The sequence below is a fragment of the Deinococcus multiflagellatus genome (assembly GCF_020166415.1).
Classification (GTDB): Bacteria; Deinococcota; Deinococci; order Deinococcales; family Deinococcaceae; genus Deinococcus; species Deinococcus multiflagellatus.
In genome coordinates, this window is the sequence record NZ_JAIQXV010000002.1 from 389,430 (window position 1) to 432,824 (window position 43,395).

General features: G+C 68.5%; 47 protein-coding genes. 26 read left to right on the forward strand and 21 right to left on the reverse strand.

The window, feature by feature from the left end; genetic code table 11:
• The first annotated feature begins 205 nt into the window (after positions 1 to 205).
• The 3 genes from K7W41_RS04865 (at position 206) to K7W41_RS04875 (ending at position 2,445) form a co-directional block, all read left to right on the forward strand.
• Positions 206 to 1,408, forward strand: a complete 1,203-nt coding sequence (locus tag K7W41_RS04865) for an ABC transporter substrate-binding protein (RefSeq protein ID WP_224605264.1) — start codon at positions 206 to 208, stop codon at positions 1,406 to 1,408.
• 100 nt (positions 1,409 to 1,508) lie between these two features.
• Complete coding sequence (locus K7W41_RS04870) at positions 1,509 to 1,667, forward strand: hypothetical protein (protein WP_221089578.1); 159 nt, start codon at positions 1,509 to 1,511, stop codon at positions 1,665 to 1,667.
• 118 nt (positions 1,668 to 1,785) lie between these two features.
• The gene (locus K7W41_RS04875) at positions 1,786 to 2,445 is read left to right on the forward strand and encodes a GNAT family N-acetyltransferase (protein ID WP_224605266.1); all 660 of its coding nucleotides are present in this window, start codon (positions 1,786 to 1,788) and stop codon (positions 2,443 to 2,445) included.
• Between the two features lie 166 nt (positions 2,446 to 2,611).
• On the opposite strand, the gene K7W41_RS04880 is transcribed toward K7W41_RS04875, so the two are convergent.
• Both K7W41_RS04880 and K7W41_RS04885 read right to left on the reverse strand, forming a co-directional pair.
• A complete protein-coding gene (locus K7W41_RS04880) occupies positions 2,612 to 3,271 on the reverse strand; it encodes a potassium channel family protein (protein ID WP_224605269.1) in 660 nt (219 codons plus the stop codon).
• Between the two features lie 40 nt (positions 3,272 to 3,311).
• The gene (locus K7W41_RS04885; RefSeq protein WP_224605271.1) at positions 3,312 to 4,730 is read right to left on the reverse strand and encodes a TrkH family potassium uptake protein; all 1,419 of its coding nucleotides are present in this window, start codon (positions 4,728 to 4,730) and stop codon (positions 3,312 to 3,314) included.
• A 77-nt stretch (positions 4,731 to 4,807) separates the two neighbouring features.
• On the opposite strand from K7W41_RS04885, the gene K7W41_RS04890 reads away from it, so the two are divergent.
• The 3 genes from K7W41_RS04890 (at position 4,808) to K7W41_RS04900 (ending at position 7,947) form a co-directional block, all read left to right on the forward strand.
• A complete protein-coding gene (locus K7W41_RS04890; protein WP_224605274.1) occupies positions 4,808 to 5,884 on the forward strand; it encodes a methyltransferase domain-containing protein in 1,077 nt (358 codons plus the stop codon).
• A 118-nt stretch (positions 5,885 to 6,002) separates the two neighbouring features.
• Positions 6,003 to 6,998 (forward strand): Gfo/Idh/MocA family protein, encoded by a 996-nt coding sequence (locus tag K7W41_RS04895; protein WP_224605276.1) that lies wholly within the window; start codon positions 6,003 to 6,005, stop codon positions 6,996 to 6,998.
• 10 nt (positions 6,999 to 7,008) lie between these two features.
• A complete protein-coding gene (locus tag K7W41_RS04900) occupies positions 7,009 to 7,947 on the forward strand; it encodes a quinate 5-dehydrogenase (protein ID WP_224605277.1) in 939 nt (312 codons plus the stop codon).
• Positions 7,948 to 8,152: 205 nt separating this feature from the next.
• On the opposite strand, the gene K7W41_RS04905 is transcribed toward K7W41_RS04900, so the two are convergent.
• Positions 8,153 to 9,088, reverse strand: coding sequence for a phosphotransferase family protein (locus K7W41_RS04905; protein WP_224605278.1), 936 nt, complete (start codon positions 9,086 to 9,088; stop codon positions 8,153 to 8,155).
• 184 nt (positions 9,089 to 9,272) lie between these two features.
• Here K7W41_RS04905 and K7W41_RS04910 point away from each other — a divergent pair, with 184 nt between their 5' ends.
• The 4 genes from K7W41_RS04910 to msrB all read left to right on the forward strand — a co-directional run bounded on the left by K7W41_RS04910 (position 9,273) and on the right by msrB (position 13,237).
• Positions 9,273 to 10,118, forward strand: coding sequence for a glycoside hydrolase family 16 protein (locus K7W41_RS04910; protein WP_224605279.1), 846 nt, complete (start codon positions 9,273 to 9,275; stop codon positions 10,116 to 10,118).
• Positions 10,119 to 10,262: 144 nt separating this feature from the next.
• A complete protein-coding gene (gene xpt, locus K7W41_RS04915; protein WP_224605346.1) occupies positions 10,263 to 10,832 on the forward strand; it encodes a xanthine phosphoribosyltransferase in 570 nt (189 codons plus the stop codon).
• Between the two features lie 273 nt (positions 10,833 to 11,105).
• Positions 11,106 to 12,668: an acyl-CoA carboxylase subunit beta gene (locus K7W41_RS04920; RefSeq protein WP_224605280.1), complete on the forward strand. Its 1,563-nt coding sequence runs from the start codon at positions 11,106 to 11,108 to the stop codon at positions 12,666 to 12,668.
• A 113-nt stretch (positions 12,669 to 12,781) separates the two neighbouring features.
• The gene (gene msrB / locus K7W41_RS04925) at positions 12,782 to 13,237 is read left to right on the forward strand and encodes a peptide-methionine (R)-S-oxide reductase MsrB (RefSeq protein ID WP_224605281.1); all 456 of its coding nucleotides are present in this window, start codon (positions 12,782 to 12,784) and stop codon (positions 13,235 to 13,237) included.
• Between the two features lie 55 nt (positions 13,238 to 13,292).
• On the opposite strand, the gene K7W41_RS04930 is transcribed toward msrB, so the two are convergent.
• Both K7W41_RS04930 and K7W41_RS04935 read right to left on the reverse strand, forming a co-directional pair.
• On the reverse strand, positions 13,293 to 14,117 hold the full coding sequence (locus K7W41_RS04930; RefSeq protein WP_224605282.1) for a CAP domain-containing protein: 825 nt from the start codon (positions 14,115 to 14,117) through the stop codon (positions 13,293 to 13,295).
• 169 nt (positions 14,118 to 14,286) lie between these two features.
• Positions 14,287 to 14,961 (reverse strand): hypothetical protein, encoded by a 675-nt coding sequence (locus K7W41_RS04935; protein ID WP_224605283.1) that lies wholly within the window; start codon positions 14,959 to 14,961, stop codon positions 14,287 to 14,289.
• Between the two features lie 113 nt (positions 14,962 to 15,074).
• Between K7W41_RS04935 and K7W41_RS04940 the strand changes: the two genes are divergently transcribed.
• On the forward strand, positions 15,075 to 15,569 hold the full coding sequence (locus K7W41_RS04940) for a hypothetical protein (RefSeq protein ID WP_224605285.1): 495 nt from the start codon (positions 15,075 to 15,077) through the stop codon (positions 15,567 to 15,569).
• A gap of 165 nt (positions 15,570 to 15,734) precedes the next feature.
• Here the strand turns inward: K7W41_RS04940 and K7W41_RS04945 are convergent, their stop codons facing one another.
• Positions 15,735 to 17,186: an ATP-binding protein gene (locus K7W41_RS04945; protein ID WP_224605287.1), complete on the reverse strand. Its 1,452-nt coding sequence runs from the start codon at positions 17,184 to 17,186 to the stop codon at positions 15,735 to 15,737.
• Positions 17,187 to 17,301: 115 nt separating this feature from the next.
• On the opposite strand from K7W41_RS04945, the gene K7W41_RS04950 reads away from it, so the two are divergent.
• From K7W41_RS04950 to K7W41_RS04960, 3 genes are read left to right on the forward strand one after another with little or no spacing between them, the layout of a single operon-like run.
• A complete protein-coding gene (locus tag K7W41_RS04950; protein WP_224605288.1) occupies positions 17,302 to 17,853 on the forward strand; it encodes a TetR/AcrR family transcriptional regulator in 552 nt (183 codons plus the stop codon).
• A gap of 18 nt (positions 17,854 to 17,871) precedes the next feature.
• Complete coding sequence (locus K7W41_RS04955; RefSeq protein ID WP_224605290.1) at positions 17,872 to 18,231, forward strand: DUF6463 family protein; 360 nt, start codon at positions 17,872 to 17,874, stop codon at positions 18,229 to 18,231.
• Entirely contained in the window at positions 18,228 to 18,989 is a 762-nt protein-coding gene (locus K7W41_RS04960) for an SDR family oxidoreductase (RefSeq protein WP_224605291.1), read from the forward strand. Before K7W41_RS04955 ends, K7W41_RS04960 begins: the two co-directional genes overlap by 4 nt.
• A 12-nt stretch (positions 18,990 to 19,001) precedes the next feature.
• Here K7W41_RS04960 and K7W41_RS04965 read toward each other — a convergent pair whose 3' ends face one another.
• The 3 genes from K7W41_RS04965 to K7W41_RS04975 are packed head-to-tail and all read right to left on the reverse strand — an operon-like array spanning position 19,002 to position 20,921.
• Positions 19,002 to 19,502, reverse strand: a complete 501-nt coding sequence (locus tag K7W41_RS04965; protein WP_224605293.1) for a hypothetical protein — start codon at positions 19,500 to 19,502, stop codon at positions 19,002 to 19,004.
• Positions 19,495 to 20,409: a DMT family transporter gene (locus tag K7W41_RS04970; RefSeq protein ID WP_224605294.1), complete on the reverse strand. Its 915-nt coding sequence runs from the start codon at positions 20,407 to 20,409 to the stop codon at positions 19,495 to 19,497. Before K7W41_RS04970 ends, K7W41_RS04965 begins: the two co-directional genes overlap by 8 nt.
• Positions 20,406 to 20,921, reverse strand: coding sequence for a DUF1697 domain-containing protein (locus K7W41_RS04975; RefSeq protein ID WP_224605295.1), 516 nt, complete (start codon positions 20,919 to 20,921; stop codon positions 20,406 to 20,408). The genes K7W41_RS04970 and K7W41_RS04975 overlap by 4 nt, the downstream gene beginning before the upstream one ends.
• Before the next feature lie 174 nt (positions 20,922 to 21,095).
• Between K7W41_RS04975 and soxR the strand changes: the two genes are divergently transcribed.
• Positions 21,096 to 21,539 carry a redox-sensitive transcriptional activator SoxR gene (gene soxR / locus K7W41_RS04980; RefSeq protein WP_224605296.1) on the forward strand — a complete coding sequence of 148 codons (444 nt, stop codon included), beginning with the start codon at positions 21,096 to 21,098 and terminating at the stop codon, positions 21,537 to 21,539.
• Here soxR and K7W41_RS04985 read toward each other — a convergent pair.
• Positions 21,512 to 22,402, reverse strand: coding sequence for an EamA family transporter (locus K7W41_RS04985; protein WP_224605298.1), 891 nt, complete (start codon positions 22,400 to 22,402; stop codon positions 21,512 to 21,514). The genes soxR and K7W41_RS04985 overlap by 28 nt on opposite strands.
• Positions 22,403 to 22,462: 60 nt before the next feature.
• Between K7W41_RS04985 and K7W41_RS04990 the strand changes: the two genes are divergently transcribed.
• The 4 genes from K7W41_RS04990 (at position 22,463) to K7W41_RS05005 (ending at position 25,490) form a co-directional block, all read left to right on the forward strand.
• Entirely contained in the window at positions 22,463 to 22,969 is a 507-nt protein-coding gene (locus K7W41_RS04990; RefSeq protein WP_224605300.1) for a MarR family winged helix-turn-helix transcriptional regulator, read from the forward strand.
• Positions 22,970 to 22,982: 13 nt separating this feature from the next.
• A complete protein-coding gene (locus tag K7W41_RS04995) occupies positions 22,983 to 23,411 on the forward strand; it encodes a GNAT family N-acetyltransferase (RefSeq protein WP_224605302.1) in 429 nt (142 codons plus the stop codon).
• A 105-nt stretch (positions 23,412 to 23,516) separates the two neighbouring features.
• Complete coding sequence (locus K7W41_RS05000) at positions 23,517 to 25,175, forward strand: hypothetical protein (protein ID WP_224605303.1); 1,659 nt, start codon at positions 23,517 to 23,519, stop codon at positions 25,173 to 25,175.
• A 24-nt stretch (positions 25,176 to 25,199) separates the two neighbouring features.
• On the forward strand, positions 25,200 to 25,490 hold the full coding sequence (locus K7W41_RS05005; protein WP_224605305.1) for a DUF1905 domain-containing protein: 291 nt from the start codon (positions 25,200 to 25,202) through the stop codon (positions 25,488 to 25,490).
• Positions 25,491 to 25,593: 103 nt separating this feature from the next.
• Here K7W41_RS05005 and K7W41_RS05010 read toward each other — a convergent pair whose 3' ends face one another.
• The 3 genes from K7W41_RS05010 to rpoB form a co-directional block, all read right to left on the reverse strand.
• Positions 25,594 to 26,226 carry a hypothetical protein gene (locus K7W41_RS05010; protein WP_224605307.1) on the reverse strand — a complete coding sequence of 211 codons (633 nt, stop codon included), beginning with the start codon at positions 26,224 to 26,226 and terminating at the stop codon, positions 25,594 to 25,596.
• A 229-nt stretch (positions 26,227 to 26,455) separates the two neighbouring features.
• Positions 26,456 to 31,072, reverse strand: coding sequence for a DNA-directed RNA polymerase subunit beta' (locus tag K7W41_RS05015; protein WP_263489508.1), 4,617 nt, complete (start codon positions 31,070 to 31,072; stop codon positions 26,456 to 26,458).
• Positions 31,073 to 31,189: 117 nt separating this feature from the next.
• Positions 31,190 to 34,645, reverse strand: coding sequence for a DNA-directed RNA polymerase subunit beta (gene rpoB, locus K7W41_RS05020; RefSeq protein WP_224605309.1), 3,456 nt, complete (start codon positions 34,643 to 34,645; stop codon positions 31,190 to 31,192).
• 339 nt (positions 34,646 to 34,984) lie between these two features.
• Here rpoB and K7W41_RS05025 point away from each other — a divergent pair, with 339 nt between their 5' ends.
• The 7 genes from K7W41_RS05025 to K7W41_RS05055 all read left to right on the forward strand — a co-directional run bounded on the left by K7W41_RS05025 (position 34,985) and on the right by K7W41_RS05055 (position 38,928).
• On the forward strand, positions 34,985 to 35,776 hold the full coding sequence (locus tag K7W41_RS05025) for a hypothetical protein (protein WP_224605311.1): 792 nt from the start codon (positions 34,985 to 34,987) through the stop codon (positions 35,774 to 35,776).
• Positions 35,773 to 36,276: a hypothetical protein gene (locus K7W41_RS05030; RefSeq protein WP_224605312.1), complete on the forward strand. Its 504-nt coding sequence runs from the start codon at positions 35,773 to 35,775 to the stop codon at positions 36,274 to 36,276. Before K7W41_RS05025 ends, K7W41_RS05030 begins: the two co-directional genes overlap by 4 nt.
• Positions 36,277 to 36,690: 414 nt before the next feature.
• Positions 36,691 to 37,152: a hypothetical protein gene (locus tag K7W41_RS05035; protein WP_224605313.1), complete on the forward strand. Its 462-nt coding sequence runs from the start codon at positions 36,691 to 36,693 to the stop codon at positions 37,150 to 37,152.
• A gap of 8 nt (positions 37,153 to 37,160) precedes the next feature.
• Positions 37,161 to 37,364, forward strand: a complete 204-nt coding sequence (locus tag K7W41_RS05040; protein WP_224605314.1) for a helix-turn-helix transcriptional regulator — start codon at positions 37,161 to 37,163, stop codon at positions 37,362 to 37,364.
• A 60-nt stretch (positions 37,365 to 37,424) separates the two neighbouring features.
• Positions 37,425 to 37,994: a DUF2239 family protein gene (locus tag K7W41_RS05045; protein WP_224605315.1), complete on the forward strand. Its 570-nt coding sequence runs from the start codon at positions 37,425 to 37,427 to the stop codon at positions 37,992 to 37,994.
• Positions 37,991 to 38,323 carry a GIY-YIG nuclease family protein gene (locus K7W41_RS05050; RefSeq protein ID WP_224605316.1) on the forward strand — a complete coding sequence of 111 codons (333 nt, stop codon included), beginning with the start codon at positions 37,991 to 37,993 and terminating at the stop codon, positions 38,321 to 38,323. Before K7W41_RS05045 ends, K7W41_RS05050 begins: the two co-directional genes overlap by 4 nt.
• Positions 38,281 to 38,928, forward strand: a complete 648-nt coding sequence (locus tag K7W41_RS05055) for a variant leucine-rich repeat-containing protein (protein WP_224605317.1) — start codon at positions 38,281 to 38,283, stop codon at positions 38,926 to 38,928. The genes K7W41_RS05050 and K7W41_RS05055 overlap by 43 nt, the downstream gene beginning before the upstream one ends.
• 269 nt (positions 38,929 to 39,197) lie before the next feature.
• On the opposite strand, the gene rplL is transcribed toward K7W41_RS05055, so the two are convergent.
• The 8 genes from rplL to K7W41_RS05095 form a co-directional block, all read right to left on the reverse strand.
• Positions 39,198 to 39,560 carry a 50S ribosomal protein L7/L12 gene (gene rplL, locus K7W41_RS05060; RefSeq protein WP_107138005.1) on the reverse strand — a complete coding sequence of 121 codons (363 nt, stop codon included), beginning with the start codon at positions 39,558 to 39,560 and terminating at the stop codon, positions 39,198 to 39,200.
• 57 nt (positions 39,561 to 39,617) lie between these two features.
• A complete protein-coding gene (rplJ, locus tag K7W41_RS05065; protein WP_221089543.1) occupies positions 39,618 to 40,115 on the reverse strand; it encodes a 50S ribosomal protein L10 in 498 nt (165 codons plus the stop codon).
• 227 nt (positions 40,116 to 40,342) lie between these two features.
• The gene (gene rplA, locus K7W41_RS05070; RefSeq protein WP_224605318.1) at positions 40,343 to 41,041 is read right to left on the reverse strand and encodes a 50S ribosomal protein L1; all 699 of its coding nucleotides are present in this window, start codon (positions 41,039 to 41,041) and stop codon (positions 40,343 to 40,345) included.
• Positions 41,034 to 41,468, reverse strand: coding sequence for a 50S ribosomal protein L11 (rplK, locus tag K7W41_RS05075; protein WP_221089541.1), 435 nt, complete (start codon positions 41,466 to 41,468; stop codon positions 41,034 to 41,036). The genes rplA and rplK overlap by 8 nt, the downstream gene beginning before the upstream one ends.
• Before the next feature lie 154 nt (positions 41,469 to 41,622).
• Positions 41,623 to 42,195 (reverse strand): transcription termination/antitermination protein NusG, encoded by a 573-nt coding sequence (gene nusG, locus K7W41_RS05080; RefSeq protein WP_224605319.1) that lies wholly within the window; start codon positions 42,193 to 42,195, stop codon positions 41,623 to 41,625.
• Positions 42,192 to 42,371: a preprotein translocase subunit SecE gene (gene secE / locus K7W41_RS05085; RefSeq protein ID WP_224605320.1), complete on the reverse strand. Its 180-nt coding sequence runs from the start codon at positions 42,369 to 42,371 to the stop codon at positions 42,192 to 42,194. The genes nusG and secE overlap by 4 nt, the downstream gene beginning before the upstream one ends.
• Positions 42,372 to 42,446: 75 nt before the next feature.
• Positions 42,447 to 42,614 (reverse strand): 50S ribosomal protein L33, encoded by a 168-nt coding sequence (rpmG, locus tag K7W41_RS05090; protein ID WP_012692576.1) that lies wholly within the window; start codon positions 42,612 to 42,614, stop codon positions 42,447 to 42,449.
• Between the two features lie 155 nt (positions 42,615 to 42,769).
• Positions 42,770 to 43,327: a pyridoxamine 5'-phosphate oxidase family protein gene (locus K7W41_RS05095; protein ID WP_224605322.1), complete on the reverse strand. Its 558-nt coding sequence runs from the start codon at positions 43,325 to 43,327 to the stop codon at positions 42,770 to 42,772.
• Positions 43,328 to 43,395 lie beyond the last annotated feature (68 nt).

The following is a 43,395-nucleotide window of genomic DNA, read 5'->3' on the forward strand; positions in this document are numbered from 1 at the left end:
AAGGTGCGAGTTTCTGGCAATCGGGCTGGGATGGCGCCGGGGAACACCCAGCTCTTTCCCGACTGTTCCGCACATGAACGGCAGCCCGTCTCAAGCGCGGCGCGGCACCCCCAGCCTTGGCTGCACGCTGAACCGGTCCTCGCAGCCTGGGTCCTTGCCGTCTTCCCCTCAAGTTCCCGTCAGGCTGGGCCGCTATCCTGCCGCTATGCGCCGTTTGGCCCTGCTGACCCCCCTGCTGGCCCTGTCCCTGAGTTCGGCCCTGGCTGCCCCCGTGCGCGTGGAGTTCTGGCATGCCATGGGCGGCGTGCAGGGCGTGGTGGCCGGCTACGCCCGCGAGTTCAATGCCGCCCAGGACGCCTACGAGGTGGTGCCGCAGGTGCAGGGCAACTACCGCGAGCTGCTGCCCAAACTGCAGGCCGCCCTGAAGGCGGGCAAGGCCCCGGCCCTGGTGCAATTGGAATTCACCCAGTTCCCGGCCCTGGCGGCGGGCGGGCAACTGGCCGACCTGTCGCGCGCCGCCGACACCTTGCCCGACGCCCTGGTGGGCGACCTGTATCCGGCGGCCTGGAAGTCTGGGCAGCTGAATGGGCGCACCTACGGGCTGCCCTGGAACCTCAGCGTGCCGGTGCTGATGTACAACGCGGGCACCCTGGGGCGCGCCGGGCTGACCGCGCCCGACACCTGGGCGCAGCTGGAAGCCCAGAGCCGCGCGCTGGCCACCGGGGGCCGCCGCCCGCTGGTGGCCGCCGCCGACGCCTGGACCTTTGAGGCGAACGTGCTGTCGCGCGGTGGGCAGCTGGTGGCGGGTACGGCCCCGCGCCTGAACAGCCCCGACGCCGTGGAGGCCCTGACCCAGCTGGCGCGCATGAGCGCCGCCGGGCAGGCCCAGCCGCGCACCCTGAACGAAGCCACCCGCGCCGCCTTCGACTTTGCGCGGGGGCAGAACGTCTTTGTGCTGGCCAGCGTGGCGAACTGGATTGACGCGCGCAAGCTGCCGTTTTTCAACCTGGGTATTGCCCCCTTTCCCTGCGAGAAACCCGGTGAATGCACGGTGCCCCTGGGCGGCGCGACCCTGGCCGTGCCCGCAGGCACCCCCGCCGCTGAACAGGCCGGCGCCCTGGCCTTCTGGCAGTTCCTGATGCAGCCTGCGCGGCTGGCCCACTGGGTGCAGGCCACCGCCTACGTGCCGCCCCGGCGCGCGGCCGGGCCCCTGCTGGACGACTGGTACCGCAAGAACCCGCAGCTGCGCGCCGCGCATGCCCAGATTGGCCGCGCCGTGCCGCGCCCCAACCTGCCCGAGTACGCCGCCTGGACCGCCCTGCTGGAAGAGGCGATCCTGAAAGCCACCACCGGCAAGCTGAGCGCCAAGGCGGCCCTGGACGAGGCCCAGAAGCGCGCCGAGCGGTAGGGGAGAGGCCCTGAACGGGGGGCTGCCAGCTGTCGCCGCTAGAGGGGACAGCTTTTTCTCCGACCTCTGCCCTCACTCTCCCAGACGCTATGCTCGGGGGGTGCTGCTCGCCTACGCCCTGCTGACCCTGCTTGCCACGGCGGCCCTGGTGCTGTTTCTGCTGCGCCCGGGGCTGGCCCGCGCCGGGGTGGTCTGGGGCCTGGGTGCGCTGCTGCCGCTGCTGGCCGCGTTGGTCGTGGCCCTGAGCCACGGCGGCTGACCGGGCCCCACCTGTGCCCCCTCGCGGTGCCAATGCGTGCAGAACCGCTGGGGCCCCAGGGCCGCACTAAGCCAGTTCGCGCATGATGGTGCGGGGCAGCGTGTCGTTTGCTGGGGGCATGCCAGCTGCGCTGTATCCACCCCTGGCCCTCCGGGTCACCACCCCCAGGCTCGCGCTGCAGGGGGCCACCGACGACCTGCTGGCCGAACTGCTGCCCACCGTCCGGGCCGGGGTGGTCACGTCCCCCGAGCCGTTCGACGACCCCATGTCCCTGTACGAACCCAATCCGCGCCGCGAGCGCCTGTGGCTGCAGGCCATCTGGCGGGGGCGCGGCACGGTGCGGCCGGATGCCTGGCGCCTGTATTTCGCCGTGCTCTGGCAAGGCCGGCCGGTGGGCATGCAGGACCTGATCGGGGTGAACTTTGACACCTGCCGCACCGTGACTTCCTTTTCCTGGCTGGCGCCAGATGTCCGGGGCCAGGGGCTGGGCCGCGAAATGCGCGCGGCGATTTTGCATCTGGCCTTTGCTGGCTTTGGGGCCGCCGAAGCGGCCAGCGACGCGCTGTTCGACAACGCGGCTTCCAACCGGATCTCGGCGGCCCTGGGCTATCAACCCAACGGCACCGACTGGGCCACCCGGCGCGGTCAGCCGGTGCTGGTCCAGCGCTGGCGCCTGCAGCGAGAGGCCTGGGCGCGGACCCGCCGGGACGATATTCAGCTGGCCGGGGTCGAGGCGTGTCGGCCCGTGCTGTTCATTGAGGCGCCGGAAAGCGCTTAAGGGCCTCGCCCCTCCCCCAGGCCAACGGTTCAGAACAGCACCGAAACGTTTCCATTCTCGGTGCAAGCCCCTTTCTTCGCTTCTCGCTCTGCGGCGCAGCTGTTCCCGCCCGCTCGGTTGATCTCAAGATCTACAGCGAGCGACTTGGGTGCAGGTCCGGCGGCGCCTACTCGCCCAGATACCGCCGCAGGTCGTCGAGGTTGTGGCTGGTGCCAATCACCACCAGCTTGTCGTGGGGGCGCAGTTCGTCCTCGGCGCGCGGGGTTACCTCAATCTTGCCCGCGCGGCTGATGGCGATCACCTGCACGCCAAAGCGCCCGGTGAGGTTCAGGTCGCGCAGGGTGCCCTTCAGGCGCTCGTTGGCCTCGATTTCCACGATGGCGTAGTCGCCGCCTAGGTCCAGCGTGTCCACAATGTTCGGGGTGGCGATCTGGCGGGCCAGCCGCACGCCCATGTCGTGTTCCGGGCGAATCACGAGGTCGGCGCCCAGGCGTTCCAGCACCCGGCGGGCCATCTCGTCAATCGCCTTGCACACCACGTAGGGCGCGCCCAGGCTCTTGGCGTTCATGGTGGCCAGAATGTTGGCCTGCACGTCGGTGCCGATGGCCACCACCACCACGTCAAAGTCGCCCACGCCCAGGGTGCGCAGGGCGCGCTCATCGCTGGCGTCCACCACGGCGGCGTGGGTCACGAGGTTCATCACGCGCTCCACGTTTTCTTCGTGCTGGTCAATGGCCACCACTTCGTGGCCCATTTCGTAGAGGGTGGTGGCCACGGCGGTGCCGAAGCGGCCCAGCCCGATCACAAGACATTGTTTGCTTTTCATTGGTCACAGGTCCTTTCTGGCGTGCAGGAAAGCGGCGGGGTCAGCCGATCAGAATGTCCTTGTCCGCCGGGTAGCGCACCGGCACCGCCGAACGCGGGCGGCCGAAGGCCACAGCGAAGGTCAGCGGGCCAATGCGGCCCAGGAACATCAGCGCAATCAGCACCACATGCTGGGCCGGGTTCAGCAGCGGCGTGGTGTTCATGCTCAGGCCCACGGTGCCGAAGGCGCTGACCGCCTCGAAAAACAGGTTGATAAAGCTGACGTCGTCGCGGGTGTTCAGGCTCAGCAGCGCAATCAGCATCGCGTTGACCAGCCCAATGCTCAGCAGGCCCACCGTCATGGCCCGCAGGATGGTGTCGGTGTCAATGCGGCGCTCGAACAGGGTGGTGTCGCGCCGCCCGCGCACCATGCTCCAGGCCGAGGCCATCATCACATAAAAGGTACTGGTCTTGATGCCGCCGCCCGTGGAGCCGGGGTTGGCCCCAATAAACATCAGAATGATGGTGATAAAGAGCGTGGTCAGGCCCATCGCGCCGTAATCGAGGGTGTTAAAGCCCGCCGTGCGCGTGGTCACGCTCTGGAAGAACGAGGCCAGCACCCTCTCACCCAGCCCTAGGGGCCCCAGCGTCTTGGGGTTGTTCCATTCCAGCACCAGATAGGCCACCGTGCCAATCAGCAGCAGCGCGGCCATCATGGTGAGCACCAGTTTGCTGTGGACCATCAGGCGGTTGCGCCGGGGGTTCAGCAGGTGCGCCACCACATTCAGCTGCACCAGAAAGCCCGTGCCCCCCAGGATGATCAGCAGCGCAATCACCACACTGACCAGCGGGTCGCCCACGAAGCCCATCAGGTTGTCGCTGTACAGCGCAAAGCCCGCGTTGTTAAAGGCGCTGACCGAGTGAAACAGCGAGTAGAACAGCCCCCGCCCCCAGCCTTCCAGCGGCACGAAGCGGAAGGCCAGCAGCGCGGCCCCGACCAGCTCAATGACAAAGGTGTACAGAAAAATCGCCCGGATCAGGCCCAGCACGCCCCCGGTGTTCAGGGCGCTCACCTGCTGCGCCAGCCGCAGACGCTCGGTGAAGTTCACGCGGCGCCGCGAGATCAGCGCAAAGGCCGTGCCGAAGGTGATGATCCCCAGACCGCCCACCTGAATGAGCAGCATGATCAGCACCTGCCCCAGGCGGTTGAAATCCTTGCTGGGGTCAATGACGTTCAGGCCGGTCACGCACAGGGCGCTGGTGGCGGTAAACAGCGCCTGCAGAAAGTTCACGCTGCGCCGCGTGCCGTCCGGGTTCAGGCCGTGGGTGACCGGCAGGCTGAGCAGCGTACCCCCCACCAGAATGGCCACCGCAAAGGACAGCGCGATCAGCTGCGGCGGGCTGAGCTGCGACAGCGGCGAGAGGCGGCGGCGGGCGCGGCCAGCACTCAGGTCGCGGGGGGGGCGGGGCGGGCGCGTCATAGAACGGCCCGGATTGTACGCCGCCAGGGCCCGGGGGCGGCAGCCCCCCTGGGGCGGGGGCTCTATACTGTTCTGCTATGCCGCGCCCCGCCCGCCCTGACCGCCACGCCCAGCCCCGGCGCAAAGCCCGCCCCCGGGGCGACCACCGCGCCCGCCAGCCCGCCCACGAATACGAACTCGAAGCCCTGCGCGGCCTGGAGCATGTCGCCGCTGGCGAACTGGCGACAGTGCCGCTGGCCCGCGACGTGCGCGGCCTGCGCTTCTGGTTTCCCGGCGACCCCGCGCGCCTGACCCGCCTGAAGTCGGCGGTGGCGGTCTACCGCGTGCGCACCTGGGACGTGCCGCGCCCGCGCGGCCTGCTGGGCCACCAGCAACTGGGCGAACTGACCGACTTTCTGCTGGGCGCCGTGCAGGTGGGCGCGCACCGCTCGTTCCGGCTGGCGGCGGCAGGCAAGGAATCAGCCGTGATGCAGCGCCTCGCCGAAGAACTGCAGACCCACCTGAACCTGCCCCACGACCCCGAAGCCGGCGAATTACTGATCCGCCTGCGCCCCGAGGAAGGGGGAGGCGGCTGGGACGTGCTGGCCCGCATCACGCCAAAGCCCCTGAGCGCCCGCGCGTGGCGGGTGTGCAACATGGCGGGCGGCCTGAACGCCACCATTGCCTACGCCGCCCACAAACTGGCCGGGCAGCGCGAACAGGACCGCATCTTTAACCCTATGAGCGGCAGCGGGACTTTGCTGATCGAGCGCGACCTGATGGGCCCCAGCGCCGCGCTGGTGGGCGTGGACCTGAACCCGGAAGCCGTGAAGTGCGCCCGCGCCAACGTCCAGGCCGCCGGGCGCGACATTGAGGTGGCGGTGCGCGACGCCCTGCACACGGACCTGCCTGCCCGCTCCTTTGACCTGATCATGGCCGACCTGCCCTGGGGCGACGCCATCAGCACCCACCATAGCAACGAGGTGCTGTACCCGGCCTTCTTGCAGGAAATGCACCGCCTGACCAGCCAGCGCGGGCGCCTGTGCGTGATCACCCACGAAATCCGTCTCTTCGAGCGCGTGCTCTCGGCCCAGCAGAAGTGGAATGCCCACGAACTGTTCCAGGTCGCCAGCGGCGGGCACCATCCGAAGGGGTATTTGTTGAGTAAGGGGTAGTGGGGAGTGGGTTGTGGGAAAAGAAGGGGGCAGGGCGCGGGAGGCGGTGCGCGGGGCTTGACAAGCGCCTGAGTTCCGAATCAGGTTGTTCCACTCCCCATCTGCCACACTGCCCCGCATGACCACACCATTTCGCTGGGGGATTCTGGGGGCGGCGCGCATTGCGCGGGCGCTGATTCCGGCCATTCGGGACGCGGGGGGCGAGGTCACGGCGCTGGGGGTGCGTGATCCGCACAGCGAGCGGGCGCGTGCCTTCGCCCAGGAATGGGAGGTGCCGCTGGTGGGGGACTACGCGGCAGTCCTGGCCTCGGACGTGGATGCGGTGTACAACCCGCTCCCGGGCGACCTGCATCACCCCTGGACCCTGGCGGCCCTGCAGGCGGGCAAGCACGCCCTGACTGAAAAGCCGATGACCCTGAACGCCGCCCAGGCCCAGGACTTGGCCGACGCCGCGGCCCATTCAGGGCGGGTGCTGCTGGAAGCCTTTGCCTACCGCTTTCAGCCCCATGTGGCCCGCCTGCGCCAGATCGTGGCCGAGGACCTGGGCGAGATCCGGGCGGTGCGCGCGGCCTTTGGCTTTCACATGGACAACCCGCACGATTTCCGCTGGCACGCGGCGCAGGGCGGCGGCGCGCTGTACGACGTGGGCACCTACCCGGTGAACCTCACCCGATTGCTGCTGGGCGAACCCCTCTCGGCCCAGGCGGCGGCCCGCTGGACAGAAGGCGGCCCGGCGGCGGGCGTGGACGTGGCCCTCAGCGGCGTGCTGACCTACCCCAGCGCGCTGGTCAGCCTGGACTGCGCCTTTGACTGGACGGACCCCAGCACCCAGGCCGTGACCGTGGTGGGCACGCGCGGCACCCTGCACATGGAGGGCGTGTTCCACAGCCACACCCAGGGCCCCCAGACCCTGCGCCTGACCGTGGGCGAGCAGGTGCGCGAGGAAGTGTTCGGGGCCAGCAACGGTTACGCCCATATGGTGCGCCACTTTATGGCGCTGGCCGCCGGGCAGACCCCGGCCCTCTACCCGCCGGCCGACGCGGTGGCCCAGGCGCGGGTGCTCGACGCCCTGTATGCCTCGGCGCGCAGCGGGCGCGTGCAGCCGCTGGCCTAGAATGCCCCCCATGACCGATCCACTGCAGGGCTGGCAGCCCGCCCCCGCCGGGCACAAACACGTGGTCAGCATCAGCCTGGGCAACAGCACCCGCAACGCCCGCGAAACCGTGACGGTGCTGGGCCAGCCCTTCGTGATCGAGCGCCTTGGCACCGACGGCGACGCGGCAAAAATGGCGGCCCTGTTCCGCGCCCTGGACGGCCGGGTGGACGCCTTTGGGCTGGGCGGCGCGGACCTGTACGTGATTGCGGGCGGCAAAAAGTACGTGTTTGCCAACGTGCGCAAACTGGTGGCGAATGCCCGCCAGACCCCCGTGCTGGACGGCAGCGGCCTGAAAAACACCCTGGAGCGCGACGCGATTGCCCAGCTGGACGGCCTGCTGCAGTGGCGCACCCAGAAGGTGCTGATGGTCTCGGCAGTGGACCGCTTCGGCATGGCCGAGGCCCTTTCGGAGCACGGGGCGGACGTGGTGTACGGCGACATCGTCTTCGGCCTGAACCTGGACCGGCCCCTGCGGTCTATCGGTTCGCTGCGCCGGGTGGCGGGGCTGGTGCTGCCGGTGATCACCAAGCTGCCCCAGGACTGGTTTTACCCCACAGGCGCCAAGCAGGAGCAGAGCGTGGAAGGCAAGGGCACCAGGTACTACGCCTGGGCCGACGTGATTGCGGGCGACACCCATTACGCCAAGCGCTACGCGCCGCAGAACCTGCAGGGCAAGACCATCCTCACCCAGACCATCACGGCCGCCGACCGTGAGTGGATGAAGGCGCGGGGCGTGCGCCGCCTGATCACCACCACCCCGCGCATGGGCCAGCGGAACTTTGCCACCAACGTGCTGGAGGCGATGTTCGTGGCCCTCAGCGGCGGGCGCGAGGCCCTCAGCGGCCCGCAATATCTGGACTACATCCGGCAGGTGGGCTTCAAGCCGGAAATCAACGACCTGGACTGAGCTGGAGGCTGGCGCCAACCTTGGTTTAAGCCGGGCAGAGCGAGGGGGGCGCCCTGGGCACCCCTTCACCTCAGCGCAGGCTCTCCAGGGCAGTGCCCAGCACCTTGGCGGCCCTGGGGCAGTCGTTGTGCCGCTGTCAGCACGCGGCGCAGGGGGCAGGATATGGGCGTCGTGTGGAACGTGGTTGGGGCCAGGGCGTGAACCTTTAGCCCGAAAGGACCGCTGCCCACTCGGGAACCTGCGAACTGACGCGCAACAGTTGCAGCAGGGAGGTGCCGGGGCGACTGTGCCACAGGTCAGCCCCCTGGGCTTTCGGGCTGCGGGCCAAGCGGCGCAGGGCGTCGTGCAGCAGGTAGGCCAGCAGGCGCAGTGGGGCGCCGCTGTCCAGCACGCCCGGCGCTTCGTCGTCGTAGCCGCGCCGCAGGTCCGGGGCGGCCAGCGGGCCGCCGTACGTCAGGTCCAGCACCGGGTCGCCCCAGCCGGCGTCGCCCCAGTCAATCAGGGCCGTCAGGGCGCCGCCCCCGGTCACCATCAGGTTGCCGGGATGCAGGTCGTTGTGCAGAAACACTGGGCGGGCCAGTGGCGGATGGTCGGCCAGCAGGCGCGCCGTGAGGGCGGCGGCCCACTCGGCATCGTCGGTCCCCAATCGGGCCGTCTCTGTCACCTGCGCCTGAACACGCGCCACGTCGGGCGGGTGAATGGCTTCCAGGCGGCCCAGCGGATCGGGCACGGTGCGCACCGCCGCGTGCAGCCGGGCCAGTTCGCGCCCCGCTTCCTGCCACGCGCGGCGCAGGCGGGGGTCGCCGGGGCGCCAGCCCAGGGTGTCCAGACTGCGGCCCGGGGCCAGGGCGTACAGCGTCACCGGGGCGGCCACGATGTCCCGGTCCTCGTCAAAGCGCAGCAGTTCGGGCGTGCGGATACCGGCCCGGAAGGCGGCGGGCGCGGCCACGCTCTCGGTCAGGGTGTCCTCGTCGTCGCCGGGCAGGGGCACGCGCAGCACGGCCGGCTGGCCCCGCCAGACTGTCTGGTACACCCGGTTCACGATCCCCGCGCTGGGCAGCCGGCGCAGCGGACCCTGCAGGCCGTATTTCTGAATGAAAGCCTGCTGTTCGGCAGCAGAAAGGTCCGGTAAGGCAGCCACCCCTGCATTCTTGGCGCCGGGCCCGATCCCCGCCATGCGCCAACTGGCCGAGCCGGCCCCGAAGCAGCCTGCCCCAAAGCAGTTGACCAATGATATAAATTTTCAATCTCAAGCAATGAATTGGAACTTTTTTACATCATTTGGCCGCTGACTTGTGGTTCAGTGGAGGCGTCAGGAGGACACTATGAATTCCGTTTTGCTGAGACTGACGCTGGTGCTCGGATTAACCGCTTGTGGCGCGCAGGTGCCGCAGCCTGTGGCGCAGGCGGGGAGCGCCCTGCAGCCGCAGGCGACCGCGCTGAACTTCAGCGGGTTCACCTGGACCGTGAAGGACGGCCAGGGCATGGGCCCGGGGCCGAACAACTGGTCAAGCCGCAACGTCTGGCTGGACCCCGCCGGCGACCTGCACCTCGCCATTCGCCGAGATGGCGGCGCGTGGACCAACGCCGAACTGAATACCAGTCGCCGCCTGGGCTACGGCACCTACGAGTGGCGGGTGATCGGCCGCGTGGACCAGCTGGACCAGAACGTGGTGCTGGGCCTGTTCCAGTACCCCACCCCGGACACCGTGCCCGCCGGGCAGGACCCGGACGGCCTCTTTGAGATTGATGTCGAACTGGCCCGCTGGGGGCAGGCCGGCGCGCTCCCGCTGAACTACACCACCTACCCCAGCCTGCGCGGCCAGCCCGCGACCTCGCGTGTGCTGCCGCTGCAGCTGCAGGGGACTTACACCACCCACCGCTACACCCGCCTGCGCGACCGGGTGATTCACGAAACCTTTGGCGGGCACACCACTGCGCTCTCCAACCGCATTGGCTGCAACGAATTCGTGTGGCCCGCCACCTACAACCCCAGCACCGGGCGCTGGACCAACCCCCGCATTGCCCAGATCGAGATGCCGGTGCACATGAACCTGTGGCTCTTCCGTGGCATGGCCCCCGTGAATGGCCAGGACACCGAAGTGGTTGTGCGCCGCTTCCAGTACACGCCCAGCGACGGCAGCGTGAACGCGGGCACCCCCCGCTGCTGAGCGCGGGGCTCAGCGTGGCGCCGGCTCGGACGGCCCCCCTCTGACCCGAGACGCGGCCCTGTCCAGCTTCACCCCATGCCGGGCCCTTCCCACGCCGGGAGGGCCCGCTGCTGGTCGCCCGGTACACTGCCCCCTATGTAGGCACTGGTGGAGGCGATTCGGCAACAGGGCGAGATCTTGCCCGGCGGCATTCTGAAGGTGGACGGGCTGGTGAACCACCAGCTGCTGCCGGACCTGACGCGCGAGATGGGCGAGACCTTCGCCCGCCACTTTGCCCCGCTGGCCCCTACCAAGATCGTGACCATCGAGGTCAGCGGCATTGCCCCGGCCATCGCCACGGCGATGACCTTGGGCGTGCCCATGGTCTACGCCCGCAAGAAAAAGCCAGTGACCATGAAAGAACCCATTTTCACCGCCCAGTCGGTCAGCCGCACCAAGGGCGGGGTGGTGGACCTGTTCGTGAGCAGTGAGTTCCTGGGCCCGGGAGACCGCGTGGTGGTCATTGACGACTTTCTGGCCTCGGGCGGCACCCTGCGCGCCCTGAGCACCCTGATTGCCCAGAGCGGCGCGGGGCTGCTGGGCATCGGCTGCGTGGTGGAAAAGCAGTTTGAACACGGCCGCGCCAAGCTGGCCGACCTGGGCGTGCCCATTCACACGCTGGCGAACATTGTGCGGATGGATGAAACGGGAATGGAAGTGGTGAGTGGGCAGTAGGCAAAGAGGAGGCGGGAAGCGGGGGGCGGTGCGCGGAAAGGGGACAGAAGGCCAGAGCGCATGAAACGGGCGGGGCTTGACGGTGCCGGAGCGCAGGCACTACACCCTGACCGCCTCCCGCCTCCCGCCTCCCGCCTCCCGCCTCCCGCCTCCCGCCTCCCGCCTCCCGCCTCCCGCCTCCCGCCTCCCGCCTCCCGCCTCCCGCCTCCCGCCTCCCGCCTCCCGCCTCCCGCCTCCCGTCTCCCTAACGCCCGTTTGGATACCATAGGCCGCATGACACAGCCGGGCATCGAACTTCAGGAACTCATTGCGGCCATGGAGCAGCGCCGCGCGAAGGTGGAGCAGGGCGGGGGGCCCGAGCGGCTGAAAAAGCAGAAGCAGGGCGGCAAGCTCACGGCCCGCGAACGCATTGAGGTCCTGCTGGACCCCGGCAGCTTTCTGGAGATGGGCACCTTCGTGGAGCACCGCGGCGGTCGGCTGATGCAGGGTGTAGAGGCCCCCGGCGAGGGCGTGGTCACGGGCCGGGGCACCATTGACGGGCGGCAGGTGTTTGTCTTTTCGCAGGATTTCACCGTGCTGGGTGGGTCGCTGGGCAAGATGAATGCCGCCAAGGTCACAAAAATCATGGACCTGGCCGCCAAGACGGGCTGCCCGGTCATTGGCCTGAACGACAGCGCCGGCGCCCGCATTCAGGAAGGCGTGGACAGCCTGTCGGGCTACGGCGAGATCTTTTACCGCAACGCCATCTACTCCGGCGCCATTCCGCAGATCAGCGCGATTCTGGGGCCCTGCGCGGGCGGCGCGGTGTATTCGCCCGCCCTGACCGATTTCATCCTGATGAGCGAGGGCAGCAGTTACATGTTCATCACGGGCCCGGAAGTCATCAAGTCCGTCACGCGTGAGGACGTGACCTTTGACCAGCTGGGCGGCGCCGACGTGCACACCCGCAAGAGCGGCGTGGCCCACCTGGAATACGACGGCGACGAGGCTGTGCTGCGCGGCGTGCGCGACCTGCTGGGCTACCTGCCGCAGAACGCGCACGAGAAGGCCCCCGCCCTGCCCACCAACGACCCCGCCACCCGCACCACCGAAAAGCTGCTGGAGATCGTGGTGCCGGACCAGCGCAAGCCCTACCCCATGCACGACGTGATTCATGAACTGGTGGACGACGGCACCTTCCTGGAAATCCAGCCCGGCTGGGCGAAGAACATCATCGTGGGGTTCGCGCGCCTGAACGGGGAAAGCGTGGGCATCGTGGCGAACAACCCGCGCGTGATGGCGGGCACCCTGAACATTGACGCCAGCGACAAGGCCGCGCGCTTTATCCGCACCTGTGACTGCTACAACATCCCCATTCTGACCCTGGTGGACGTGACCGGCTTCCTGCCCGGCGTGGCGCAGGAACATGCGGGCATCATCCGCCACGGCGCCAAGATGCTCTACGCCTACGCCGAGGCCACCGTCCCCAAGATCACCCTGATTACCCGCAAGAGCTACGGCGGCGCGTACCTCGCCATGAACAGCCGCGACATGGGCGCCGACGTGGTCTATGCGTGGCCCACCGCCGCCGTGGCCGTGATGGGCGCCGAGGGGGCCGCGAACATCGTCTACCGCCGCGAGATTCAGCAGAGCGAGAACCCCGACGCCACCCGCGCCCAGAAAATCGCCGAGTACAAGGACGCCTTTGATAACCCGTACGTGGCCGCCAGCAAGGGCTACATTGACGACGTGATCCCCATGGAGGACACGAGGCGCATCCTGATTCAGACCTTCGAGATGCTGCGCGACAAGGAAGAGGCGAGGCCCTACAAGAAGCACGGGAATATTCCGCTGTAAGGGAAGTGGGGAGTAGGGAGTGGGCAGTGGGAAAGGCGCAGGGGGCAGTTCCACTAACCACTCTCCACTTCCCACTTACCTGCCGCGCCCTTGCGCGCAGGAGACTGGCCCCCATGACCAAGCCCAACTACACCAAACCCAGCGACGCTGAACTGCGCGAGCGGCTGACGCCCATGCAGTATCAGGTGACGCAGCATGAGGGCACCGAGCGGGCCTTTACGGGCGAATACTGGGACCATGCCGAGGAAGGCATTTACGTGGACGTGGTGAGCGGCGAGCCGCTGTTTTCCAGCCTGGACAAGTACGACGCTGGCTGTGGCTGGCCCAGCTTTACCCGCCCCATTCCTAGCGTGACCCTGACCGAGAACACGGACTACAAGATTGGCTATGCCCGCACAGAAGTGCGCTCGCAGGGGGCCGATTCTCACCTGGGCCATGTGTTCCCCGACGGCCCGCAGGAGCACGGCGGCCTGCGCTACTGCATCAATTCGGCGGCGCTGCGCTTTGTGCCGGTCTCCGAATTGGAGGCCCAGGGGTACGGCGAGTATCTGCCGCTGTTCGGGCGCTAAACAGCCATAAGAAAGGGGGCGGCTAAATGGGCCGCCCCCTTCCACTTTGCTTTGCTTACCGGCTGCCGAAATCCTGCACCCAGTAGTGGCCGTAGCTGCCGCCCTGGGCGTAGCCCACGCCCAGCTCCTTGTAGGCGGGGCTCATCATGTTCTTGCAGTGGCCTTCGCTTTTCAGCCAGCCCGCCACCACCTGTTCGGGGGTGCTCTGCCCAGCGGCGATGTTCTCCGCTGCCGCGCGCCAGGCGTAGCCGGCGGCCGTGATGCGCTGGGCAAAGGTGCGGCCATCCTTGCCCGTATGGCTGAAGTAGTTCTGCGCGGCCATATCGCTGGCGTGGCCCTGCGCCGCCTGGGTCAGCTGGGCGTTCAGGGTCAGGGCGGGCACCGCGGGGTAGGCCGCGGTGCCGCAGGTGGCGCCGGTCGCACGCGCCGCGTTGGTCAGGTCCAGGACGCGCTGGGCAAAGTCGGGTGCGGGCGGGGTGGGGCTGGGGGCCGGAGCCGCCGCGCCCACCGTCACCGGAAAGTCCAGAAAGACCGAGGGACGGCCCGTCAGGGCGGCGCGCACGGTGGTGCTGCCCGCGCCTGTGGCCGTCACCAGGCCGCTCTGGTTCACGGTGGCGACGGCCGCGTTGCCGCTGGTCCAGGTCAGCTCGCCGGGCTGGGGGGCCCGCCCGCCCACGGTGACGCGCAGTTGCAGGCTCTGGCCAGGGGTCAGGGCGATGGGGGTGGCCACCGCCTGCGCGGCCAGGGTGTCGCTGAGATTCGGGGTGCTGCCCACAGGCGCGCTCCCGCCCGCGACTGGAGCACTGGGGCTGCCCCCACAAGCCGCAAGGGTGAGAGCAAGCAGCACCAGACTGGCCGAACGCGTGAGGGCAGGCGACATGGTGGTATTAGAACGGGTTCAAGCCTCCATAAACATGAGGTGAAGGCTCTCATGTCTCATCGCCCCCGCCCCCTGCGCTGAGCGCAAAAATGCCGTTCTTTTGCCAAAATCCTCACAACGCGTTTTTCTCATGGAGTTCAAATAGAGCGGTGCTGTGGCGAGAGAAATGTCACATCTGCAGGCGGCTGAAGATGACGGCCTCATGTTCAGGAGGTTGCAGCCCAGCTGCCAGATCGTCGGGGCCCCAGGCCACCAGCAACGAGCGGCCCAACCCTGCAGCGGTGTGCAGCAGGGCATGGGCCGCCTCAGCGTGGCGGGTGCCCCACAGCAGCGCTGCGCCGCCAGGGCCCTGGGCCTGCCACAGCAGGGCGCCCACCACCTCGTCCCCCTGGTAAGCCAGCAGAGGCAGGTAGCCGCGTTCGGTTTCCAGCCGGGCCCCAAGGTGCCGCGCCAGCCAGGAGCCCCAGCCCGGTGTGCCGCGCGCCTGGGTCAGCGCCTCGGCCCAGGGGCCCAGGTGCAGGCGGGAAATCTGTTCCACCACGACGCTGCGGCTTGGGGGCAGGGGTGAGGCGGCCCAGCCCCCCACCCGCAGGGTGGCGACCAGCGTGGCGTTTGGCAAGGGTGCAGTGGTCGCCACCAGCGGCGGCAGGTCGTGGCGGGCGTGCCACTCGGTTACGGCCGGCAAGTCCACCCCTGTGGGGCCGCAGGGCAGATAGGTGGCGTTCAGTGCCAGCACGTTCACGCCGGGCGTGAGCAGGCTGACCGCGCCGCCCTCCTGCTCACGCTGCAGGGTGCTCAGGGGCGCGTGGTAGGCCAGCAGGTGGGCCAGGGCCGGGGGCAGCATGGGCCCAGGGTACGGGGTGGGGGGCCGGGCATTCTTAAGCGGCCCCAGGGGCCAGAGCACATCTTTGCCACGGCGCCCCGTGTTGCCATGACGGGCAGAAATAAGGAGGCCCCATGAACGACCCCGCTGCCGACGCGCCCACCACCCCACCTGTTCCCCCGCGCCGCCTGCCCCGCTGGGCCGCGCTGACCCTGGCCGGGCTGGCCGGCGCCGTGACCGTGAATCTGCTGAACGAGGGCGTGCGCCGCGTTCTGCCCCACGCCCCGCGCATGGAGGTGATCGGCGAGCGGGCCCTGAGCGCCAGCCTGCTGGCCCTGGGCCAGGACCCGCCCCGTGGCCGCGCCCTGTACGCCACGACCCTGGCCGCCGATCTGGCGTCCAACACCATCTACTACGCCTTGGCGGGACTGGGCGGCGCCGCCCGCGCGCCTGCGCTGGGCACCGCCCTGGGCGTGGCTGCCGGGGTGGGCGGCGCGACCCTGCCCCCGCGCCTGGGCCTGGGCCACCAGCCCCACGAGCGCCCGCAAACGCTGCTGCTGACCACCGCGTGGTATGCGCTGGGCGGGGTGGTGGCGGGGGCGGTGTACCGGAGAATTGGGGGGGAGTAGGGGGGAGGTCGTGGGGTGTAGGAAAGGCAGACAAGAGCTTGACAGCGCCAGGGAGCCACATTAGGCCGCTCCACAGCCCACAGCCCACAGCCCACAGCCCACAGCCCACAGCCCACAGCCCGGGTCCCCGTCGTCAGGATGGGGACCCGGGCTGCGCCGTCAACCTCAGTTCCAGCGGCCGCCGCGCTGCTGGCGGGTTTCAGGTTCAGGGGCGGCGTACAGCTCCTCGGCGCGCGAGAGCTTCTTGCGGCCGTACAGCCCTTCCAGCACGAATTCGGCGGCACTGGCGCGCACGGCGTCATCGGCGCTGGCGGCCACCTCGGCGGCCAGGTCGGTCAGGCCGGGCACCTCCTGCGTGGCCTGCAGCGCCTCGCGGCTGTCCCCGCCCTGGGGAAAGCGGAACACGTTGCCGTTCTCGAACCACTTTTCCAGCTCGCGGGTGTTGGCGCTGCCGTAGCGGCGGGCGTACACCGCCCCGGCGGCCTTGCGAATCACGTCGCGGGCCACGTTGTCGGCGCCCTTCAGCTCGCCCTCGTATTCCAGTTCCATCTTGCCGGTAATGGCCGGCAGGCCCGCGTACACGTCGCTCACGCGCACCACAGGGGCGTCACCGCCCGTCAGGCTGCGGCGCTCGGCGTTGGCGGCGGCCACCTCCATCAGGGAAATGGGCAGGCGCTGCGAGACCCCGCTGAGTTTGTCCACGCGGCCGTCTTCACGCGCCTGGAAGGCAATTTCTTCTATCAGTTCAGCCATGAAGGGCGGCACCGTCACCGAGGGGTCGCGCACCGCTTCCTGCTCGGTAATCGCCATGCCCAGGCCCACGTCGGTGGGGTAATGGGTGCGGATCTCGCTGCCAATGCGGTCCTTGAGCGGCGTGACAATCTTGCCGCGCGCCGTGTAGTCCTCGGGGTTGGCCGAAAAGACCAGCATCACGTCCAGTTCCAGGCGAATGGGGTAGCCCTTGATCTGCACGTCCCCCTCCTGAAGGATGTTGAACAGCGCCACCTGCACCTTGGGTGCCAGGTCGGCCAGCTCGTTCACCGCAAAAATGCCCCGGTTGGCGCGCGGCAGCAGGCCAAAGTGCATGCTTCTCACGTCGCCCAGAGACGTGCCCAGGCGCGCGGCCTTGATGGGGTCCACATCGCCCACCAGATCGGCCACCGTCACGTCGGGGGTGGCCAGTTTCTCCACGTAACGCTCGGCGCGCGGCAGCCAGCGGATGGGCAGCTCCAGGCCGTGGGCTTCCAGCAGGTGCCGGCCCTCGGCGCCCACGGGGTTCAGGGGATCGTCGGGCATGTCGGCCCCAGCGATCACCGGCACTTCGGGGTCCAGCAGCTCCGTGATGGCGCGCAGAATGCGGCTCTTGGCCTGACCACGCAGGCCCAGCAGAATAAAGTTCTGCCGCGCCAGCAGGGCGTTGACCAGCTGTGGAATCACGGTGTCGTCGTAGCCCACCACGCCGGGAAACAGTTCCTCGCCCGCGCGCAGCTTGCGCGTCAGGTTCTCGCGCACCTCGTCCTGCACGAGGCGCACCCGGCCGTCAAACGGCGTGCGTCCGGCGTATTCCGGCGTCTGAAGCAGTTCTCCGAGCGTTCTCGCCTTGGCAGTGACCGTCATGATGGGCGAAAACGTACCACGCCCCTGGCAGAGGGAATGTGCGGCTTGCTGGCAACTGGCGTGCAGGACAATCGGCCCCGTACCATACCGTCCGGTATGGTACGGTCGAAGGGTCATGGCCCGAACCTCGAAAACCGACTGGCTGAACGCGGGCCTGCAGGTGCTGACCGCCCAGGGCGAGGGCGGCCTGACCGTGGACGGGCTGGTGACCTTCATGGGCCTGACCAAGGGCTCCTTTTACCACCATTTCCCCAGCCTGGGCGCGTACCGAACCGCGCTGCTGGCGCACCTGGACCATGTGGGCTTTGCCGACGTGGTGGACACCATTGACCCTGCGCTCCCCCCCGCCGCCCAGCTGCAGTTCCTCACCGACCTGATCAGCCGCCGCAACCCCGCCGAGGACCGCGCTGTCCGCCTGTGGGCCGAGCGCGATCCCGGGGCCCGCGCGCTGGTGCAGCGGGTGGACGAGCGGCGGCTGGCCTATCTGGCCGGGCTGTTCACGGCCATCGTGGGCGACCCGGCGCAGGGCCGGCAGCTGGCCCGGCTGGGCTACGCCGTCTATCTGGGGGCCGCCCAGATGCACCCCCCCATTCAGGGCGAGGAGTACCGCCAGCTGGGCGAACTGCTGCACCGGCAACTGCTGGGCGGCGCCCCGCCCAGGCCCTGAGCCGGAAGGAGAACCGACATGACACGAGCAAGTCGTTGGTTGCGGGGCCTGGCCCTGCTGCACCTGGCCGTGGGGCTGGTGCTGTACCGCGAGCCCCTGCTGGGCTGGGTTCAGGCCGGGGTCGTGAATGCCGTGGAACCCCACTGGGACCGCATGGCCGCCTTCTGGTTCCTGCTGTACGGCGCGCTGCTGTACGGCCAGGGCCAGCTGGCCGCCGCCTTTGAGGCCCGCCGCGAACCGCTGCCCCGCGCGTTCGTGCAGGGCTGGCTGCTGACCGGCTTACTGGGCACCGTGGCGATGCCCCTCAGTGGCCTGCCGCTGGTGGCGCTGGCCGCTGCCCTGAGCCTGCGCGCCCGCCCCGCCCCGGTGACGCCATGACGCGCGTGGTGGTCACCGGGGCCAGCGGCACCCTGGGCCGCGCCCTGCTGCCGCTGCTGCAGGCCAGCGGGGCCGAGGTCGTGGCCCTGAGCCGCCGGGCCGGGCCTGCCGCCCCCGGCCTCACCTGGGCCGCCGTGGACCTGATCCAGCCCGGCGCGCTGGCGGGCGTGCTGCGCACCGGCGACGTGGTGGTGCATCTGGCCACCCAGCCCCTGAAGGCCGGCGCCGATGTGGCCCTGACCCGGCAGGTGGTGCAGGCCGCGCGGGCGGCGGGCGCAGCCCACCTCGTCTACATGAGCATTGCGGGCCTGGAAAGGCTGCAGGGCGCGCCCTATTACCGCGACAAGTGGGCGGCTGAGCGGCTGGTGGACGGCAGCGGGATGCCCTACACCATTCTGCGCACCACCCAGTTTCACGAGTTCGTGGACGAGCTGCTGCGCCGCCTGACCCTGCCTGTGCCGGGCCTGGGCCCACTGACGCTGCTGCCCGCCGGGGTGACGCTGCGGCCCCTGGCCGCAGGGGCGGCGGCTGAGCGCCTGTGCGCCCTGAGCCTGAAGGCCCCGGCGGGCCGGGTGGCCGACCTGTGCGGCCCCGAAGCCCTCAATTTCCCCGAGCTGGCGCGGGCGCGTGGCCGGCGCCGGGTGCTGAGCCTGCCGCTGCCTGTGCCCATCTTCCGGGCGTGGCGCGGCGGCGCGGCGGTGCCCACGGCGGCCCAGCCGGTGGGCCGCACCTGGGCCCAGTGGAGCGCTGGACGGTGAGCAGCTGAACAGTCAGTTGGACGGACCTGAATTCGCCGAGGCCGCCTGCGCCTGCTGGTCTTCCAGGGCCTTATAGGCGCACACCGCCGCCAGGGCCGCGACCTCCAGCGGGACGCCGCCCGTGGTCAGGTCCACATCCTTGCCTTCAAACCGGCCTCCAATGCGGCCGTGCAGGCGCGCGCCGTCCTGGGTCAGGGCCACGTCCTTGCCGTCCAGGCGGCCCGAGAAGCGGCCCTGGACCTGGGCGCCGCCCAGCTGCAGGTGCACGTCGTCTCCGTCGATGCGTCCGCCCAGGCGAACGTGAACAGCCTGGGGGCTTAGCTCCCCCACGGCGTCAAAGCCCGCGAAGGTGCCGCCAATACGCCCCTCCACGCCCCCGGCGTTCACGCTGAGCTCAATGTCCTTGCCCTCAAAGCGCCCGCCGATGCGGCCCGAAAGCTGCCGACCATCCCAGCTGGCGTGCAGATCGTAGCCCAGAGAAACGCCCCCGATGCGGCCGTGCAGTTCACCCATGCCCGGCAGTACGCGCCGGGGGGGCCGCCGGTTGCGCCGCCAGCGCCACCCCCAGCACGCACAGCGCCAGCCCGAGCAGCGACCACCACCCCAGGCGCTCGCCGTACAGCACGAAGGCTTCCAGCACCGCCAGCGGCGGCACCAGATAGAACAGGCTGCCCACCTGCGCCGCTGGCAGGTCGCGCAGCAGCCGCATGAGCAGCAAAATGGCCCCCACCGACAGCACCAGCACCAGCCACGTCAGCGACAGGATGAATTCGGTGTTCCAGTGGATGGTGCCCCCGCCCTGGGCCAGCAGGAGGCCGCCCACCAGCCCGGCACTGGCGAGGTACTGGACCGTGGTGCCGCCCAGCAGCGGCATGCCGGCCCCAAAGCGGCGCTGGTACAGGGTGCCGGCCGTGGTGCAGGCCAGGGCGACGCCAGCGGCCAGCAGCGCCCCCTGGCTCAGGGTGCCGCCTCCCCCTGGGCGCCCCGCGACCACCAGCAGCACGCCGGCAAACCCCAGCCCCAGCCCGGTCCACTGCCGCGCAGTGACCGTTTCGCCCAGCACGGGCCCCGACAGCAGCGCGGTCAGCAGGGGTTGCAGGCCCACCAGCACGCTGGTCACCCCAGCAGGCAGCCCCAGCCGGATCGCCACCGTGACGCCGCCCAGGTAGCCCGCGTGCAGCAGCAGCCCCGTCACGGCGGCCCGCCCAGCCTGGGCCCGGGTGGGCCAGGGGGCGCGCAGGCCGGCGGTCAGCGCCGCCATCAGCAGCGCGGCCAGCACGAAGCGCACGGTCAGAAACGCGAAGGGATCGGCGTTGCGGGCCGCGCCCTTGGTCCCCAGAAAGCCGGTGCTCCACAGCAGCACGAACAGCAGCGGGGCCGCGCCCAGCACGGCCGCCTTTAAGCGGGGCGCCGCGCTCACAGCTGCTCGGCGATGGCCTGCACCGTGCGCCAGTGGCGCGCCGTGCACGGCACCCCCAGCACCCGGGTCAGCACCGCCTGGGACAGGCGCAGGTTCCGCGTGCCTTCCGGCACTGTCTGGTACACCTGCTGGCCCACCAGGGCCCAGCGTTCCGGGCGGACGTCGCGCGCCTGCAAGGCAGCCACCGCGTCCGGGGCCGGTTGGCGGGTCAGAAAGGCCACGGTCACCGGCTCGGTCAGAAGGTCGGTGGGGCAAGCCCGCGCGGTCTGCTGCCAGTCGTCGGCCGTGCGCAGGGTGACCGGAATGGAAAAGCCAAAATGGGCGCCCAGGGCGGTTTCCAGCTTCAGGCCCAGCTCGGGGTCCGGGTCAGCGTCAAACAGGGCGTTGCCGCTCTGAATGTAGGTCTGCACGCCGCTGAGGCCCAGCGTGCCCAGCAGGGCGCGCAACTGGGCCATGTTCACCTTGCGCGCCTTGCCCAGGTTGACGGCGTGCAGCAGGGCAACGAACCTCATGCCTGCCGTTGTATCAGGTGGCGGGCCCTTTCGGGGCGCGCGGCGGTTCACTGGACGGGGCGGGTCGGGGCTGTTGAGGCGCAGGCGCCGCAGCAAACTTGGGGACAGCCAGGGAAGAGGGGTCATGCCACCACCCTAGAACCTCAAGTACACTTGAGGTCAAGAGGTAAGCCTATGACACCCCTGACGCCGACACGCCTGACGCCCGCTGAACTCTCGGCCCGCAGCGGCCTCGCGGTCAGCGCCCTGCACCACTACGAGCGCGAAGGTCTGATCACCAGCACCCGCACGGCGGGCAGGCAGCGGCGCTACGGGCGCGACACGCTGCGCCGACTGGCCTTTATCCGCGCGGCGGCGCGGGTGGGCGTGCCGCTGGCCCAGATTCGCGCGGCGCTGGAGACCCTCCCCGGCGGGCGGGTGCCCACTGCTGCCGACTGGGCGGCCCTGGCGGCGGGCTGGCAGGCCGAGCTGGACGCCCGCATTGCCCTGCTGCAGCGCCTGCGCGACGACCTGAGCGGCTGCATTGCTTGCGGCTGCCTGTCGCTGGACACCTGCGCGCTGCACAACCCGGATGACCACTTCGGGCAGCGTCACCCGGGGCGTACGGGCCTGGGCTGAGGGGCGCCTGCCACCGGCCGGGCCCGGGGTGACCGGGGCGGCACGAAGCTCAGGGCGATCAGGGCCAGCCCGCCCCACTGCAGCGCGCCCAGCCGGTGGCCTTGCCACAGGTCCAGCAGAAGGGCCGTGGCCGGGCTCAGGCGCGTGAGCAGCGACACCTGCACCGGCGAGGTCTGCGCAATGCCCCGGAACCACAGCGCGTAGGCCAGGGCGGTGCCCACCACGATCAGGTAGGCCAGCAGTGGCCACTGGGCGGCAGTGGGCAGGGGCGGTAGGCCGCCGTCGGCCAGCAGCGCGGCGGGCACCAGCAGCAGCCCGCCCCAGCACAGCTGCCACGCGGTCACGGCCAGCAGGCTGGTGCCCGGCGGCGTGCCCCAGGCCCCCGCCAGCAGATACCCGCCCGAGGCCGCCACCACGCTCAGCAGCCCCGCCGCCAGCCCCAGGGCGTCCAGCCGCGCGCCGGGCCCCAGCACCAGCAAGGCCACGCCCACCAGCCCCAGCAGCGCCGCCCCCAGCGTGTGCCGTTCCGGGCGCTGCCCCAGTGCCAGGAGGTTGAACCCCAGGATCAGCAGCGGGCCCAGCGCCCCCAGCGTGGCGGTTACTCCGCCGCCCAGTCGGCTGGCCCCCACAAACAGCGTGCCAAAAAACAGACCAAAGTTCAGGGCGCCCAGCAGCGCACTTTTCCACCACCACTCACCCCGGGGCAACTGCCGCACCAGCGCCAGCAGCAGCAGACCTGCCCCCAGCGCCCGCAGCGCGGCGGCGGTGGTGGGGCCCATCGGCTCCAGGCGTTCCAGCACCACGTAACTTGTGCCCCAGCTCAGGGGGGCCAGGGCAGCCAGCAGCAGGGGAGAGAGACGCATAAGGTATTTTATACCCAAAATATTTGGGGGCAAATTAGGTGGGCCTCTTATACTGCCGCCATGTCCACCCTCGCCCTGCTGGACCGCATTCGCCGCGACTGGGCCCAGCGGGCGCCCGAGGTGGACCCGGCACCCATGCTGACCTTCATCACCTTCAGCCGCGCCCACGCGCTGCTGGGCGACGCGGTGCGCTCGACCGCCGCACGCGCCGACCTGACCTCTGGCACCCGTGACCTGCTGTTTACCCTCTACCGCTCGGCGCCCCCGGAGGGCCTGCCGGCCAGCGAGGTGGCGGCGCTGCTGGCGGTCTCGCCCGCCACGGTGACAGGCAGCGCCGACCGCCTGGAAGCGCGTGGGCTGCTTACCCGCACCCTGGACCCCCAGGACCGCCGTTCGTGGCGCCTGGCCCTGACGGACGCGGGGCGCGCCCTGGTGCAGGCCCACCTGCCCGAGCATCTGGCCTTTGAAGAGCAGCTGCTGGCGGCCCTAACCCCCGAAGAGCGGCGGTCCTTTGAGGGGCTGCTGCGCAAACTGATCGCCCACGCCGAAGCCCAGGGCCTGGCCTGAGGTGCGCTCCACCGTGCCAGCGGACGCCCCGGTGATCGCCGCCCACCGCTACCCACAAGACGCCGATTGGGCCGAGCGCGCCCCCTACGCCGCGTGGGTGGCGGGGGCCATGACCCGGGGCCTGTACCTGGGGTTCGTGCTGGAACAGGCGGGCGCCGTGGTCGCCGGGGCCGGCCTGACCCTGCTGGAGTGGGGTCCCAGCCGTCACGACCCACAACCGTGGCGGGCGCGGCTGGTGAATGTCTGGACCCACCCGGACTGTCGCCGCCAGGGCCACGCCCGCGCGCTGGTGCAGGCGTGCCTGGGGGCGGCCCAGGCCAGGGGGATCACCCGCGTCAGCCTGGGCACGAGCGAGATGGGCCGCGGCCTGTACGAGTCGCTGGGCTTTGCCGACCGGGGCGGCGAGATGCTGCTGGTCCTGGGCGGCCCCACGGCGGACTGATCCCCCAGCAGGGGCCTGGGCAACTTGGGCTGCGCGGCCGGGCACGCTGCGCTAGGGTGGCGCCAGTCTGTTTCCTAGCCCTGTCGCGTCTCCAAGGAGCTGTTCATGAACAAAGCCTGGTCTCTGGCGGGCCTGCTGGCCCTGCTGTCTGCCTGCAGCCCCACGCCCCTGCCCGTCCCCGTCAGCCCCGGCCCCGGCCCGGCAGCAACGCGCGGGCTTTACGAACTGCAGGTTCAGGTCAGCCCGGAGGGCGTGGGGCAGGCCAGCCTGCGCCGCGTGGTGCCCGGCGCCCTGCAGGCCCAGCGCCTCACCGCTGCGGGTGACCCCCTGCAGCTGGGCGCGCAGGCCATCACCACGCAGACCTTCACCACCACGAAGGACGGCGCGGCTGTTCGCCACATCAGCACCACCTTCGCCGCCACCAATGTCAGTGGAGCCAGCCTGCAGAACCTCACCCTGCTGCCGGTGGTGCTCACCGACACCGACGGCGATCCGGGCAACAACGCCACCGCCCCCACCGTGGCGGGCACGCCTTTCCGTGGCGTGCGCCTATTCGATGGCAGTGACGCCTCGGCGCAGGCAGCGGCCATTCGCCCTGTGCAGGGCCAGCAGGTGGATGTGCGAACAGGGGAGAGCAGCGACAACGTGGCCGCCACCCCATTCATCCGCTTTCTCAACGTGACGAACCTGGGCGCGGCAGCGCCAGCCGGGCTCAGCATGACCGTCCAGAACCAGGGCTGGCTGGCCGCCGAGACCCTGGGCCCCGGCGCCACGGTGCCCGTGACCTTCGCCGTGGACCTGCCCATTGACCGCAGCAACCCCAGGGGGCAGCCGTTCAGCTTCAGTCTGATGTTCACGGCGGCCGAGGACGTGACCCCCTCCGAGGTGGGTCGGCCCGCAGACCCCGCTGTGGTCAGCGGGACGGTCTCGGGCTGGGCGGGCGGCAGCACGTTCACCCTGACCCAGCAGGTCCTGGACCCCCAGGTGGGCGACTGGGTGCCGCTGGCCTCGGCGCCAGTGTCGGCTGCTGGGGGGGTGCACTTGCCGCTGCAGGCGCCTGCCGCTGCTCAGCTGGCGCCCCTGCTGGGCCCGGACTGCACCGTGCAGGGCGAGCAGAGCGCCGCCAATGTCAATGTGTCCACCGCCTTCCTGAGGTTCCAGACGGCCCAGGGCGACGTGCTGGCCCCCCTGCACGAACAGGCGCCCGACGGCAGCGCGGTCCGGCGCCTGTACGCCGACGCGCCCCTGCGGCTGAAGGGCACCGCGACCTGCAGCGGGTTCCCTGAAGGGTCTTACCGCTACGACCTGAGCCTGCAGCGCGGCTGGAACCTGATCACCGAGCGGGCTGCCAGTGTTGGAGACGACATCATCATCACGTCGCGCTCGCTGCCTGCCGGCACCCGCACGCGCCTGCGACTGGCCCAGCAGGCCCCGGGGGTGCAGGTGAAGACGCCGGTCTATGGTGCAGACCTGACGCTCCGGGCCGGCGGGTCGGTGGCCGTGCCCTTTGACTTTCTGCAAAGGGGCACGCTCAGTGGCTCCGTCACGGTGGACACGAACGTGCCCGGCATAACGGTCACCCCCGGCACCCTCACCTTTCCCGCCCTGACGGCCCAGGGGGTAGGCGCGCAGGCCCTGTCCACCACCCTGACCTTCTCGGCTGCAGCGGGCATGGCCACATACCAGGACGGTATGAGGCTGACTTTCCGTCAGGGGGGACAGTTTGTGGGGTACACGGTCCTGTCGCTCAATGTGACCCCTTGATGTCCTTGCCGCTAGGCTGAGGGGGTGAGCCTTCAGCTGCAGTTCAGTGGCCCGCTCTTCCACTGGGCGGGCCCGGCGCCCCATTACTTCGTGGCGGTGCCCGAGGCCGAAGCGGCGGCCATTCGGGACCTCTCGCGGCTGGTCACCTACGGCTGGGGCATGATTCCGGCCCAGGTGCAGATCGGCCAGACCACGTTCAAGACCTCTCTTTTCCCAAAAAAGGGCGGCTATCTGGTGCCGGTCAAGGTGGCCGCCCGCCGCGCAGAAGGGGTGGAAGAGGGGCAGACGGTCACGCTGACCCTCACGGTAGGCTGATCCACCGGCCCCCTGGCCCCGCTCAGGCTGCTGCCCATGACAGACGTGCCTCTGCCGCAGAGGTGCGAAAGAGGACCATCCTCAACGCCTCTGGGCTTCGCGGTCAGGGCTTCTTCGGGGTGCGGCCCGCCGAGAGCTTCGGCACGGCCGTCAGCGGAGAAGCGCGGTCAGGCAGGCTGAGATTCACGGTGAAGCAGCGGCCAGATGAGGACTGCACGTTGACGGTGGCTGAAAAGTCCCCCTTTGAACTCTCAGCCGTCCAGAGTTCCGTGGTGAGGCTCAACCGGGCTGCTTTTTTCAGCGGCGCATAGGCTTCAGGCACCAGCTTCAGCGCCCTGTCCTGGCAGGTGGTGCCTGCCCTGAACGCATTGAAGTCGTAGGTCTGGCCTTGGTGGAGCATCAAGGCGGTGAAGCAGGTTTTGGCCCACGCGATGGCCTCGCGGTCCGCTGGGGACACACGGCCTTCCAGCCCGGCTGGCATGAGGAACCCCCCAGCGTCCTGCCCCCCGCGCCTGCCCCTGTGGATCTCCCACGCGCCCCCGCTGGACCGGACGAGGATGGTCACACCCTGGTCCAGAGCGAGAATGGTGGCCGAATAGTCAGCAGGATTGACCTTCATGTGGTCGTCTTTCAAGACCTGCAGGGTGCCCAGCTTGGCATCAAAGCAGGACAGCTGGAAATTGCTGAACGTCTGGGCCCTGTAGCGCTCACCGGCCCAGGCGCAGGCCAGGGCCACCTTTTCTCCTGTGCTGAAGGTAGTGGGCACATAGCCCTGAGCGGGGGCCCCTCCAGCCAGAAGAGGGAAAGCAGCGAGGACCCAGGGCATCCACTTCAACATGACCGGATGCTAGCGGAGCACGGCACCGTTCACGCGCGCATCTCCCCAAGAGAAAACCCCCACCCGTTCCCAGGTGGGGGCTTTTGTTCTGGCCTTCAGCTCTCCGCTATCAGCCAGCTGCTCGCTTTTAGCTCGTGTACGTCACGTTGTCGTTCACGGTGCCGGGGCGGGTGTCGTCGTAGGAGCGGTCGCCGGTCACGGCGTCGGTGCTGGTGCTGCCTTCGCCGTACTTCTCCAGCGTGCGGTCGTCGGCCACCTGCATCTCGCGCACGGTCATCAGGCCCGTGCCAGCGGGAATCAGCTTGCCCAGGATGACGTTCTCCTTCAGGCCGATGAGGTCGTCCACCTGGCCCTTCATGCTGGCTTCGGTCAGCACATGGGTGGTGTGCTGGAAGCTCGCCGCCGACAGCCACGACTTGGTGGTCAGGCTGCTCTTGGTGATGCCCAGCAGCACCGGCTTCCAGCTGGCCGGGGTCTGGCCCTCTTCCAGCGCGTCGTTGGCTTGGTCCACTTCCCAGCGCTCGACGGTCTGGCCTTCGAGCAGTTCGGTGTCGCCGCCGTCGGTCACTTCGACCCAGCGCAGCATCTGGCGCACGATGATCTCAATGTGCTTGTCGTGCACCTTCACGCCCTGGCTGCGGTACACACGCTGCACTTCTTCCACCAGGTAGCGCTGGGCGGCGTCGGTGTCCTTGTACAGCAGCAGGTCGTGGGGGTTGATGGCGCCGCGCGTCAGGGCCTGGCCGGCCTCCACGCGGTCGCCGTCGCGCACGATCATGCGCAGGCCCTTGCTGATCTTCGTGGCGGTCTTGCTGGAGTACTGGTCGTCGTCGGCCTCGATGCGCACGAGGTAACGCTCTTCTTCTTCCTCGATGCGCACGGTGCCGTCGCGGTCGGCCACGGCCGCGCTGGTCTTGGGCTTGCGGGCCTCGAACAGCTCGATCACGCGGGGCAGACCCATGGTGATGTCACCGCCGCCGCTGCCGGCCACGCCCCCAGTGTGGAAGGTGCGCATGGTCAGCTGCGTGCCGGGCTCACCGATGGACTCGGCGGCCACCACGCCCACGGCTTCACCCATGCTCACGGGCTTGGCCTGCGAGAGGTCGTAGCCGTAGCACTTCTGGCACACGCCGCTCTTGACGCGGCAGTTCAGTGGGGTACGGACGAAGACGCTCTGCAGCCCCTTGGCGCCCCGGGTGATGGCCTTCACATCTTCCAGGCTCAGCATCTCGCCGGCCTCGATGGTGCGGCCTTCGACCTCCACCGCGTCGGCCAGGGTGCGGCCGTAGATGCTGGTTTCGATCTCGCTGGCCTTGCGGGTGCGCCACTCGCCGGTGCGCTCGTCCAGCGCGCCCAGCGGCATGGAGGTGTAATCGGTGGTGCCGCAGTCCACATCGCGCACGACCACTTCGTGGGCCACGTCCACCAGCTTGCGGGTCAGGTAGCCCGAGTCGGCGGTGCGCAGCGCGGTATCGGCCCCACCCTTACGGGCGCCGTGGGTGGAGATGAAGTACTCCAGCACCGACAGGCCCTCACGGAAGGACGCGCGGATCGGCACTTCAATGGTGCTGCCGTCGGGGCGGGCCATCAGGCCGCGCATCCCGGCGAGCTGCGTGATCTGCTGGGCGTTACCACGCGCGCCCGACAGGCTCATGATCCACAGCGGGTTGAAGGGGTAGTTCTGGCCGAAGTTGTCGAACATGGCGTTCTTCACTTCGTCCTTGGTGTCGTTCCAGAGCTGCACAACCTGCTTGTAGCGCTCTTCTTCGGTCATGAAGCCGAACTCGAAGTTCTGCTCGATTTCCGCCACCTTGGCGTCCGCTTCGGCCAGAATCTCGGCCTTGGCGGGCGGAATCACGATGTCGTCAATGCCAATCGTGATGCCCGAGGTCGTGGAGAGCTTGAAGCCCGCGTCCTTCAGGCCGTCGAGCAGGCCAGCGGTGGCTTCAATGCCCAGGTGCTTGAAGCACGCCATGACCATGTCTTTCAGGTGGTCTTTTTCGTAGGCGGTTTCCAGGTTCACCAGGGTGTCCACGAGGTGGGCCTGGTGCCCTAGGGCTTCCTGCACAATGCGGCGGAACATCACGCGCCCGGCGCTGGTGTCGTAGGTCACGCCGTTCAGGCGGATGCGGACATGGTCCTGGTGGTCAATCTCGCCGCGCTCGACGGCCATGATGGCCTCGTCGGGGTTGGAGAAGACGTACTTCAGGCGGCCGGGGCTGGTGTCCTGGCCCGCCACCGTGATGGGGCTGTTCAGGGCCACCTTGCCGTTGTCCAGGGCGGCGAGGGCTTCCTGGGCGTCCGCGAACTCGGTGCCGGCACCCAGGTTGTCCTTGCGCAGCAGGGTCAGCGTGAAGATGCCGAGGATGATGTCGCGGCTGGGCTTCACGTTGGGCTCGCCGTTGGCGGGCGAGAGCAGGTTGTGGGCGCTGAGCATCTGAATGCGCGCTTCGGCCTGCGCCTGGGCGCTCAGGGGGACGTGAATGGCCATCTGGTCGCCGTCGAAGTCGGCGTTGAAGGCTTCACAGACCAGCGGGTGCAGCTGGATGGACTGGCCTTCCACCAGCACCGGCTCGAAGGCCTGAATGCCCAGTCGGTGCAGGGTGGGCGCGCGGTTGAGCAGCACGACCTTGTCTTCAATGACCTCTTCCAGGGCGTCCCAGACGCTGTCGCGGGTGTCGCGGTAGCGCTCGAGCATCTTGCGGGCCTGCTTGATGTTGGTGACTTCGCCCTTCTCTTCGAGCACCTTGAACAGGAAGGGCTTGAAGAGTTCCAGCGCCATACGCTTGGGCACACCGCACTGGTGCAGCTTGAGCTGCGGGCCCACCACGATCACCGAGCGGCCGGAGTAGTCCACGCGCTTGCCCAGCAGGTTCTGGCGGAAACGGCCCTGCTTGCCGCCCAGCAGGTCGGTCAGCGAGCGCAGGCTGCGGTCAGAGCCGGGGTTGGTCACGGGGCTGCCACGGCGGCCGTTGTCGATCAGCGCGTCCACCGCTTCTTGCAGCATGCGCTTCTCGTTGCGGATGATCATGTCCGGCGCGCCCTGGCTCATCAGCTTCTTCAGGCGGTTGTTGCGGTTGATCAGGCGGCGGTACAGGTCGTTCAGGTCACTGGTGGCGAAGCGGCCCCCGTCCACCTGCACCATGGGGCGCAGATCAGGCGGCATCACCGGCACGGTGTTCAGGATCATCCAGCTGGGGTTGTTGCCGCTGCGTTTGAAGGCGCGGGTGACTTCCAGCCGCTTGCGGGCCTTGGCACGCTTGTGGCGCGAGCTGTCCTTCATCATCTCGTTCAGCTCGGCTTCCAGCGTGTCGAGGTTCAGGTCGTCGAGCAGTTCCTTGACGGCTTCGGCGCCCATCTTGGCTTCGAAGTCGTAGGACTCGATGACGCGCACCTGCTTGCGCACGAGGTCAATCTCGATGCGGCCCGAGATCTCGCTGCGCAGTTCGCCGCTGTCGGCCAGTTCGTCGCCCGGCTCCACGCGGTCGCCGTTCACGACCAGGGGCTCGTCCTCGTAGGTGTAGACCTTGGCCTTGGAGACGATGATGCTGGCGGGGTTGTGCAGGGTGATGACGCCGTCGGCCTCGGCCGTGACCTGCTCTTCGACGTCAATGGCGCCGATGACTTTCTGGCCCCGGCGCACCTCGCTGCCGTCCCCGACCAGCACATGCATGGTGGGGTTGATGGGGTACTCGGCGCGGCGGGTCCAGTGGGCCGTGACCTTCACGTCGCCCTTCTTGGGGAAGGTCACGCCGCTCAGGCGGCTGTCACGGCTCACGCGCAGGCGGCTGCCCGCCGAGGCCTCGGCCAGCACCGCGCCCGCGTCCACGATCTCGCCGTGCACAACCCCCACGTTCATGCCGTGCGGCACGTACACGCGCGCAAGCACTTCGCCGCTGGGGCTGCCTTCCTCGTCCACACCCTCGCGCAGTTCCACGAGCACGCTGTCCTCGCCCATCTCGTGCAGCACCACAGTGCCGTTCACGGGGGCGGTGATCTGCACGTCACTTTCCAGCTCGGCCAGAATCTCACCGGCGCGGAAGGTGTCCTGCTCCACCAGCGCCTCGGCGGGCAGCGGCAGGGTGGCGGGCTGCTCTTCGGCGTAGGCGATCACGGCGCGGCGGGGGAAGCGGTACTGGGCCAGACCGTCCATCTTGGAGACCACGTTGCCGCCCAGAATCTGCCCGCGTGTCACGTACTCGCCGTCGCGCACTTCGGCTTCGGCGCCGCCGGTCAGGGCGTAGGTTTCCTGACGGCCAAAGCGCAGTTCACGGTACTCGTCGTCCGAGAGCAGCTCGCCGCGCTTCAGGGGGCGGCCGTCCTTCTGGGCGTTGCGGGGGTCGGTCACCAGGAAGGAGCTGAAGTACAGCACCTTTTCCAGCTGGCCGGCGCTCAGGTCCAGCAGCGTGCCGATCTTGCTGGGCGTGTCTTTGACGTACCAGATGTGCGCGGCGGGGGTCGCCAGGTCAATGTGACCCATGCGGTAGCGGCGCACCTTGCTGCTCGTCACTTCGACGCCGCAGCGCTCGCAGACCTTGCCCTCGTAGCGCTGGCGCTTGTACTTGCCGCAGGCGCACTCGTAGTCCTTCTGGGGCCCGAAGATGCGCTCGTCGAACAGACCTTCGCGCTCGGGCTTCAGGGTGCGGTAGTTGATCGTTTCGGGCTTTTCGACCTCGCCAAAGCTCCACTCGCGGATCTTCTCCGGGCTGGCAATGGCGATACGAACTTTGTTGAAATCTTTCATGATTCTCCTTCGGAGAATGGTGATGGTGGATGGGAGAAAGTTGATGGAGAGGGAAGATGCGCTGTTCTCTATCAACCATCAACTTTCAACCTGAAACAACGCGCAGCGCGGACGCGCTCAGCGTTTCGGCATCATTCCTTCAAAGATGTCCACGGCGCGGTCGCCGTTGTCGAGGACTTCCACGTCCAGACCCAGCGAGTGCAGCTCTTTCACGAGCACCTTGAAGGACTCGGGGATGGTGCTGCCCGAGACTTCCTCGCCCTTGACGATGCTCTGGTAAGCGGCGTCACGGCCGTCAATGTCGTCGGACTTGATCGTCAGCATTTCTTGCAGGGTGTGCGCGGCGCCGTACGCTTCCAGCGCCCACACTTCCATTTCCCCGAAGCGCTGACCGCCGAACTGCGCCTTGCCGCCCAGCGGCTGCTGGGTAATCAGGCTGTACGGGCCGGTGGAGCGGGCGTGGAGCTTGTCTTCCACCATGTGGTACAGCTTCATCACGTACATGGTGCCGACCACCACGGGGCCCGAGATGGGCTCGCCGGTGCGGCCGTCGTACAGCACGCTCTTGCCGGTGCGCGACAGTTCCATCTGGGCTTTCTCGTAATCGCCCTGCGCGTCACGGATGACGCCCAGCTTGGCGGCGCGGTCCAGCACTTCCTGCTCGCGCTTGTCGAGCTCGAAGCCTTCGTCCTTGCGGGCCTGGATGCGCTCGGCGGCGGCCACTTCCAGCATTTCCTTGATGGTCGCCTCGGTCACCGAGTCGAACACGGGGGTTTCGAACTTCTGGCCGGTCAGGCGCGCCACTTCACCCAGGTGGGTTTCCAGAATCTGGCCCAGGTTCATGCGGCTGGGCACGCCCAGCGGGTTGAACACGAGGTCCACGGGGGTGCCGTCTTCCAGGTAGGGCATGTCCTCGGGGGCCATGATCTTGGAGACCACGCCCTTGTTCCCGTGGCGGTTGGCCACCTTGTCGCCCACCTGCAGCTGGCGCTTCTGGGCCACGTACACGCGCACCATTTCGCGCACGCCGGGCTTCAGGTCCACGCCTTCGTCACCGCGGCGGAAGCGCACGGTCTTCACCACGATGCCGCCCTGGCCGGACTGCACGCGCAGCGAGGTGTCCTTCACTTCGCGGGCCTTTTCACCGAAGATCGAGCGCAGCAGGCGCTCCTCGGGGGTGGGCTCGCTCTCGCCCTTGAAGCTGGTCTTGCCGACCAGAATGTCGCCGGGTTTGACCTCGGCGCCCACGCGCACGATGCCGTCCTCGTCGAGGTCGCGCAGCGCGGCTTCACTCAGACCGGGGATGTCGCGGGTGATCTTTTCCGGCCCCAGCTTGGTGTCGCGGGCTTCGATCTCGTCCTTTTCAATGTGGACCGAGGTGTAGAAGTCCTTGCGCACCAGCCCCTCAGAGATGCAGATGGCGTCTTCGAAGTTGAAGCCGTCAAACGGCATGATGGCGATGGTGATGTTCTGGCCCAGCGCGAGGCGGCCCAGGTCGCTGGCAGGACCGTCGGCGATCACTTGCCCAGCGGTCACGGTGTCGCCAATGTCCACGATGGGGTGCTGGTCGAGGTTGGTGCCCTGGTTGGAGCGGGTAAAGCGCACGAGTTCAAAGGTGCGCACGTTGCCCTGATTCATGCCCACGCTGGGGGCGTCCTCGGTCAGGGTCACCTGAATCACGCGGGCGTCCACGTAGGTCACGCGGCCCGTCACGTCGCTGACCACGCTCGTGCCGCTGTCGGTCACCACGCGGCGCTCCACACCCGTGCCCACGGCGGGGCTGTCGGCCCGCACCAGCGGCACGGCCTGCGACTGCATGTTCGAACCCATCAGGGCGCGGTTGGCGTCGTCGTGCTCCAGGAAGGGAATCAGGGACGTGTTGATCGAGACGATCTGCTTGGGCGAGACGTCCATGTAGTCCACTTCTTCGGGGGTGTACCACAGCGGGTCACCCTTGCGGCGGGCCAGCACGCGCTCGTCGCTGAAAGTGCCGTCGTCATTGAGCGGGCTGTTCGCCTGCGCCACGGTGTAACGGTCTTCAATGTCGGCGGTCATGTAGACCACGTCGTCGGTCACGCGGCCACCCTCCACCTTGCGGTAGGGCGCTTCAATAAAGCCCAGGTCGTTCACCTTGGCGTAGGAAGCCAGCGAGGAGATCAGGCCGATGTTGGCGCCTTCGGGCGTTTCAATCGGGCAGATGCGGCCGTAGTGGGTCCGGTGCACGTCGCGCACGTCGAAGCCGGCGCGCTCGCGGGTCAGACCGCCCGGCCCCAGCGCAGAGATGCGGCGCTTGTGGCGCAGGTCCGACAGGGGGTTGGTCTGGTCCTTGAACTGCGACAGCTGGCTGCGGCCGAAGAACTCGCGCATGGCCGCCACGATGGGGCGGTTGTTCACCAGCTTGGTGGGGGTCGCGGCGTCGGGGTTGCCCAGCAGCATGCGCTCGCGCACGCCGCGCGCCATGCGGCCCATGCCCACGCGCAGCTGGTCGGCCAGCAGTTCGCCCACGGTGCGCACGCGGCGGTTGCCGAGGTGGTCAATGTCGTCCTCGGCCACGGGCACATCGGTGATCACGCCGTCGGCGTCCACCATGCCCACGGTCTCGCGGCCGTACTGCAGCGCCATCAGGTAGCGGATGGTGTCCACCAGACCGGCGTCCGTGAACTTGCCGTCCTGGAAGTTCAGCAGGGTGCGCTCGGGGCGGTTCACGCCCAGCTTGGTGTTCATCTTAAAGCGGCCGGGCTCGCCCAGGTCGTAGCGGCGGGGGTCGGCCAGCAGGCCGTACAGGTACTGAATGGCCTTGTCGCGCTTGGGCGGGTCACCGGGGCGCAGCACCGTGAACAGGCGCAGCAGGGCTTCATCCGCGCCCATGCCCGCACTCTTGTCCTCGGGCAGTTCCATGTCCGGCTCGAACTCCGTGAACAGGGCGCGCAGGCTGGCGTCGTCGTAGCCCAGCACGCGCAGCAGCATCGCCACGGGGAACTTGCGCTTGTTCACCTTCATTTCCAGTACGCCACCCGCGAACTCCAGTTCGATCCAGGGGCCGCGCTTGGGCATGGGAATGATCGCGCCGGTGTACATCTTCTTGATGCCCTTGTAGGAGCTGGTGAAGTACACGCCGGGGGAGCGGTGAATCTGGCTGATGATCACGCGGTCGGCGCCGTTGATCACAAACGAGCCGTCCTCGGTCATCAGGGGCAGGTCGCCCAGGAACACCTGGTCTTCCTTGATCAGGCCGCTGTCCTTGTGGATCAGCTGCAGCTTGGCGTACATGGGCGCCTGGTAGGTGACGTCCTTTTCACGGCACTCTTCGGGCGTGTAGGGCGGCTCGCCCAGGCGGTACTCCAGGAAGTCCAGCACGAGGCCCGTGGAGCGGCCCTTTTCGGTTTCGTCGATTGGGAAGACTTCTTTAAACGCACTCTGCAGACCCGTGTAATCGCGGGCGTCGGGCGCCTTGTCGTCTTGCAGGAAGGCCTTGAAGGAGTTCACCTGAATCTCGGTCAGGTTGGGCAGCGGAATGACGTCCGCGATGTCACCGAACCGCTCAATGCGCGGCCCTTTTTTGCTCAAACTCATGTCCACCTCTGGGGCACCCTGTGGAGGTTGGCTGCGGCCCTTGCTGGGGCGTCAAAAGGCGCAGCCGGGACGCGCGGCCCTCCGGCCACGTTCCCGTTTCGTGTTGCTTAACTTTGCCGAGCCGCTTCTCGCAAAGAACTCCTGCCCGACCCATCATGGTCAGCACAGGGAAGTCTACACCCTGGGGGGCAGACCGGTCAAACTGGGCGCGTGGGGGCGCCCTGCGGAGCTGTGTCCGGCAAGTGTGCCCAACCGGGCCGGGCGGCGTCAAGCGGCCACCTTCATGAAATGCCGGCAGATCTGCCGGTGTGCCGGCGCCTGGCCCCGTAGCATGGGGGCGTGGACGCCCTGCAACCCTACCTGCCGCTGATCATCAATGCCCTGCGCGTGCTCGCCATCATCGGCCTGATTCACGCCATTGTCACGCGGCAGCAGGTGTACTGGATCGTCATGCTGGCGTTTGGGGCGCTGTTTGGCGGGCTGTTCGGGCTGGCCTTCGCGGCGGTGTACACCTTCATGGTGCTGCTGCCAGCCGCGCGGGGGGGCGGCCGGGTGGCCGGGCGGGCAGTGGCGCGCGGCGTGGAGGCCCTGAAGCCTCTGGACCTGCGCATCCGCGAGGCGCAGGCCGAACTGGATGAAAGCGATACCCTGCAGCGCCGCGCCGATCTGGCCGCCCTGCAGGCCCGCGCCGGGCGCCCCGATGAGGCCCAGGCCACCTTGCAGCCGCTCCTCAGCGGCATTTACGCCGACGACCCGGTGGTGCTGCTGACCAGCGCCGAACTGGATCTGGCCCGGGGGCAGGCCGCCGAGGCCGAAGACAAGCTGCGCCGCGTGGACCTGAAGGCCAGCGCCGCCACGCGCACCCGCACGCTGACCCTGCTGGCCCAGGCCCAGGACGCCCAGGGCAAGCCCGAGGCCGACGCCACCTTCAAGGACGCCCTGAACGCCGCCACCACCGAGGAGCCGCGCGCCCGCTACGCCGCGTATCTGGCGCGGCAGGGCCGGCGTGACGAGGCCCGCGCCCTGCTGGACGCCCTGGACAAGACCGAGCGCAAGGCGACAAACCTCTACCGCCGCCAGGAACGCGAATGGTTTCAACTGGGCCGCGAGCTGAGGAAGGACCTGAAGTGATCGCCGCGCCGGTGTACCTGCACAGCTGGCCGACGGCTGACCAGCCCGAGCAGGTGCGCCGGGTGGACGCGGGACAGACCGTCTGGACCTTCGCCTTTCCGTCAGAGCTGCACCAGCAGTCGGCCCGGCTGGGGCTGGGGGACCTCTGGCTCACCGCGTGCCCGGGTGGCAGCGTGATTGCCGCCAATCTGTGCGAGGTCTGGCGGGTGGAGGCGACCACGGGCCAGCGCCTCAACCTCTGGCCGGGCGAGGTCTGGTCTGCGCAGGGCGACGCCGTGGTGATCGTCACGGATGCCCCGAAGGGATACAGCGCGCTCGACACCTTCTGGTTTCGGGCCACCGTCGTCCGCACCGCTGGAGAAGTGAACGTCGCGGGCGCCGTCCGGGCCCGCCCCACCTGCAGCGGCTTTGATGTCCTGGGCCTGCGTTGGCTGGGCGAGGCCCTGCGCCTCAGCCTGCGCGACGGCTGTGGGCTGTGGGCCAAAACCTGGGCCCCTTGAGGGCGTGCCTGTGAAGGTCCCCAGGCAATCTGCGGGTTAACCCGTTGGCAGCGCCGAGAGGGGAGAGGTCTTCGATTTGGCCTGACCTCGCAAAGCACTGTTTTTGACAGTTTGGGCCGTACGCGGAGAGCGGCTCGACGAACCCGCTGTTTTCCTCCTTCGCCTTCGGGGGGACAGGTAGAGCGGCGCCGCCGAGGGTGGAGCTTGGAACGCGGCGCCGCCGAGGGGGGTTGAGCGGACCCAGCGTTCCAGACGGCGTGTCCCGCAGGGCCGGTCTGCTCCTATTGTTCAAAAGTGGTCCGAACGGTTGGAGAACGCCGGTTGGAGCGCGCTGAAGTCTGTCCCGCACGCCTCTTCCCACAACCGAATGTCTGGTTTCCTTGACATCGTGTCTGGTTTAGCTTACTTTGGGGCATGACCCCATCTCACCTTGAGTCGGCGCCGCAACGGCCAGTGCAGGAGAAAACCGCGTGGATGAGTCTGCTGACCACGCTGGCCCTGTACGTGCCCTATTTCGCTTTCGTGTGGCCCGAACTGCTGGCGGGCACAGCCACCATTGGCCCAGCCTTGGTCCTGCTGATCGTGGTTCAGGCGGTGCTGCTGCCGCTGAGCCTGTGGGTCTGGCGCCGTCTGGAAGGCGGGCCCGAGGGGGCCCTGACAGACGAACGCGACCGCGCTATCGCCTTGCGGGCCACCCGCACCTCCTATGTCGTGCTGGTCGGGCTGGGCTTTACCTGGGGCACCGTCCTGCTGCTGCCGGGCGGGGCGGCCCTGGCGGTGTCGGGCACCCTGCTGCATGTGGCGCTGCTGTCGTTCGTCCTGGCCGAAGTGGCGGGCAATGTCGTGTCGCTGTGGTCGTACCACCGGGACGGCTGAGGGTGCCCGTGAGCAACCACCTTCGCCGCCTGCGCTTTGAAGCGGGCGAGATGACCCAACAGCAACTGGCCCAGCAGGTGGGCGTGACCCGCCAGACCGTGATTGCCATTGAAGGCGGCAAGTATGCGCCGTCGCTGGAACTGGCCTTTAAGCTGGCCGCGGCGCTGGGCCGGCCGCTGGAGCAGGTGTTCCAGTATCAGCCTGAGGGCTAGGCCATCTTTATTACCCGGGTGATATTGCGTTGCTGAATTCCACCCGGGTAATATCACGCCATGACCCAGCACACCTATACCGCTTTCCTGGGTCCGCAGCGGCTGGCCACCGGGCCACTGCCCGAGACGCTGCGGGCCGTCAAAGCCGCGCTGGACGCCCTGGCCGGCCCCCGCACCCAGCCCCTGATCGTGTTCAACGATGAAACGGGCCGCCCGGCCGATTTCGACTGGCGCGGCACCGTGGACGAGGTGCTGGCCCGGCATGCCCCCGGCGCCAAGGCGGGCCCCGGGCGGCCCAAGCTGGGGGTGGTGTCTCGCGAGGTCTCGCTGCTGCCCCGGCACTGGGACTGGCTGGAAAGCCATCCCAACGGCGCCTCCGCCGCGCTGCGCCGCCTGATTGACGAGGCCCGCAAAGCCGACCCCGAAGGCGAGCGCCGCCGCATGGCCAGCCTCGCTGCCGACCGCTTCCTGACGGTGATGGGCGGCGACCTCGCCGGGGCCGAGGACGCCAGCCGCGCCCTGTACGCCGGGGACCGCGCGGCCTTCGAGGCCCAGGTGGCAGGGTGGCCCGAGGACCTGCGCCTGCACGCGCTGTATCTGGCCGCCCCCGCCTTCGGAGCGGCCCCATGACCGTCAAGGACCGCCGCGCTGCCCGGACGTTCACCCCGCGTATGGGGGTGTACCGGATTACCCATCTGCCCTCGGGGCGGACCTTGCTGGGCAGCAGTCCACATGTGGAGGGGCAGCTGAACCGCATTCGCTTTGAGCTGGAGCTGCGTGGGCACCGCCACGCGCAGCTCCAGCGCGACTGGGCCGCCGATGGCCCCGAAAGTTTCCGTTTTGAAGTGCTGGATGACCTGCCGCCGCAGCGTCCCGGCGAAGACCCCCAGGACGACCTGAAGGAGTTGCTTGCGCTATGGCAGGAGAAGCTGAACATTCCGGCCCACCAGCGGTACTGACGCTGGCGCCCGGCACCACGGCGGCCGAACTGGAGCGCCTGGCGCAGGGGGCGCCCCCTGAACTGCGCGCCGCCATTGCCGCGCACCCCAACACGCCGCCCGCGTTGCTGGAAGACCTAGCGGCCACCTTCCCGGCCCAGGTGCTGGCCAACCCGGCGCTGCCGCTGCTGCGCCTGGCGCACCCCCGGCTGCTGCTGGACGTGCCGCTGCACACCCTGTTGCGCCTGCTCTCCCAGCCCGACGCCCCCTCGTGGCTGCTGCGGCACGCCCTGATCGCCTCGGCCATCGAGATCCAGGCGGCGGCGGCGGCCCACCCAGCCCTCACCGCCCACCAGATAGACCAGATGGTGGGTCATCCGGCGTGGCAGGTGCGCGCGCGGATTGCGGCCCGGCCCGAGTTGCCCCCCGCCCTGATTGCCCGGCTGGCCGGCGACGCCGACTACGGGGTGCGCATGTACATCGCCGCCCGCACAGACCTGCCCCCGGTGGTGGCCCAGCAACTGGCGGCCGATCCTTCGGTGTTTGTGCGGCAGGTGCTGGTGCGCGCGCAGCAGAGCGGGCTGGCCGCCTTTGTGCTGGGCTTGTGCCTGCTGCCCTGGAGCTGAGAGCAGAAGCCAGGAAAAACTCGGGGTCGCTCTGTGGGGCGGATGAAGTGAGGGGCGGCAACCAGCAGCGGCGTGGGTTCCGGGGGAAAACGGGCCGCCGCTGTGAGGCCAACGCCGCTCTCAGCACTCCGACTTGAGCCAAGCGAGCAAGAGTTGAGTGCCCCTCCAAGCTAGAGGAGCGCCACCCTGTGGTGCATGGGTGCCGCCAAGCCTCAACTAAAAACCCCCAGCCGCGTGGGCTGGGGGCTGCACTCCCGGTGAGGGGGGACTTACTTCAGTTCGACCTTGGCGCCAGCGGCTTCCAGCTGGGCCTTGATCTTCTCGGCGTCGTCCTTGCTGGCGCCTTCCTTCAGCACGCCGCCCTTCTCGCTCATGTCCTTGGCTTCCTTCAGGCCCAGGCCGGTGATGGCGCGGATTTCCTTAATGACGTTGATCTTGCTGGCGCCGGCATCCACCAGCACCACGTCAAATTCGGTCTTCTCTTCCACAGCGGCGGCGGGGCCAGCGGCGGGGCCGGCGGCCACGGCGGCAGTCACGCCCCAGGTTTCCTTCAGACCGTCGATGAGGTCCGCGAGTTCCATGATGGTGAGCTGGCCGAGCTGGTCGATGAGCGCTTGTTTGTCGTAAGCCATGATTGTGTCCTCCGAAATTGAAGTGGGGGGTGCCCGGTGAGGGGCAGGCCGGGGGGCTTAAGCGCCCTGGCCTTCGAGTTTTTCTTTGTACGCTTCGAGGATGCCCACGAAGTTGCTGAGGTGCGCGCTGAGCACGCCCACCAGCTCGCCCTGCAGGCTCTGCTTGCTGCCCAAGCTCGCCAGACGCTCAATCACCTTGACGTCCACGCGGTTGCCTTCAACAAGACCAGCCTTCACGGCGGGAATGCCCTTGTCGTTGCCCTTGGCGGCGTCGCTCAGGGCCTTGGCGACCCCGGCGGGATCGTCCTGCGCCACCACGATGGCGCTGGGGCCCTTCAGCGCGTCGCTGAAGTCACGGCCGTCGCCCTGAAGGGCGAGGTTGATCAGGGTGTTCTTGGCAACAATCAGCTGCCCACCCTTTTCACGGATGTCCTTGCGCAGTTTGCTCAGCTGACCGGCGGTCAGGCCCTGGTAGTCGACGACGTAAAACGACTCGACGCCCGAGAGGCTGCCCGTCAGGGCGCTGAGGGTCTGCTGGTTCTTTTCGTTCGCCACGCAGTACCTCCTTGGTGGGAACGAGTCCAGGTGCACGGTCGCGCCCCTGGCAACTCGGCGGGCTGTTTAAACCTGGCAAGGGTCCCCGCTGTCTTAGGTGCCGGAATAGAAACGGATTGGAGAGGTGCGAGAGCGCACCGGGGTGCCGAAGAAGGATGTTGACGGGTGAAGGTTGATGGTCGATGGTTTTTCGGTCAACCATCAACCTTCGTCCATCAACGCGCGGTTTAGGCGCTGGTGCTGCTGAGGGTCAGCTCGATGCTGGGGCCCATGGTGGTGGTCAGGAAGGCGCTGCGCAGGAACACGCCCTTGGCGCTGCCGGGCTTGGCGGCTTCCAGCGCGCTCACCAGGGCGGTGTAGTTGGCGCTGAGGTTGCCGGGCTCAAAGCTGGCCTTGCCGATGGGCGCGTGCACCACGCCGGTCTTGTCGTTGCGGAACTCGATGCGGCCGGCCTTGAGGCCCTTGACCATACCGGTCACGTCGGGGCCCACGGTGCCGCTCTTGGGGTTGGGCAGCAGGCCGCGCGGCCCGAGCAGACGGGCGAGCTTCTGGCCCACCTGCGCCATCATGTCGGGGGTGGCGACCACGGCGTCGAAGTCCATGAACCCGCCGGCAATGCGCTCGATCAGGTCCTCGCTGCCCACCACATCGGCGCCCGCGGCTTCGGCGGCCTGCACGTTGTCGCCCTTGGTGATCACGGCCACGCGCACGGTCTTGCCGGTGCCGTGGGGCAGCGCCACCGTGCCACGCACGTTCTGGTCGCTCTTGCGGGGGTCAATGCCGAGGCGGAAGTGCACTTCCACGGTCTCGTCGAACTTGGCGGTCGCCAGGTCCTTGACCAGGGCGGCGGCTTCGTCGATGGTGTACTGCTTCTTGCGGTCCACTTTGGCCGCCAGCGCTTCGTAGCGCTTGCCACGCTTAGGCATTGGGGGCCCCCTCAATGGTCACGCCCATGGAGCGGGCGGTGCCGGCCACGGTGTTGGCGGCGGCTTCCACGCTGCCCGCGTTCAGGTCGGGCATCTTGGTCTTGGCGATTTCCAGCACCTGATCCCAGCTGAGCTTGCCGACCTTGGCCTTGTTGGGGGTCGCGCTGCCTTTCTGCAGGCCAGCGGCCTTGCGGATCAGGTAGCTCATGGGAGGGGTCTTGGTGATGAAGGTAAACGAGCGGTCCGCGTAGATCGTGATCTCGACGGGGATGATCGCGTCACCCTTGTCGGCCGTCTGCGCGTTGAACGCCTTCGTGAACTCCATGATGTTCGCGCCGTACTGACCCAGCGCGGGACCCACGGGGGGGGCCGGGGTGGCCTTGCCCGCCGGGAGTTGCAGTTTGACTAACCCTGCGACTTTCTTCATTTGGTTCCTCCTTAGCTCCCCCGCGCTGGCGCCTGGGCCGGCTGGGGTGATGGCGCTAAGTTCCGTCTTGACCGCCCGGGGTGACCCCAAACGGAAAACAGCAACTTTTTCAGTGTAGCGGCCCCCGGCGTCTTTGCCAAGGGCCGGGCGGGGTTTACTTGGCGACCTGGCTGAAGTCGAGTTCCACGGGCGTCTCGCGGCCGAAGATGCTGACCAGCACCTTGACCTTGGACTGTGCCATGTTCACTTCGCTCACCACACCGCTGAAGTCGGCAAAGGGGCCGCTGGTGACGCGCACCATGTCGCCCGCCTTGAAGTCGATCTTCACGCGCGGCGCTTCTTCCACCACCGGCTGCGCCGCCACGCCCACCGAGGCCAGCAGACGCTGCACCTCGTCGGGCGAGAGGGGCACAGGGCGGGTGGCGGTGCCCACGAAGCCGGTCACGCCGTTGGTGCCGCGCACGACTTCCCAGGACTCGCCCAGTTCGCCGGGGGCGTCGTCGTCTTCCACGTCCATCTGCACGAAGACATAGCCTGGGAACAGTTTGCGGCGGACGGTTTCTTTTTTGCCGCCCTCGCGCAGCTCCACGGCTTCCTCTTCCGGCTGGATCACCTGAAAGATCTTGGTGCCGCGCATGCCCAGTTTGCCCGCGCGTTCCATCAGGTGCTGCTCCACGCGGTCTTCCTGACCCACGTAGGTGTGCACGGCGTACCACTCGATACTCATGGCAGCACCGCGCGAATCAGGTTGTGAAACAAGAGGTCCATGATCCAGACGATCACGGTCAGGGCGATGACAAAGATCAGCACGGCCTGCGTGCCTTCCAGCACCTGCGCCCGGCTGGGCCACGAGACGCGCGACAGTTCGGCGCGCGAATCACGGAAGTACTGAATCAAGTTCATGCGTTCACCTGCGACAGAGAAAAAGGGGGGGTCCGCTGGTCACAGCGGGCATGAAGCGCCCGCAGGCGCGGAAGCTCAGACCTTCTTCTCTTTGAAGACCACGTGCTTCTTGGCCACGGGGTCGTACTTGCGCAGTTCCATCTTCGCCTGCGTGTTGCGGCGGTTCTTGGTGGTGGTGTAGTAGAACCCGGTGCCGGCGGTGCTTTCCATTTTCACGATGATGCGGGGGCCGTCTTTCGCCATGAGCTGCTCCTTCGCAAAGGCCCTTTAGGGGCGGCTTTGCTCCCAGCGTCCCTGAAGGGGCGGGGGACCGCAGGCACTCAGGCCGGGGCCACGCTGGTAAAAGCCCGCCTTGTGGCGGGCAACATTCGAATTATAGGGACCCAGGGGGGAGGTGTCTACCGCTGCGGCAGGCCGGTGGGGTAGCCGTCGAGACTCAGGCGGTTTTTTCGTGCCCGGTAGGCGTGCAGTTCCTCGTCGCCCTGGCGCTCGGCCCAGCGGTTCAGGTCCTCACGCGGCGCCTCAAACGTCATCAGCGGAACGGCCATGCCGCACGAGGTTTGCACCAGATCCACGTCCAGCACGAACAGCTGGCGCGTGCCCGGCAGTGCGGGGAACAGGGCGAGGTGCCCAGCCCAGCCTTCGTCTCCAGGCTGCCGCATGGTGGCCCGTCCATAGAGACGCAGAATCAGGGGAGGCCCTTCAAAAGCACAGAACATCAGCGTCATGCGGGGGTGCTGCAGCAAGTGGGCGGCGGTTTCGTTGCCACTGCCGGTCACACTCAGCCAGACCACCCGGTTGGGCCCCAGCACCCGCAGGCTGTCCAGGCCCTTGGGCGAGACATTGACCCGGCCATCCGGGGCAGCGGTGCCCACAAAGAAGAGGGGCTGCGCCTCAATAAACGCCCGCAGGTGGGCGGTGGTCCCGGGCAACTGTTGGCCCAGGCTTCTGCTCATAGCGCACAGCAGCCAGCAGAGCATAAAAAAGAGGCCCCAAAGAGGGGCCTCTTTTAAAGGGTGAAGTC

Bases quoted from the DNA above. Each gene is read 5' to 3' on its own strand.
- K7W41_RS04935 (WP_224605283.1), bottom strand. From the start codon at position 14,961: ATGCTGCCCCCGGCCCTGGCCCACCTGCTGGCCTACCACGCGCCCCTG.
- secE (WP_224605320.1), bottom strand. From the start codon at position 42,371: ATGAACTTGATTCAGTACTTCCGTGATTCGCGCGCCGAACTGTCGCGC.
- K7W41_RS05095 (WP_224605322.1), bottom strand. From the start codon at position 43,327: ATGAGCAGAAGCCTGGGCCAACAGTTGCCCGGGACCACCGCCCACCTG.
- rpmG (WP_012692576.1), bottom strand. From the start codon at position 42,614: ATGGCGAAAGACGGCCCCCGCATCATCGTGAAAATGGAAAGCACCGCC.
- K7W41_RS04945 (WP_224605287.1), bottom strand. From the start codon at position 17,186: ATGACGGTCACTGCCAAGGCGAGAACGCTCGGAGAACTGCTTCAGACG.
- K7W41_RS04920 (WP_224605280.1), top strand. From the start codon at position 11,106: ATGACACAGCCGGGCATCGAACTTCAGGAACTCATTGCGGCCATGGAG.
- K7W41_RS04900 (WP_224605277.1), top strand. From the start codon at position 7,009: ATGACCGATCCACTGCAGGGCTGGCAGCCCGCCCCCGCCGGGCACAAA.
- K7W41_RS04975 (WP_224605295.1), bottom strand. From the start codon at position 20,921: ATGAGGTTCGTTGCCCTGCTGCACGCCGTCAACCTGGGCAAGGCGCGC.
- K7W41_RS05055 (WP_224605317.1), top strand. From the start codon at position 38,281: ATGGCAGGAGAAGCTGAACATTCCGGCCCACCAGCGGTACTGACGCTG.
- K7W41_RS04965 (WP_224605293.1), bottom strand. From the start codon at position 19,502: ATGGGTGAACTGCACGGCCGCATCGGGGGCGTTTCTCTGGGCTACGAT.
- K7W41_RS04885 (WP_224605271.1), bottom strand. From the start codon at position 4,730: ATGACGCGCCCGCCCCGCCCCCCCCGCGACCTGAGTGCTGGCCGCGCC.
- K7W41_RS04955 (WP_224605290.1), top strand. From the start codon at position 17,872: ATGACACGAGCAAGTCGTTGGTTGCGGGGCCTGGCCCTGCTGCACCTG.
- K7W41_RS04950 (WP_224605288.1), top strand. From the start codon at position 17,302: ATGGCCCGAACCTCGAAAACCGACTGGCTGAACGCGGGCCTGCAGGTG.
- K7W41_RS04960 (WP_224605291.1), top strand. From the start codon at position 18,228: ATGACGCGCGTGGTGGTCACCGGGGCCAGCGGCACCCTGGGCCGCGCC.
- K7W41_RS04940 (WP_224605285.1), top strand. From the start codon at position 15,075: ATGAACGACCCCGCTGCCGACGCGCCCACCACCCCACCTGTTCCCCCG.
- K7W41_RS04910 (WP_224605279.1), top strand. From the start codon at position 9,273: ATGAATTCCGTTTTGCTGAGACTGACGCTGGTGCTCGGATTAACCGCT.
- K7W41_RS05050 (WP_224605316.1), top strand. From the start codon at position 37,991: ATGACCGTCAAGGACCGCCGCGCTGCCCGGACGTTCACCCCGCGTATG.
- K7W41_RS04930 (WP_224605282.1), bottom strand. From the start codon at position 14,117: ATGTCGCCTGCCCTCACGCGTTCGGCCAGTCTGGTGCTGCTTGCTCTC.
- K7W41_RS04865 (WP_224605264.1), top strand. From the start codon at position 206: ATGCGCCGTTTGGCCCTGCTGACCCCCCTGCTGGCCCTGTCCCTGAGT.
- K7W41_RS05000 (WP_224605303.1), top strand. From the start codon at position 23,517: ATGAACAAAGCCTGGTCTCTGGCGGGCCTGCTGGCCCTGCTGTCTGCC.
- K7W41_RS04880 (WP_224605269.1), bottom strand. From the start codon at position 3,271: ATGAAAAGCAAACAATGTCTTGTGATCGGGCTGGGCCGCTTCGGCACC.
- K7W41_RS04895 (WP_224605276.1), top strand. From the start codon at position 6,003: ATGACCACACCATTTCGCTGGGGGATTCTGGGGGCGGCGCGCATTGCG.
- K7W41_RS05045 (WP_224605315.1), top strand. From the start codon at position 37,425: ATGACCCAGCACACCTATACCGCTTTCCTGGGTCCGCAGCGGCTGGCC.
- msrB (WP_224605281.1), top strand. From the start codon at position 12,782: ATGACCAAGCCCAACTACACCAAACCCAGCGACGCTGAACTGCGCGAG.
- K7W41_RS04875 (WP_224605266.1), top strand. From the start codon at position 1,786: ATGCCAGCTGCGCTGTATCCACCCCTGGCCCTCCGGGTCACCACCCCC.
- rplA (WP_224605318.1), bottom strand. From the start codon at position 41,041: ATGCCTAAGCGTGGCAAGCGCTACGAAGCGCTGGCGGCCAAAGTGGAC.
- K7W41_RS05015 (WP_263489508.1), bottom strand. From the start codon at position 31,072: ATGAAAGATTTCAACAAAGTTCGTATCGCCATTGCCAGCCCGGAGAAG.
- K7W41_RS05035 (WP_224605313.1), top strand. From the start codon at position 36,691: ATGACCCCATCTCACCTTGAGTCGGCGCCGCAACGGCCAGTGCAGGAG.
- rplL (WP_107138005.1), bottom strand. From the start codon at position 39,560: ATGGCTTACGACAAACAAGCGCTCATCGACCAGCTCGGCCAGCTCACC.
- rplK (WP_221089541.1), bottom strand. From the start codon at position 41,468: ATGAAGAAAGTCGCAGGGTTAGTCAAACTGCAACTCCCGGCGGGCAAG.
- nusG (WP_224605319.1), bottom strand. From the start codon at position 42,195: ATGAGTATCGAGTGGTACGCCGTGCACACCTACGTGGGTCAGGAAGAC.
- K7W41_RS04985 (WP_224605298.1), bottom strand. From the start codon at position 22,402: ATGCGTCTCTCTCCCCTGCTGCTGGCTGCCCTGGCCCCCCTGAGCTGG.
- rpoB (WP_224605309.1), bottom strand. From the start codon at position 34,645: ATGAGTTTGAGCAAAAAAGGGCCGCGCATTGAGCGGTTCGGTGACATC.
- K7W41_RS04990 (WP_224605300.1), top strand. From the start codon at position 22,463: ATGTCCACCCTCGCCCTGCTGGACCGCATTCGCCGCGACTGGGCCCAG.
- soxR (WP_224605296.1), top strand. From the start codon at position 21,096: ATGACACCCCTGACGCCGACACGCCTGACGCCCGCTGAACTCTCGGCC.
- K7W41_RS04890 (WP_224605274.1), top strand. From the start codon at position 4,808: ATGCCGCGCCCCGCCCGCCCTGACCGCCACGCCCAGCCCCGGCGCAAA.